43 protein-coding genes and 4 pseudogenes (1 of these 47 running past the window's edge) are annotated in these 57,671 nt (G+C 69.7%); 31 read left to right on the top strand and 16 right to left on the bottom strand.

The features are described from left to right. From A6A29_RS06890 to ngcE, 7 genes are all read right to left on the bottom strand, one after another. On the bottom strand, nucleotides 1-864 hold the 5' portion of the coding sequence (locus A6A29_RS06890; RefSeq protein ID WP_073719083.1) for a sugar ABC transporter permease. The gene continues 480 nt to the left of window position 1, outside the view; the window shows 864 of its 1,344 coding nt (coding positions 1-864); the start codon lies at nucleotides 862-864; its stop codon lies off the left edge, out of view. Continuing rightward, nucleotides 861-1,667, bottom strand: a complete 807-nt coding sequence (locus A6A29_RS06885; protein ID WP_073719082.1) for an ATP-binding cassette domain-containing protein — start codon at nucleotides 1,665-1,667, stop codon at nucleotides 861-863. Before A6A29_RS06885 ends, A6A29_RS06890 begins: the two co-directional genes overlap by 4 nt. Before the next feature lie 193 nt (nucleotides 1,668-1,860). Beyond that, the gene (locus tag A6A29_RS06880; protein WP_385730203.1) at nucleotides 1,861-2,958 is read right to left on the bottom strand and encodes a substrate-binding domain-containing protein; all 1,098 of its coding nucleotides are present in this window, start codon (nucleotides 2,956-2,958) and stop codon (nucleotides 1,861-1,863) included. A 122-nt stretch (nucleotides 2,959-3,080) separates the two neighbouring features. Next, a complete protein-coding gene (locus A6A29_RS06875) occupies nucleotides 3,081-4,280 on the bottom strand; it encodes an ROK family transcriptional regulator (protein ID WP_073719081.1) in 1,200 nt (399 codons plus the stop codon). A 318-nt stretch (nucleotides 4,281-4,598) separates the two neighbouring features. Then, nucleotides 4,599-5,573: a carbohydrate ABC transporter permease gene (locus A6A29_RS06870; protein ID WP_073719080.1), complete on the bottom strand. Its 975-nt coding sequence runs from the start codon at nucleotides 5,571-5,573 to the stop codon at nucleotides 4,599-4,601. After that, entirely contained in the window at nucleotides 5,573-6,493 is a 921-nt protein-coding gene (locus A6A29_RS06865) for a carbohydrate ABC transporter permease (protein ID WP_073719079.1), read from the bottom strand. The genes A6A29_RS06870 and A6A29_RS06865 overlap by 1 nt, the downstream gene beginning before the upstream one ends. Before the next feature lie 48 nt (nucleotides 6,494-6,541). After that, the gene (gene ngcE, locus A6A29_RS06860) at nucleotides 6,542-7,987 is read right to left on the bottom strand and encodes an N-acetylglucosamine/diacetylchitobiose ABC transporter substrate-binding protein (protein ID WP_073719078.1); all 1,446 of its coding nucleotides are present in this window, start codon (nucleotides 7,985-7,987) and stop codon (nucleotides 6,542-6,544) included. Between the two features lie 497 nt (nucleotides 7,988-8,484). Between ngcE and A6A29_RS06855 the strand changes: the two genes are divergently transcribed. From A6A29_RS06855 to A6A29_RS06845, 3 genes are all read left to right on the top strand, one after another. Further along, on the top strand, nucleotides 8,485-12,333 hold the full coding sequence (locus tag A6A29_RS06855; RefSeq protein ID WP_073719077.1) for a GH92 family glycosyl hydrolase: 3,849 nt from the start codon (nucleotides 8,485-8,487) through the stop codon (nucleotides 12,331-12,333). A 341-nt stretch (nucleotides 12,334-12,674) separates the two neighbouring features. Further along, nucleotides 12,675-13,388 (top strand): hypothetical protein, encoded by a 714-nt coding sequence (locus A6A29_RS06850; RefSeq protein ID WP_073719076.1) that lies wholly within the window; start codon nucleotides 12,675-12,677, stop codon nucleotides 13,386-13,388. A 52-nt stretch (nucleotides 13,389-13,440) separates the two neighbouring features. Then, on the top strand, nucleotides 13,441-14,082 hold the full coding sequence (locus tag A6A29_RS06845; protein WP_073719075.1) for a class F sortase: 642 nt from the start codon (nucleotides 13,441-13,443) through the stop codon (nucleotides 14,080-14,082). 182 nt (nucleotides 14,083-14,264) lie between these two features. Here the strand turns inward: A6A29_RS06845 and A6A29_RS06840 are convergent, their stop codons facing one another. After that, nucleotides 14,265-14,900 (bottom strand): histidine phosphatase family protein, encoded by a 636-nt coding sequence (locus tag A6A29_RS06840; protein WP_073719336.1) that lies wholly within the window; start codon nucleotides 14,898-14,900, stop codon nucleotides 14,265-14,267. Nucleotides 14,901-15,177: 277 nt separating this feature from the next. Between A6A29_RS06840 and A6A29_RS06835 the strand changes: the two genes are divergently transcribed. Next, the gene (locus A6A29_RS06835) at nucleotides 15,178-15,633 is read left to right on the top strand and encodes a hypothetical protein (protein ID WP_241838363.1); all 456 of its coding nucleotides are present in this window, start codon (nucleotides 15,178-15,180) and stop codon (nucleotides 15,631-15,633) included. A gap of 79 nt (nucleotides 15,634-15,712) precedes the next feature. Here the strand turns inward: A6A29_RS06835 and acnA are convergent, their stop codons facing one another. Further along, nucleotides 15,713-18,427 carry an aconitate hydratase AcnA gene (gene acnA, locus A6A29_RS06830; protein WP_073719074.1) on the bottom strand — a complete coding sequence of 905 codons (2,715 nt, stop codon included), beginning with the start codon at nucleotides 18,425-18,427 and terminating at the stop codon, nucleotides 15,713-15,715. Between the two features lie 541 nt (nucleotides 18,428-18,968). Between acnA and A6A29_RS06825 the strand changes: the two genes are divergently transcribed. Next, nucleotides 18,969-20,498 carry a helix-turn-helix domain-containing protein gene (locus A6A29_RS06825; RefSeq protein WP_073719073.1) on the top strand — a complete coding sequence of 510 codons (1,530 nt, stop codon included), beginning with the start codon at nucleotides 18,969-18,971 and terminating at the stop codon, nucleotides 20,496-20,498. 544 nt (nucleotides 20,499-21,042) lie between these two features. On the opposite strand, the gene A6A29_RS06810 is transcribed toward A6A29_RS06825, so the two are convergent. Beyond that, nucleotides 21,043-21,171 carry a hypothetical protein gene (locus A6A29_RS06810; RefSeq protein ID WP_274535789.1) on the bottom strand — a complete coding sequence of 43 codons (129 nt, stop codon included), beginning with the start codon at nucleotides 21,169-21,171 and terminating at the stop codon, nucleotides 21,043-21,045. Nucleotides 21,172-21,232: 61 nt separating this feature from the next. Between A6A29_RS06810 and A6A29_RS06800 the strand changes: the two are divergent. Next, nucleotides 21,233-21,917, top strand: a pseudogene (locus A6A29_RS06800) (IS5 family transposase); the annotation flags it as partial. 250 nt (nucleotides 21,918-22,167) lie between these two features. On the opposite strand, the gene A6A29_RS43795 reads toward A6A29_RS06800, so the two are convergent. Both A6A29_RS43795 and A6A29_RS06785 read right to left on the bottom strand, forming a co-directional pair. After that, complete coding sequence (locus A6A29_RS43795; protein ID WP_073719069.1) at nucleotides 22,168-22,506, bottom strand: hypothetical protein; 339 nt, start codon at nucleotides 22,504-22,506, stop codon at nucleotides 22,168-22,170. A gap of 1,435 nt (nucleotides 22,507-23,941) precedes the next feature. Continuing rightward, a complete protein-coding gene (locus A6A29_RS06785) occupies nucleotides 23,942-24,175 on the bottom strand; it encodes a DUF6479 family protein (protein WP_073719067.1) in 234 nt (77 codons plus the stop codon). A 274-nt stretch (nucleotides 24,176-24,449) separates the two neighbouring features. On the opposite strand from A6A29_RS06785, the gene A6A29_RS06780 reads away from it, so the two are divergent. The 3 genes from A6A29_RS06780 to A6A29_RS06770 all read left to right on the top strand — a co-directional run bounded on the left by A6A29_RS06780 (nucleotide 24,450) and on the right by A6A29_RS06770 (nucleotide 28,156). Next, nucleotides 24,450-25,022 carry a Dps family protein gene (locus A6A29_RS06780; protein ID WP_073719066.1) on the top strand — a complete coding sequence of 191 codons (573 nt, stop codon included), beginning with the start codon at nucleotides 24,450-24,452 and terminating at the stop codon, nucleotides 25,020-25,022. A 69-nt stretch (nucleotides 25,023-25,091) separates the two neighbouring features. After that, nucleotides 25,092-27,500: a phosphoketolase family protein gene (locus A6A29_RS06775; protein WP_385730234.1), complete on the top strand. Its 2,409-nt coding sequence runs from the start codon at nucleotides 25,092-25,094 to the stop codon at nucleotides 27,498-27,500. 332 nt (nucleotides 27,501-27,832) lie between these two features. Further along, nucleotides 27,833-28,156 carry a Thoeris anti-defense Tad2 family protein gene (locus A6A29_RS06770; RefSeq protein WP_443333352.1) on the top strand — a complete coding sequence of 108 codons (324 nt, stop codon included), beginning with the start codon at nucleotides 27,833-27,835 and terminating at the stop codon, nucleotides 28,154-28,156. Nucleotides 28,157-28,261: 105 nt separating this feature from the next. Here A6A29_RS06770 and A6A29_RS06765 read toward each other — a convergent pair whose 3' ends face one another. Both A6A29_RS06765 and A6A29_RS06760 read right to left on the bottom strand, forming a co-directional pair. Next, on the bottom strand, nucleotides 28,262-28,543 hold the full coding sequence (locus tag A6A29_RS06765) for a hypothetical protein (protein WP_241838361.1): 282 nt from the start codon (nucleotides 28,541-28,543) through the stop codon (nucleotides 28,262-28,264). Between the two features lie 1,051 nt (nucleotides 28,544-29,594). After that, on the bottom strand, nucleotides 29,595-30,419 hold the full coding sequence (locus tag A6A29_RS06760; RefSeq protein WP_073719064.1) for an amidohydrolase family protein: 825 nt from the start codon (nucleotides 30,417-30,419) through the stop codon (nucleotides 29,595-29,597). Nucleotides 30,420-31,114: 695 nt separating this feature from the next. On the opposite strand from A6A29_RS06760, the gene A6A29_RS06755 reads away from it, so the two are divergent. The 3 genes from A6A29_RS06755 (at nucleotide 31,115) to A6A29_RS44675 (ending at nucleotide 33,584) form a co-directional block, all read left to right on the top strand. Beyond that, nucleotides 31,115-31,603 (top strand): flavin reductase family protein, encoded by a 489-nt coding sequence (locus A6A29_RS06755; protein ID WP_198953014.1) that lies wholly within the window; start codon nucleotides 31,115-31,117, stop codon nucleotides 31,601-31,603. Nucleotides 31,604-32,571: 968 nt separating this feature from the next. After that, on the top strand, nucleotides 32,572-33,255 hold the full coding sequence (locus A6A29_RS06750; RefSeq protein WP_073719333.1) for an endonuclease: 684 nt from the start codon (nucleotides 32,572-32,574) through the stop codon (nucleotides 33,253-33,255). Nucleotides 33,256-33,329: 74 nt separating this feature from the next. Continuing rightward, the gene (locus A6A29_RS44675) at nucleotides 33,330-33,584 is read left to right on the top strand and encodes a hypothetical protein (protein WP_143196955.1); all 255 of its coding nucleotides are present in this window, start codon (nucleotides 33,330-33,332) and stop codon (nucleotides 33,582-33,584) included. 396 nt (nucleotides 33,585-33,980) lie between these two features. On the opposite strand, the gene A6A29_RS47465 is transcribed toward A6A29_RS44675, so the two are convergent. After that, nucleotides 33,981-34,574 (bottom strand): hypothetical protein, encoded by a 594-nt coding sequence (locus A6A29_RS47465; protein WP_073719062.1) that lies wholly within the window; start codon nucleotides 34,572-34,574, stop codon nucleotides 33,981-33,983. Nucleotides 34,575-35,640: 1,066 nt separating this feature from the next. Between A6A29_RS47465 and A6A29_RS06735 the strand changes: the two genes are divergently transcribed. Next, nucleotides 35,641-36,591 carry a hypothetical protein gene (locus tag A6A29_RS06735; protein WP_073719060.1) on the top strand — a complete coding sequence of 317 codons (951 nt, stop codon included), beginning with the start codon at nucleotides 35,641-35,643 and terminating at the stop codon, nucleotides 36,589-36,591. 411 nt (nucleotides 36,592-37,002) lie between these two features. Continuing rightward, nucleotides 37,003-37,218, top strand: a complete 216-nt coding sequence (locus tag A6A29_RS45735) for a cold-shock protein (protein WP_198953023.1) — start codon at nucleotides 37,003-37,005, stop codon at nucleotides 37,216-37,218. A 1,170-nt stretch (nucleotides 37,219-38,388) separates the two neighbouring features. Here A6A29_RS45735 and A6A29_RS06720 read toward each other — a convergent pair. Next, nucleotides 38,389-39,653 (bottom strand): annotated as a pseudogene (locus A6A29_RS06720) (hypothetical protein). 179 nt (nucleotides 39,654-39,832) lie between these two features. On the opposite strand from A6A29_RS06720, the gene A6A29_RS06715 reads away from it, so the two are divergent. From A6A29_RS06715 to A6A29_RS06650, 17 genes and pseudogenes are all read left to right on the top strand, one after another. Continuing rightward, nucleotides 39,833-40,819 carry an ABC transporter substrate-binding protein gene (locus tag A6A29_RS06715; protein ID WP_073719059.1) on the top strand — a complete coding sequence of 329 codons (987 nt, stop codon included), beginning with the start codon at nucleotides 39,833-39,835 and terminating at the stop codon, nucleotides 40,817-40,819. After that, nucleotides 40,816-41,874: a FecCD family ABC transporter permease gene (locus A6A29_RS06710; protein ID WP_073719058.1), complete on the top strand. Its 1,059-nt coding sequence runs from the start codon at nucleotides 40,816-40,818 to the stop codon at nucleotides 41,872-41,874. The genes A6A29_RS06715 and A6A29_RS06710 overlap by 4 nt, the downstream gene beginning before the upstream one ends. Beyond that, on the top strand, nucleotides 41,871-42,920 hold the full coding sequence (locus A6A29_RS06705) for a FecCD family ABC transporter permease (RefSeq protein ID WP_073719057.1): 1,050 nt from the start codon (nucleotides 41,871-41,873) through the stop codon (nucleotides 42,918-42,920). The genes A6A29_RS06710 and A6A29_RS06705 overlap by 4 nt, the downstream gene beginning before the upstream one ends. Nucleotides 42,921-43,015: 95 nt before the next feature. Beyond that, nucleotides 43,016-43,879, top strand: coding sequence for an ABC transporter ATP-binding protein (locus tag A6A29_RS06700; RefSeq protein ID WP_073719056.1), 864 nt, complete (start codon nucleotides 43,016-43,018; stop codon nucleotides 43,877-43,879). A gap of 65 nt (nucleotides 43,880-43,944) precedes the next feature. Next, nucleotides 43,945-44,079 carry a streptamidine family RiPP gene (gene amiA / locus A6A29_RS46270; RefSeq protein ID WP_015613003.1) on the top strand — a complete coding sequence of 45 codons (135 nt, stop codon included), beginning with the start codon at nucleotides 43,945-43,947 and terminating at the stop codon, nucleotides 44,077-44,079. A gap of 107 nt (nucleotides 44,080-44,186) precedes the next feature. Further along, a complete protein-coding gene (locus tag A6A29_RS06695; RefSeq protein WP_073719055.1) occupies nucleotides 44,187-45,074 on the top strand; it encodes a hypothetical protein in 888 nt (295 codons plus the stop codon). Further along, nucleotides 45,071-46,723, top strand: a complete 1,653-nt coding sequence (locus A6A29_RS06690; protein WP_073719054.1) for a CocE/NonD family hydrolase — start codon at nucleotides 45,071-45,073, stop codon at nucleotides 46,721-46,723. The genes A6A29_RS06695 and A6A29_RS06690 overlap by 4 nt, the downstream gene beginning before the upstream one ends. Further along, nucleotides 46,720-48,087, top strand: a complete 1,368-nt coding sequence (locus A6A29_RS06685) for a YcaO-like family protein (protein ID WP_079182634.1) — start codon at nucleotides 46,720-46,722, stop codon at nucleotides 48,085-48,087. The genes A6A29_RS06690 and A6A29_RS06685 overlap by 4 nt, the downstream gene beginning before the upstream one ends. Nucleotides 48,088-48,101: 14 nt before the next feature. Next, nucleotides 48,102-49,682: a nitroreductase family protein gene (locus A6A29_RS06680; RefSeq protein WP_241838360.1), complete on the top strand. Its 1,581-nt coding sequence runs from the start codon at nucleotides 48,102-48,104 to the stop codon at nucleotides 49,680-49,682. Beyond that, nucleotides 49,679-51,418 carry an ABC transporter ATP-binding protein/permease gene (locus A6A29_RS06675; RefSeq protein WP_073719052.1) on the top strand — a complete coding sequence of 580 codons (1,740 nt, stop codon included), beginning with the start codon at nucleotides 49,679-49,681 and terminating at the stop codon, nucleotides 51,416-51,418. Before A6A29_RS06680 ends, A6A29_RS06675 begins: the two co-directional genes overlap by 4 nt. After that, nucleotides 51,415-53,268, top strand: coding sequence for an ABC transporter ATP-binding protein (locus A6A29_RS06670; RefSeq protein WP_241838359.1), 1,854 nt, complete (start codon nucleotides 51,415-51,417; stop codon nucleotides 53,266-53,268). The genes A6A29_RS06675 and A6A29_RS06670 overlap by 4 nt, the downstream gene beginning before the upstream one ends. A 99-nt stretch (nucleotides 53,269-53,367) precedes the next feature. Beyond that, nucleotides 53,368-53,553, top strand: a complete 186-nt coding sequence (locus tag A6A29_RS46265) for a DDE transposase family protein (RefSeq protein ID WP_073719051.1) — start codon at nucleotides 53,368-53,370, stop codon at nucleotides 53,551-53,553. Nucleotides 53,554-53,794: 241 nt separating this feature from the next. Then, nucleotides 53,795-54,277: a transposase gene (locus A6A29_RS46260; protein WP_241838358.1), complete on the top strand. Its 483-nt coding sequence runs from the start codon at nucleotides 53,795-53,797 to the stop codon at nucleotides 54,275-54,277. Between the two features lie 98 nt (nucleotides 54,278-54,375). After that, nucleotides 54,376-54,683: pseudogene (locus tag A6A29_RS42920) on the top strand (transposase family protein); the annotation flags it as partial. A gap of 27 nt (nucleotides 54,684-54,710) precedes the next feature. Beyond that, nucleotides 54,711-54,999, top strand: a pseudogene (locus A6A29_RS46255) (acylase); the annotation flags it as partial. Between the two features lie 207 nt (nucleotides 55,000-55,206). Then, nucleotides 55,207-55,560: a hypothetical protein gene (locus tag A6A29_RS06655; RefSeq protein ID WP_073719049.1), complete on the top strand. Its 354-nt coding sequence runs from the start codon at nucleotides 55,207-55,209 to the stop codon at nucleotides 55,558-55,560. An 870-nt stretch (nucleotides 55,561-56,430) separates the two neighbouring features. Beyond that, nucleotides 56,431-57,618 (top strand): RICIN domain-containing protein, encoded by a 1,188-nt coding sequence (locus tag A6A29_RS06650; RefSeq protein WP_073719048.1) that lies wholly within the window; start codon nucleotides 56,431-56,433, stop codon nucleotides 57,616-57,618. The last annotated feature ends 53 nt before the right edge of the window (nucleotides 57,619-57,671 follow it).

Here is a 57,671-nt window from a genome sequence, read left to right as displayed (position 1 = left end):
CAGGCCGCGGGCACCGGAGGGCTCGTTCAGGACGTACGCGACGACGAAGCACAGGATCGTGACGACGGCGGTCCGCAGCACGACCTCGGCGGTGGGGCGTGCGGGCAGGTTCGCGGCCCGGCGGCGCTTGCTGTCCACCAGGAGCGAGGCGGCGTACGCGAGGACGGCGACCAGGGCCAGTCCGTAGCCCGCGGCCTTGTCCTCGAAGAAGTAGTTGGTCAGGTTCTCGACGACACTGCCGGACGGCGTGTTGATCGAGCCCTCCCCGCCCATCATCCAGTCCTGGAGTCCGCTCCAGCCGAGGAAGCCCGCCAGGGTGACGACGAAGGCCGGCACCCCGATCTTGGCGAAGAAGAAGCCGTGCAGCGCGCCGAGGGCCGTTCCGGAGAGCACGGCGACGAGGATCGCCGTCCAGTCGCTCCAGCCGTTGTTCACGTTGAGCACGGCCCAGACGGCCGCGCCGACGCCGGCGACGGAGCCCACGGAGAGATCGATCTCGCCGAGCAGCAGCACGAAGACGATGCCGACAGCCATGATGCCGAGACCGGAGCTGTAGACAGCGATGTTGGCGACGGAGCTGGCGGAGAGGAAGTTGCTGTTCTGGAGCTGGAAGACGATCGCGATGACGATCAGACCGACGAAGACCGGCAGCGAGCCGAGTTCGCCGCCGCGCACCTTGCGGCTGAACTCCGACCAGTAGCCCTTGAAGCCCTCCTCGCGGACGAGCAGGCGCGGGTCGACGGCGGGGATGGGGGCCGCCGACTGCTCGGCCGCCGGTGCCGTCGCGGAGGGGCCCTTCCCGGGCTCCTCGACGGCGGCGGACTTCTCGGTGGAGGGTCCGGGGGTCTTGGCGAGGTCGCTCACTTCGCGTCCTCCTTCGTGGCCGTGTTCGTGGCCGTGCGTGCCTGGCGACGCGTGACGGCATTGTCCGTGGCGCCGGTGATCGCGGCGATGATCTCTTCGTGGGAGGTGCTCGCGACGTCGAAGACACCGTTGTTGCGGCCCAGACGGAGCACCGCGACCTTGTTCGCGACGGCGCGCACATCGGCCATGTTGTGGCTGATGAGGATGACGCCGTGGCCGCGCTCGCGCAGCCGCTCGACGAGGTCGAGGACCTGGGCGGTCTGCTCGACACCGAGTGCGGCGGTCGGCTCGTCCAGGATGACGACCTTGGGGTCGCCGATCAGGGCGCGCGCGATGGCCACGACCTGGCGCTGACCGCCGGAGAGCGAGGCGACCGGGATCCGGACGCTCGGTATCCGGATGGAGAGCGTGTCCAGGAGTTCCTTGGCGCGCTTCTCCATCGCGATCTCGTCGAGGACGGAGAGCTTGCGCAGTTCGCTGCCGAGGAAGAGGTTGGCGACGACATCGAGGTTGTCGCAGAGGGCCAGGTCCTGGTAGACGGTGGCGACTCCGAGCTCCTGGGCGTCGTTCGGCCGGTTGACCCGGACCGTCCGCCCCTCCCACTCGATGGCGCCTTCGTCGATCGGGTGGACACCCGAAATGGTCTTGACGAGCGTCGACTTGCCGGCGCCGTTGTCGCCGACCAGGGCGACCACCTCGCCGGGGTGAATCTCCAGGTCCACGTCGGTGAGCGCCTGAACGGCGCCGAACCGCTTGGAGATTCCGCGCAACGCCAGCACGGGCGTAGCGGACACGTGAATCATCTCCTTCGCCGCCTGACCGGCGGGGATGGTGCTGCTGAGCTGGGGGGTGTGCGAGAGGGACCCGGCGCCCGCCCCCGCTTCGCGGGGCGTTGACGGGGCGGGTGCCGGACCGGCTCCGGGGCGCCCGGAGGCGCCTGCCCGCGGGAGTGCTTGACGTGATCCCGCGGGCCCCGGACCTTCCTCGGCGGAGGCCCTACTTGATGCCGGCTGCCTCGCAGGCCGCCTTGTACTCGGCCGTGCAGATCTCAGCGGCCTGGTAGACCTTGTCGGCGATGATCGTGGAGGCGACGTTGTCCTTGGTCACGACCTGCGCGTCGTACAGCTTGGCCGGGATGCCCTTGAACTCGCCCGTGAGGCTGTCGACCTTGACCGGGGTCAGGTCGTCGATCTTCTCGCCCTTGAGGAGCTTGACGGCGATCTCGGCGGTGGTCTCGGCCTCCGGCTTGATCTGCTTGTAGATCGTGAAGGACTGATCGCCCTTCAGGATGCGCTGCAGACCCGCCAGTTCGGCGTCCTGACCACCGACGGGGATCTTGATGCCCTGCTTGTCCAGCGCGGTGATGATGCCGCCGGCCATGCTGTCGTTGGCGGAGTAGACGCCCTGGAAGCCCGACTTGCCCAGCGAGTCGATGGCGGCACCCATCTTCTTGTTCGCCTCGTCCGGCGACCAGTCCGGGATGTCCTGCTCGTAGACGACCTTCTTGACCTGGGTGTCCAGGACGCTGTGGGCGCCCTTCTTGAAGAGCGGAGCGTTCGGGTCGGTGGGCGAGCCGTTGATCATGACAACGTTGCTCTCCTTGGCCTTGGCGCCGAGCGCCTTGACCAGGGCCTCACCCTGCAGGCGGCCGATCTTCTCGTTGTCGTACGAGACGTACGCGGAGATCGGCCCCTCGGCGAGCCGGTCGTACGCGACGACCTTGACGCCCTTCTTCTCCGCCTGCTGCACCCAGGACTTGGTGGCCTTGTAGTCGACGGAGTCCAGGATGATGACCTTCACACCCTGCGTGACCAGCGCGTCGAACTGCTTCTTCTGGGTCTCGGTGTCCTGTGCGGCGTTGTTGTATTTGACCTCGCAGTCGTCGCACAGTTCCTTGATCTTCGCCTCCATGATGGGGCGGTCGAACGTTTCGTAACGCGTGGTCTTGTTCTCCGGCAGCAGGAGACCGATGGTCTTGCTGTCACCGCCACTGCCGGACTCCGCGTCGTCGCCCGCCTTGCCACAGGCGGCGAGGGAGACCGCCATGGAGAGAGCGGCCGTGCCTATGACGATGCGTCGCGTCATTGCGATCATGGGGGTTTGCCTCCCTGACATGGCCGCAACGTCGCGGCCGAGGTGGCAGGAAGTCAACTCGGCCGTAACGCCAGCGTCAAGGAGTAAATTCTTAACGAGATGACAACGGTGCCATTCGTTATCTAAGTGAAGGCAGGAGTCGCCGCGGGCAGGGTGCTTTCCAAAAGGGTTGAATCCCCCATCTCGCTCAGCACCAGGGCCAGCGCCCCCAGTACCTCCGCCCGCCCGCCGAGCGCACCGGGCAGTACCGAGAGCTGCCGGGCCGCGCTGGGGATGGCGTACCGGGACACCGAGTCGCGGATGGGCCCGAGGACCAGTTCCCCGGCCTCCGCCAGGGAGCCGCCGAGCACCACCCGGCTGGGGTTGAGCAGATTGCACAGATTGGCCACCCCGCTGCCGATGTGCCGCCCCACGTCCCCGATCACCCGGCGGCAGCCCGGATCGCCCTCGCGGGCCAGCTGGACCACCCGTTCCATGGTGAGGTCGGGGCCGTGGCTGGGCTGGAGCAGGGGCAGCACATACCGGGCGGCCGTGAAGGTCTCCAGGCACCCGCGGTTACCGCAGCGGCACACCGGCCCCGACTCGTCCAGGGTGATGTGCCCGATCTCGCCGGCCGTACCGCCGGGACCCCGGTAGATGGTGCCGTCGATCACCAGACCGGCACCGACGCCGCTGGCGACCTTGATGTACGCGAGGTCCCGGACCCCTCGTCCGCTCCCCCAGACCAGCTCGCCCAGTGCCCCGAGATTGGCGTCGTTGTCGACGTACACGGGCACGCCGAGCCGCCCGGCGAGCTCGTCGCTCGGGTTGATGCCCGTCCAGCCCGGCAGGATCGAGGTGGAGCCCAGCGTGCCGGACTCGACGTCGATGGGTCCCGGGACACCGAGGCCGACGCCGATCACCTTCTCGGGGCTGACCCCGGTGGTCTCGATCAGCCGCCTGACCAGCACTTCCGCCCGTCCGAAGCCCTGTGCCGACGAGGCGTCGACGTCCAGCGGCTCGGACTCCTCGGCCAGCACCTGGTGGGCCAGGTTGCCGACCGCCACCCGCAGATGGGTATGGCCGAAATCGACGCCGACGACGATGCCCGCGTCCCCGCTGAGCGAGACGCTGCGGGCCCGGCGGCCGCCCGCCGAGGTGGGGGTCACCTCGACCGTGCCGCCGTCCTTGAGTTCGCGGACGATATTGGAGACGGTAGCCGCGGAGAGGCCGGTGCTCCTGGCGATCTCCGCCTGGGTGAGCGCCCCGGCCATCCGTACGGCTCGTACGACCCGCTCAAGGTTGGCCCTGTGCAGAGACGTCTGCGACCCGGGAGTCTCCATCGACTCATCCACTCCTGCCCTTGGCGGACGGCACAGAAGGCCGTCCCGGCCGGGACCGCACCGATGAGGCCCCGGCTTCCTCCAACATGTGAACTCTAAGCTGAACGTTCGGGGGTACCTCCCGTCAAGACCTGAGCGCACAAGGCGTGGAGCCGACGACGACGCGGGGCACGGTCCACGGCCGATAGGTCGGAGCGGAGCGCATGAACGCCCCGGCGGACACGTTCACCGGAGCGCGCGAATGCCCCGGCGGAGACATCCACCGGGGCATTCACCCGGAAAAGCGGCCGGGGCCTAATCGGGCCGGCCGGAGCCGAATTACTTGAGCGCACCCGCCGTCATACCCGAGACGACCTGGCGCTGGAAAATGATGTACGCCGCCAGCACGGGAAGCATCGCGATCACCAGACCGGCGAAGAGACCGGAATAGTCACTCTTGTATCCCTGGCTGGCCGCCAGTTCGACCAGCCCCTGGGCGAGCACCCGCTTGTCCGGGTCGGTGTTCAGCACCGTCGGCAGCATGTACTGGTTCCACTGCCCCAGGAAATTGAAGATACCGACGCTGATCAGTCCGGGTTTGGCCATCGGCAGCATGACCTGGAAGAACGTACGGGTGTGAGAGGCGCCGTCGATGATCGAGGCTTCCGCGATCGATGTCGGCAGCGTACGGAAGAACGAGGTCAGGAAGAACACGGTGAAGGGCAGCGAGTACGCGATGTACACGAGAATCAGCCCGTGGATCGTGTTCAGCAGCCCCATGTTGTCCATGACGTAGAACAACGGCACCAGCGCCAGCATGACCGGGAAGCTCATCCCGCCGACGAACAAGAAGTAAATGAACCGGTTGCCGGGGAACTCGAAGCGGGCGAGCACATAGGCGGCCATCGAACCGAAGACCAGCGTGCCGACGAGCGACCCTCCCACCACCAGGATGGTGTTGAGGAAGTACTCGCTCATGTTGGCCTGGTTCCAGGCCCTGCCCCAACTGGAGAAGTCCAGCGAGTCGGGCAGCTCCCAGGGGGAGTTGAAGATGGCCGTGTCGGTCTTGAAGGAGGACATCACGGCCCAGAACAGGGGCAGGATGACCATGAAGGCCCAGAGGATCAGCATCCCGTGCGAGAAGACGTTGAGGACCTGGCCCTCGGCCTTCTTCCCCGGGGCCGCGGCGCTCCTGCGGACGCCGCCGGTGCGCTGCTGCGGCACACCCGGCGCATCGGGACCGGAAGGACCGGCGGCACCGGAGTGACCGGAGGCGTCCGAAGGGCCGGAGGGAGGGGTGTCAGTGGTCTTCATCAGAACTCCAGCCGCTCGCGCCGGCCCAGCCGCATCACGATGGCCGCGAACGCCAGCGTCACGATGAGCAGGGCGACACCGATCGTGGTCGCGTAGCCCGCCTGTCCGTCACGGAACGCCGCTTGGTACACGTACAGCGGCAGGACGGTGGTCGAGTAGTCGGGCCCGCCGGGACCGACACTCATGATGTGCACGACGGCAAAACCCTCGGCGCCCAGCGCCAGGATGCCCATGTAGACCCAGCCGGACTGGACCGTGTCCCAGAGCAGCGGCAACGTGATCCGGAAGAAGGTCGTGAAGCGGCTCGCGCCGTCCAGCAGGGCCGCCTCGTAGAAGTCCTTGGGGATGGAGGCCATGCCCGCGGAGAACAGCACCACGAAGAAGCCGACCGTGCACCAGACGAGGACCGCGGCGATGCACCACAGGGCCAGCTGCGGATCGCCCAGCCAGTCCGGCACGTCCTCGAAGCCGAACGCCTTGAGCGTGCCGTTGATCATGCCCTGGGCGGGGTCGAAGGCGAACTGGAACAGGATGGCCACGATCGCGATCGAGAGCACCTGCGGGAAGAAGTACGCGATCTTGTAGAAGCCCGAACCGCGCACGCCCGCGATGGCGGCGCCCCTGCGGCGCCGCCCGCCCACGTTGAGCATGAAGGCGAAGAAGAGCGCGAGCCCCAGCGTCACCAGCGGCAGCAGCAGTGCCAGCAGCACACTGTGCTGCAGGGATTTCCAGAAGATGTCGTCGTCGAGCATCTTGGTGTAGTTGCCGAAGCCGACCATCTTGAAGTCGGGACTCAGGCCCGTCCAGTCCGTGAACGAGTAGTAGATGGACTGGATGAACGGCCAGATGACGAAGATGACGTACAACGCCATCGGCACCACCAAGAACCCGACTATGAACCGGTATTTACCGTGTTGCATCGTTACCGACTCCGACCTTCCTGCGCTGCCGCCGCTGGTGACGGGTTGTCACTGGTGCTTGTAGTGCTTGATGGACTGGTCCTTGGCCGCCGCGTCGGCGAATCCCTGGATCTTCTTGATGGTCTCGGCCGGGTTGGCGCGGCCGGCCATCATCTCGCCGAGTGCGGCGACACCGATCTGCTCCTTCTGGAGCTTCACGTACCAGTCCTGCAGGCGGGGGTTGACGACATTGGTGCCGGCCTTCTCCAGGGCGGCGAGGCCCGACGTCAGGCCGTCCGACAGCTCCAGGCCGTCGGTGCCGCCGTTGAAGGCGGACAGGGACTTGCTGCTGGTGGTGAAGGACTTGGAGGACTCTTCGCTGAGCAGGATGCGCAGCTGCTCCATGCCGCCCTGGGGGTTCTTCGCCTTCGCCGGAACGATGAAGGGCTCACCGCCGGAGGCCCACATGGTGCCGAAGGGCAGCGCGTCCGAGGAGTCGAGGCTGGAGGGAGCGCCCACGGACAGCTTGAAGTCCTTGGGGATGATCGCCGCTTCCTCGTTCTCGACCCAGGAGCCGTTCGGGATGAACAGCGCCTTGCCGCGGGCCCAGGCGCCCTGCGAACCGCGGTGGTCCAGGCCCGGGGTGCCCTTGAGGATGTAGCCCTTGGCGTAGAGCTCGTAGTACGCGTCGAAGGCCGCCTTGACGGCGGGGTGCTCCCAGGCCTTCGGCTCCAGGTTGTCGATCGCGTCGAGGACCTCGACGCCGCCGATCTTGGCGATGAACGGGTAGAGCGAGAAGGGCAGGTAGTAGGGGTGCTTGCCGGGGTAGGTCCAGCCCGCGATCCCCTTCTTCTTGGCCTTCGCGCACAGCGCGAGCATGTCGTCCCAGTTCTCCGGGTACTGCGCGTCGAGCTTGTCCAGCGCCGTCTGGGAGTACCAGACGCCGTAGACGGTGTACGCGTAGTAGAGGATCCAGCACGGGTCGCCGTCGAACTGGCCCATCTCGACGATGCCCGGACGCAGCGTGTCACGGACCTTCTTGGCCGGGTCGTCGATGGAGGGCGCGTCGAGCAGCGGGGTGAGGTCGGCGAGCTGCTTCTTGCCGACCAGGACGCCCATGTCCATCTGCTGGGCACCGGAGTTGTCGATCAGGTCCGGCGGGGTGCCACCGTTGAAGCGCGGCTGCAGTACCGACTGGATCTTCTGCGTCTTGGAGAACTTGACCTTCGCCTTGGGGAAGGACTTCTCAAAGGATGCCTGAGCGTCCTCGGCGTACTTCGTTCCGTATCCACCGTCGAAGATGACCAGTTCGAGGGGGGCGCTCTCATTGACCGCCAGCGGATTCTTGGCGGTCTTCGTGCCCTTTTCGACCTTGTCGTCGCTTCCGCTGTCGCCGCTCGCGCAGGCGGACAGGAAACTCATCGTCGGAACAGCGATCACGCCGAGTGCGGCAGACCGCTTGATCAGATCGCGACGGCCAAGGCCCTCATTGTTGTGGGCGGAGGTGGATCCCATGCTCAAGTCCTCGCCTTCTCCAGGACTCAGGCGGTGTACCGGTCACCCATAGTGATTCGCCTCAGGCGAAGGGTCCCGCCACCGCGGTCAGTTGCGCTTGGGTCATACAGATATGTACGGGCATTGCGTGCAGCGGGGTATCGGGAGAAGACCGTACAGCGCGGACGCCTCCGGCGCCCTCGCGAACATCCCCCCGCCCCCCTGCCGTGCGGCCGAGTGAAACGGCTGCCCGGGTGCCGACAGGTATAGTCCACTTGTTGCCAACTGAGCAAGATCGAATACCTGTTTTGGCGGCAGTCTTTCCCGAGTTGAGACCTCTTGGATACCTCGGCACCGTGCGCCCCGATCCAGGGGCACCTTTTTCCGCATTACGGTCGATTCGCCTGGGCGATCCCGTGCAACACCCTTGACACATCGGACCACTTGGCTCCCTACTGGACCTTGCATCATGCTATGACAACGTTGTCCAGCACGCTTCCGGGGAGGAATGGCTCGGCATGCAGCCACCACGTGGTCTCCACCAAGGCTCTCGAAAGAGACAAAGCCGCTCGGCCGCCGTCATTGCGGCATCTCTCGCCCTGGTGGTGGCGGCCCCCACCGCCGCCGCCGCGCAACCGGCCGGACCGGCCCAAAAGCCCTCGGGCGAGCGGACGTTCAACTCCTCCTTCGAATCGGACGAGAAGCAGCCGGACTGGCGCAATACCGTCGAAGTAGGTCCGGACGGCAGCAAAAAGGCGTCGGGGATCGACGGCGGGTTCTCCGCGGGGATACCCGGCAACGTCACCGACAAGGTGACCGACCTGCGCGCCAGCGACGAGAACACCGGCGGCGGTGAGGTCAAGGAGAACCTGACCGACGGTGAACCCGCCACCAAGTGGCTGGCGTTCAAACCGTCCGGCTGGATCGAGTTCGATCTGGCCGAGCCCGTCAAGGTCGTGACCTACGCGCTGACCTCGGCCAACGATCACGAGGAGCGGGACCCGAAGGACTGGACCCTGAAGGGCTCCACGGACGGCACGTCCTGGACGGATCTGGACACCCGGACCGATCAGACCTTCGCCGAGCGCCTGCGGACCACGTCGTACGACTTCACGGCCGACAAGGCCTATCAGCACTTCCGGCTGGAGATCACGAAGAACAACGGCGCCTCGGACGCGACCCAGCTCGCGGACGTCCAGTTCTCCGACGGCGACACCTCCACCCCGGCGCCCGACGACATGCGCAGCCAGACCGACCGCGGCCCCTCCGGCTCGCCCACCGCGAAGTCGGGTGCGGGGTTCACGGGGAGGAAGGCTCTGCGGTACGCGGGTACGCACAAGGCGGACGGCCGGGCGTACTCGTACAACAAGGTCTTCGACGTGAACACGGCCGTCACCAAGGACACCCAGCTCTCCTACCTGGTGTACCCGCAGATGGGCGAGACGGACCTCGCCTACCCGGCGACGCATGTCGCGGTGGATCTGGCCTTCACCGACGGTACGTACCTGAGCGAGCTGAAGGCCACCGACAGCCACGGCGGTCTGCTGACCCCGGGAGGCCAGGCGGACGCCAAGCGCCTCTACGTCAACCAGTGGAACAAGGTCGCCTCGCGCATCGGGACGGTCGCGGCGGGGAAGACCGTCGACCGGATTCTGGTGGCGTACGACTCCCCCAAGGGCAAGGCGAAGTTCCAGGGCTGGATCGACGACCTCACGATCGCCCCGAAGGCGCCGGAGAAGCGCAAGGCACATCTGTCGGACTACGCGCTGACGACCCGCGGCACCAACTCCAGCGGCGGCTTCTCGCGCGGCAACAACATCCCGGCGACCGCGCTGCCGCACGGCTTCAACTTCTGGACGCCGGTCACCAACGCCGGATCCACGAGCTGGCTGTACGACTACGCGCGCGGCAACAACGAGGACAACCTGCCGACGCTCCAGGCCTTCAGCGCCAGCCATGAGCCGAGCCCCTGGATGGGCGACCGCCAGACCTTCCAGATGATGCCCTCGGCGAAGGCGGGCACCCCGGACGCCTCCCGTACGGCCCGCGCGCTGCCGTTCCGCCACGAGAACGAGACCGCGAAGCCGCACTACTACGGGGTGACGTTCGAGAACGGCCTCAAGGCCGAGATGACGCCGACCGACCACGCCGCGCGGATGCGGTTCACCTATCCCGGGAAGGACGCGAGCATCGTCTTCGACAATGTGTCGAACGACGGCGGTCTGACGCTGGACGCGAAGTCCGGTTCCTTCTCCGGCTATTCGGACGTCAGGAGCGGCGGCTCGACGGGAGCGACCCGGCTCTTCGTCTACGGCGCCTTCGACGCGCCGGTCACCGACAGCGGAAGGCTCAAGGGCGGTGGCGGTGACGATGTCACCGGCTTCTTCCGCTTCGACGCGGGCAAGGACCGTACGGTCGGACTGCGTCTGGCCACCTCGCTGATCAGCCTCGACCAGGCGAAGAAGAACCTCGCCATGGAGCTCCCGGCGTCCACCTCCTTCGACCGGGTCCAGGACCGGGCGCAAAAGGCGTGGGACGGCATCCTGGGCAAGGTGGAGGTCGAGGGCGCCGACGCCGACCGGCTGACGACGCTCTACTCCAGCCTCTACCGGCTGTACCTGTACCCGAACTCGGGCTTCGAGCGGGTCGACGGGAAGAGCAAGTACGCCAGCCCCTTCTCCCCGAAGACCGGCACCGACACCCCGACGCACACCGGCGCGAAGATCGTCGACGGCAAGGTGTACGTCAACAACGGCTTCTGGGACACCTATCGCACGACCTGGCCCGCCTACTCCTTCCTCACCCCGAAGAAGGCGGGCGAGATGGTGGACGGCTTCGTCCAGCAGTACAAGGACGGCGGCTGGATCTCGCGCTGGTCCTCGCCGGGCTACGCGGACCTGATGACCGGCACCAGCTCCGACGTGGCGTTCGCCGACGCGTACGTCAAGGGCGTGAAGTTCGACGCGGCGGCGGCGTACGACGCGGCGGTCAAGAACGCCACGGTGGCCCCGCCGTCCTCGGGCGTCGGCCGCAAGGGCATGGAGACCTCCGTCTTCACCGGGTACGCCGACACCGCCACGCACGAGGGCCTGTCCTGGTCGCTGGAGGGCTACCTCAACGACTACGGGATTGCCCGGATGGGCAAGGCGCTCTACAGGAAGACGAAGAAGGAGCGGTACAGGGAGGAGTCCGCGTACTTCCTCAACCGCGCCCGCAACTACGTCAAGCTCTTCGACGACAAGGCCGGCTTCTTCCAGGGCAAGGACGCCCAGGGCGACTGGCGGCTCCCGTCCGAGAAGTACGACCCGCGGGTCTGGGGCTACGACTACACCGAGACCAACGGCTGGGGCTATGCCTTCACCGCCCCGCAGGACAGCCGGGGCCTGGCGAACCTGTACGGCGGGCGGGACGGTCTGGGCAAGAAGCTGGACACGTACTTCTCCACGCCGGAGACGGCGGGGCCGGAGTTCGTCGGCTCGTACGGCGGTGTCATCCACGAGATGACGGAGGCGCGTGACGTACGGATGGGCCAGTACGGCCACAGCAACCAGGTCGCCCACCACGCCACGTACATGTACAACGCGGCCTCCCAGCCCTTCAAGACCCAGGAGAAGGTGCGTGAGGTCCTGGACCGCCTCTACACCGGCAGCGAGATCGGTCAGGGCTACCACGGCGACGAGGACAACGGCGAGCAGTCGGCCTGGTTCCTGTTCTCCTCGCTCGGCTTCTACCCGCTGGTGATGGGCAGTGGCGAGTACGCGATCGGGTCGCCGCTCTTCACGAAGACGACCGTGCACCTGGAGAACGGCCGCACGCTGGTGGTCAAGGCCCCGAAGAACAGCGCGAAGAACATCTACGTTCAAGGCTTGAAGGTCAACGGCAGGAAGTGGACGTCCACTTCGCTCCCCCACGACCTGCTGGCCAGGGGCGGCACCCTGGAGTTCGACATGGGCGCGAAGCCGTCCGCCTGGGGCACCGGCAGGAACGCCGCCCCGGTGTCCATCACGGAGGACGACAAGATCCCGTCCCCGAAGGGTGACGTGCTGAAGGGTGACGGCGCCCTCTTCGACAACACCTCGGCGACCTCGGCGACGGTCGGGTCGGCCGATCTGCCGGTGGGAGCGGCGACGAAGGGGCTCCAGTACACGCTGACGTCGGGAGCGGCGGGCAGGGCGCCGACGGGCTGGGTCCTGCAGGGCTCCTCCGACGGCACGAAGTGGACCGACCTCGACCGGCGGACCGGCCAGTCGTTCGCCTGGAACAAGCAGACCCGGGTGTTCTCGGTGGACCGGCCGGGCGCGTACAAGAAGTACCGGCTGGTGCTCGACGGCGCGGCGACCCTCGCGGAGGTGGAGCTGCTCGGCTGAGGCCGCCCCCTGCGGCCGGTCACGGTCCGGGGCGACGGAGCGAGGACGGGCCACCCGCATGTGCGGGTGGCCCGTTCGTCTGTCGTGGTGCTCGTCCGGCGGACGTGGGCCGTTCTGGGGCCGTTCCCCTTGAGGTGGCCGCGTCCGCCGGTCGTGGGCCGATCGCTTGAGGTGGCCGCCGGGGAGGGGCTTGTCCCCCGGACAACCCACGTCTCGTGTGGGCTGGTCAGGGTACTTACGCGTTTTCGCCTGTGTCTTTATCCGTTTTTCTGACTTTTCATGACATCTCTTGGGCGATCAGGTGATCAGTACGACAATCATCTCGGCTTGAAGGAGCCCCCATGCCCATCTCTGCCTCCATCCGCTCACGCGGTGCCCGCACCGGTACCGCGGTCGCCGCGGCCGTCGCCGCAGCCGGACTCACCCTGGCCGGAGCGCCCGCGGCGTTCGCGGCCCCGGGCGACAGCGGCGACCTGAGCGTCCAGTCCACCGGTCAGCAGCGCGGCAACAACCGCGAAGGTGCCCCGGTCTGTGCGTTCAAGCTGGTCGCGGCCAACTTCGAGACGCTCCCGGTGGTCCCGTTCACGATCATCGCGCAGCCACCGACCGTGCCTCCGGGGGACACCCTGATCGGATCGCTCGCACTCAACCAGGGCAAGGCCATCAGCCAGGAGTACCTGCTGCCGGACGGCACGTACCAGCTCCAGTGGACGGTCCCGGTCGGCCTGAAGCAGAAGACCTTCACCATCGACTGCTCCCGCAACGGCAACAGCCAGGGGCGTCCGGGCAACCAGGGCAACGAAGGCAGCCAGGGCAGCCAGGGCAGCGAGGGCCACAAGGAGGGCTCGTCCTGGTCCGGTGAGGACAAGGACCACCACCGGCCCTCCGGTGCGGTCCCCGCAGGCGGCGGTGGCGTACCGGCCATGGAGAACGTCAGCTCGGACAGCGGTTCGGCCTTCGGGACGACCACGGCACTGGCGGCCGGTGCGGCCGGAGTGGCCGGGCTGATCCTGGTCCGCCGGTCAGCCCGCCGCCGCGCCAGTGGCGCAGCGTAGCGCCCCCCACCGCCGACGGCGACGGGGACCGAGTCGCGCATGCCGTCTCACCATGACGTTGTGCGCGACCGCCTTGCTGGTGACCGGCGTCGTCTGGGCGAGCGGCGACTCGTCCGACGACGCATCGTCCATCGCCGCCCACGGCTCGGACGCCGCGGGCGGCGGCGGGTCGCCGGTCAGGCGGGAACCGGTGCGGTCGATGGCGAACGTCCCGGCGTCGCACGCGCCACTGCCGCCGTCGGCACCGGTGGAACTGGCCGTCCCCGCCATCGTGATCGAGGCGCCGGTCACCCGGCTCGGCCTCGACAGGAAGAACCGGCTGGACGCTCCGCCCATGAGCAGGCCCAAGGAGGTCGGGTGGTACCGGGACGGCCCGGCCCCCGGCGAGAAGGGGACCGCCCTGATCGTCGGCCACCGGGACACCCGTACCGGCCCCGCCATCTTCCTCAACCTGAACGCCCTGCACCGCGGGGACGTCGTCAAGGTCCGGCGGGCCGACCGCAGGACGGCGGTCTTCACCGTGGACGCCGTGAAGACGTACAAGAAGGAAGACTTCCCCGACGACAAGGTGTACGGCCCGACCGGACGCCCGGAGTTGCGGTTGCTGACCTGCGGTGGACGCTTCGACAAGAAGAACGGCTACTCGGCGAATGTGGTCGTCTTCGCCCACCTCACCGGTCTCAAAGCGGCATGAGCCGTCACCTGGGACGGATGACGGCCGGTACCTCGCACGAGGTACCGGCCGCTTCGTCGTTCCCCGGCGTCAGAAGGCATCGCCCTGCTTCGGAACGCGTCGCACTTACTTCGGAAGGCCTCGGCTGCGCCAGGAGGCAGCGCCTGCGCCGCGTCAGGTGGCTGCGTCAGGTGGCGGCTGCGTCAGGAGGTGTCCGCGGCGACGCCCGCCGACAGCTCTTCGGGAAGGGCCAGGTTCAGCGCGGTGACGACCGGCTGCCCGTGCTCCCTGCCGAGCCGGGAGACCGCGCCCGTCGCGAGCTGGAAGAGACGTCCCTCGGCCGGGGTCAGACCGAGGTAGCGGGCGATGAACACGCGCAGGAAGTGGGAGTGCGCGACGAGCGCGATGTCCCCGTCCCCGGTCCGTTCGGCGGCGGCCCGCACGCCGGCGAGGACGCGGTCGGCCCGCGCGCCGACCTCGGCCGGGCTCTCCCCCGGGTGCCCGTCCGTTCCGGGGTCGACCCCGTCCGTCCACAGGTTCCAGAACGGGCGGGTGCGCTGGATCTCCAGCGTGGTCACGCCCTCGTACCCGCCGTAGTCCCACTCGTGCAGCTCCGGCGTGACCCTCGGCGCGTCGAGCCGGGCCAGCTCGGCGGTCCGGCGGGCCCGTACGGACGGGCTGACCAGGGTGAGCGCGATACTCCGTTCGGCCAGCAGCGGGACCAGCGCGCGGGCCTGGCGCTCGCCGAGGTCCGTCAGGGGCATGTCGGTGTAGCTCGTGTGCTGTCCGGAGCGGGACCACGCGGTCTCGCCGTGCCGGATCAGGATCAGCTCGCCCATGGTGGTTCCGCTCTCTGTGCCGATGCCGCTGTCTTCGGGGGTGCGAACCCGCGGAGCCACGATGGCATTCCGTGACGGCGGCGGCGACCGCGGCATCCGGCGGCACGCCGGGCCCACGTACCGTATGGCTCGTACACATGTTTCAGTCGTTTTCCCGTGGGGGGACCTCTTGTCGGACAGTTTTCCGCCGCCGCCGTCGCCATCTCCGTCGCCATGGCCGCCGTCGCAGCCGTCGCCGCCGCGCAAGCAACGTACGGGGCTGATCGTCACGCTCTCCGTGGGCGGCGGGCTGCTGGCCGCGACGGCCGTCGCGGCGCTCGTCTACACGGCGATGGACCGGGCGGCCCCCGGGTCGCTGGAGAGCCTGCCCTCCCGGTCGGCCGGGACGCCGTCCGCCGAGGGGCTCCCCGGTGAGGACCCCGTCGCGGAGCCCAGCGCCACCGGCACGGCTCCCGAGGAGGACGTCAGGATCACGAAGTGCACGGTGGATTCCCTGACGAATTGGCCCGCCGCCGAGCTGAGGGTGGTCAACGGCTCCGGGAGCCCGGCGGACTACGTCGTGACCGTCGAGTTCGTGGACAAGGACGGCACCCGGGTCGCGGACGGCATCGCGGCGGTGCTCGCACTGGACGCCGGCAAGGTGGCGAAGGAGAAGGCGCAGGGGCTCGGCGATGTGCCGCGCGGCACGGAGTGCCGGATCACCGAGGTGACGCGGACGGTTTCGGACGGCTGAGGGCCGCTCCGCCCGGGATGCCCCCGGATACGCGGAAGGGCCGCACCCCGGTGGGGGTGCGGCCCTTCGGCTCTGCTGCCTACTTGCGGATCAGGCTGCGGAGCACGTACTGCAGGATGCCGCCGTTGCGGTAGTAGTCCGCCTCACCGGGCGTGTCGATACGGACGACGCCGTCGAACTCCACGCCCGTGTCGGTGGTGACCTTGACCGTGCGCGGCGTGGTGCCGTTGTTCAGCTCGGTGACGCCGGTGAAGGAGAAGGCCTCCTCGCCGGTGAGGCCGAGCGACTCGGCGGTCGCGCCCTCGGGGAACTGGAGCGGGAGGACGCCCATGCCGATGAGGTTCGAGCGGTGGATGCGCTCGTAGGACTCGGCGATGACGGCCTTGACGCCCAGGAGCGCGGTGCCCTTGGCCGCCCAGTCACGGGAGGAGCCGGAGCCGTACTCCTTGCCCGCCAGGATGACCAGCGGGGTGCCCGCGGCCTGGTAGTTCTGCGAGGCGTCGTAGATGAACGACACCGGGGCGTCCGCCCGGGTGAAGTCGCGGGTGAAGCCGCCCTCCGTGCCCGGGGCGATCTGGTTGCGCAGGCGGATGTTCGCGAATGTGCCGCGGATCATGACCTCGTGGTTACCGCGGCGCGAGCCGTAGGAGTTGAAGTCGCGGCGCTCGATGCCGTGCTCCGTGAGGTACTTGCCGGCCGGGGTGTCGGCCTTGATCGCACCGGCCGGGGAGATGTGGTCGGTGGTGACCGAGTCGCCCAGCTTGGCCAGGACACGGGCGCCGGCGATGTCCTCGACCGGGGTCGTCTCCATCGTCATGCCCTCGAAGTACGGGGGCTTGCGCACGTAGGTGGACTCGGAGTCCCACTCGAAGGTGTTGCCGGTCGGGATCGACAGCGCCTGCCACTGGGCGTCGCCCGCGAAGACGTCCTTGTAGGACTTGTTGAACATGTCCTCGCCGATGGAGTTGGCGACGACGTCGTTGACCTCGGCCTCGGAGGGCCAGATGTCCGCGAGGTAGACCGGCTTGCCGTCCTGGTCGATGCCCAGGGCGTCCTTGGTGATGTCGACCTTCATCGAACCGGCGATGGCGTACGCGACGACCAGCGGCGGGGATGCCAGGTAGTTCATCTTGACGTCGGGGTTGATCCGGCCCTCGAAGTTACGGTTGCCGGAGAGCACCGAGGTCACGGCCAGGTCGTGGTCGTTGACCGCCTTGGAGACCTCTTCCGGCAGCGGGCCGGAGTTGCCGATGCAGGTGGTGCAGCCGTAGCCGACGAGGTTGAAGCCGACCTTGTCGAGGTACGGGGTCAGGCCCGCCTTGTCGAAGTAGTCGGTGACGACCTTCGAACCCGGCGCCAGGGTCGTCTTGACCCACGGCTTGCGGGTCAGGCCCTTCTCGACGGCCTTCTTCGCCACGAGCGCCGCGGCGACCATGACGTACGGGTTCGAGGTGTTGGTGCAGGAGGTGATCGCGGCGACGGTGACGGCGCCGTGGTCGATCTCGTACGTCGAACCGTCGGGGGCCGTGACCGTGGTCGGACGCGACGGCACACCGTTGGCGGCGGCCGGGGAGTCGGAGGCCGGGAAGGACTCCTTGCCCGACTCCTCGTCGTCCGAGACGTAGTTGCGCACGTCCTGGGCGAACTGCGCCTTGGCGTTGGCGAGGATGATGCGGTCCTGCGGGCGCTTCGGGCCGGCGATGGAGGGGACGACCGTGGAGAGGTCGAGCTCCAGCTTCTCGGAGAAGTCGGGCTCGGCGGACGGGTCCAGCCAGAGGCCCTGCTCCTTGGCGTACGCCTCGACGAGGGCGACCTGCTGCTCGTCACGGCCGGTCAGGCGCAGGTACTTCAGGGTCTCGTCGTCGATCGGGAAGATCGCGGCGGTGGAGCCGAACTCCGGCGACATGTTGCCGATGGTGGCGCGGTTCGCGAGGGAGGTGGCGGCGACGCCCTCACCGTAGAACTCGACGAACTTGCCGACGACGCCGTGCTTGCGGAGCATCTCGGTGATGGTCAGCACGAGGTCGGTGGCGGTGGTGCCGGCCGGGAGCTCGCCGGTCAGCTTGAAGCCGACGACGCGCGGGATGAGCATGGAGACCGGCTGGCCGAGCATCGCGGCCTCGGCCTCGATGCCGCCGACGCCCCAGCCCAGCACGCCGAGGCCGTTGACCATCGTGGTGTGCGAGTCGGTGCCGACGAGGGTGTCGGGGTACGCCTGGCCGCCGCGGACCATGACGGTGCGGGCCAGGTGCTCGATGTTGACCTGGTGGACGATGCCGGTGCCCGGGGGGACGACCTTGAACTCGTCGAAGGCGGTCTGGCCCCAGCGCAGGAACTGGTAGCGCTCCTTGTTGCGGCCGTACTCCAGCTCGACGTTCTGGGCGAACGCGTCGTTGGTGCCGAACTTGTCGGCGATGACGGAGTGGTCGATGACCAGCTCGGCCGGGGCCAGCGGGTTGATCTTCGCCGGGTCGCCGCCGAGCTCCTTCACGGCCTCACGCATGGTGGCGAGGTCCACGACGCACGGGACGCCGGTGAAGTCCTGCATGATCACGCGGGCCGGCGTGAACTGGATCTCCTGGCTGGGCTGCGCCTGCGAGTCCCATCCACCCAGCGCCCGGATGTGGTCGGCGGTGATGTTCGCGCCGTCCTCGGTGCGGAGCAGGTTCTCCAGCAGGACCTTCAGGCTGTAAGGGAGGCGCGCGGAGCCCTCCACCTTGTCCAGCTTGAAGATCTCGTACGACTCGTCGCCCACGCGCAGCGTGCTGCGGGCGTCGAAGCTGTTCGCCGACACGACAGTCTCCTTCTTCAATGTGCGCGTACTACCGCGCCGCGCCTCATTGGCGGCCGGCGCCGCGTGGTGCCGCCTACGGCCCCGACCATCCGCTAAGGTAAGGCTTAGTTAGGTAACCCTTACCGCGCGGCGGCTGCGGAACGCCTCGGCAGATATCTCGATGTCGAGATAACTCTAGTACATCGCCGCCGCGCGGTCATGCCCGGGCGGCGCCGTCCATTCGTGTCCCGTCCCGGGCGGCGCCGGACCGGGCGATCGCCCGGCCGCCCCGCCGGGCCGGATCACCGGCCGGCCGGCTCACGCCGGGAACGCCGCGAGCGCCACCGGTCAAGCGCGGCGGGAGCGGATCGGCCGAGCGCCGCCGCCGGGCACCCGAACGGACGCACACCGGAGGCCCGGCCGAAGTACCGCCAGGACGATGAGCACGGGCCGGATTTCAGGGACGAACGCGCGGACGTGAGCCCGCGAGGGCGAGCCGACCGTCACCCGAACACCGCACCCCGGCGCGATCTTCATCTCATATCTGAGATAACCTGCCGCCATGTCAGACGATTACCTCGTACGCATCGGCAAGCTCATCCGTGACGCCCGTCAGCACCGGGGCTGGACACAGACGCAGCTGGCCGAGGCGCTCGCCACCAGTCAGAGCGCCGTCAACCGCATCGAGCGCGGCAATCAGAACATCAGCCTTGAGATGATCGCCCGTATCGGTGAAGCCCTCGACAGCGAGATCGTGTCGCTCGGATACGCCGGACCCATGCACCTGCGGGTCGTCGGCGGCCGTCGCCTCTCCGGCGCCATCGATGTGAAGACCAGCAAGAACGCGTGCGTCGCACTGCTCTGCGCCACGCTGCTCAACAAGGGCCGCACCGTCCTGCGCCGGGTCGCCCGGATCGAAGAGGTCTTCCGGCTGCTGGAGGTGCTGAACTCCATCGGGGTCCGCACCCGTTGGATCAACGACGGCGTGGACCTGGAGATCGTCCCGCCGGCCCGGCTCGACATGGAGGCGATCGACGCCGACGCCGCGCGCCGGACCCGCTCCATCATCATGTTCCTCGGCCCGCTGCTGCACCGTATGGACCAGTTCAAGCTGCCGTACGCGGGCGGCTGCGACCTGGGCACGCGCACCATCGAGCCGCACATGATCGCGCTTCGCCGGTTCGGGCTGGAGATCGCGGCCACCGAAGGGCTCTACCACGCCCAGATCGACCACTCGGTCACGCCCGGCCGGCCCATCGTGCTGACCGAACGCGGCGACACGGTCACCGAGAACGCCCTGCTGGCCGCCGCCCGCCACGACGGCACGACCGTCATCCGCAACGCCTCGTCCAACTACATGGTCCAGGACCTGTGCTTCTTCCTGGAGGCGCTGGGCGTACGGGTCGACGGTGTCGGTACGACGACGCTGACCGTGCACGGTGTGCCGAACATCGACGTGGATGTGGACTACTCCCCCTCCGAGGACCCGGTCGAGGCGATGAGCCTGCTGGCCGCCGCCGTGGTGACGGAGTCCGAACTCACCATCCGCCGGGTGCCGATCGAGTTCCTGGAGATCGAACTCGCGGTGCTGGAGGAGATGGGCGTCGACTGCGACCGGACGGCGGAGTACGCCGCCGACAACGGCCGCACCCGGCTGGTGGACCTGACCGTGCGGCCCTCCAAGCTGGAGGCCCCGATCGACAAGATCCACCCGATGCCGTTCCCCGGCCTCAACATCGACAACGTGCCGTTCTTCGCGGCCATCGCGGCCAGCGCGCACGGCCAGACCCTGATCCACGACTGGGTCTACGACAACCGGGCGATCTACCTCACCGACCTCAACCGGCTGGGCGGCCGCCTTCAGCTCCTCGACCCGCACCGGGTCCTGGTCGAGGGCCCGACCCGCTGGCGCGCCGCCGAGATGATGTGCCCGCCCGCCCTGCGCCCCGCGGTGGTGGTGCTGCTCGCGATGATGGCGGCGGAGGGTACCTCCGTGCTGCGCAACGTCTATGTCATCAACCGCGGTTACGAGGATCTGGCCGAGCGGCTGAACTCGGTGGGCGCACAGATCGAGATCTTCCGCGACATCTGACATACGGGCACCGTCGCACCCTTCCTGACCTGCGAAAACACGGGTCAGATGGGGGTGTGACGGCGCCTGTGGGACTTCTCTGGGACTTTGGGGCCCGGGGGGCGTGCCTGGCGCCCTACCCGGCTAGCCGAACAGGGCGTCGATGACGGCGGGTGCCGCGGGCGCCCGCGCGGGACAGGAAGTGCGCGTACTTCCTCAGCGTAGACCCGGGGTCGGAGTGCCCCAGCCACTGGGCGAGCGGGACGACCGCTCACCGGCCTCCAACTGCTCCGAGGCCACCAGTGCACGCCGATGTAGTCCTTGACGGACAGATCGCCGTCACGCGGGTCGACGATGCCTGGCGCCGCACGTCGGTCTGGGCTGTCGCGAGCCAGGTCTTGGCGTCGTTCAGGGCGTCGAACGAACGGTCCTTGACGCCCGGAATCCCCTTCACCCGGTAGCGGGTGCACCTTCCGTACATGGCGGTACGTTCACGCCTGCCGGTCTCCCGGCTGGGGCGCTTCTTCAACCACCGGTCTTCTATAACGGGGGACGGCCGATCGGGTCAGGCGACCGCTGTGCCGCCGGATCGGTAGTGACGCGGGGCGTTGAGGGGGCTCAACGCCGTGTTGCAGCGGGAGTCGGCCTGTTCCTGTTCACGGATCCAGGCGTCCAGGGCTTCCCGGCGGTACATGGCGCGGCCCCGTGGGCCCATACGAAAACTCGGCGACCCTTGGCGCACCGGGGTCCAGTAGCGCTGCCTCCCGCACGACTTCCCGCACGGGAACACCGTCTACGGCTACTTCTCCAAATGGGCCGACGAGGGCGTGTTCGCCCAGCTCAACGGCCTGCTCCGGCAGCTTCCACGAGAGAAGGGAGGCCGGGACGACGAGCCGACGGCCTGCGTGATCGACGCCCAGAGCGTCAAGACCTCGCACCAGCGTTCCCGCCACCGGCCAGGGCATCGACGCCGGCAAGAAGATCGTCGGCAGGAAGCGGAGCATCGCCACCGACACGCTCGGCCTTCTCCTCGCCGTGCTGGTGACCGCGGCCGGCGTGCAGGACTCCGCTGCCGGCACCGCACTGCTCGACCGGGTCGCCGCCGACCACCCGGGCATCCGCAAGGTGTGGGTCGACGGCGGTTACCGTCAGCACCTCGTTGAGCAAGCCTCCACCCGCGGTATCGACATGGAGATCACCGCCCGCAAGCCCGGGACCAGGGGCTTCACCCCGATTGCGAAGCGGTGGGCGGTCGAGCGAACCTACGGCCGGCTCACGCTCCACCGCCGCCTCGCCCGCGACTACGAAACCCTGCCCACCCGCTCCGAAGCACTGGTTCACCTGGCAATGACCGACCTCATGGCCCGCCGCCTGACCAGCGAAAACACCATCTCCTGGCGCGACCCGAAGAAAACCACAGAGCAATCCCTCTCGGGATGAAACACCGGACGAAAACGACCTCTGAGAACCTCCACCCACTGTCTCTCACGCCACTGTCACGAAACCGAGAGATCGCACCATGGTTCCGACACTTCCCGCTCGGGCAGGTGCCCGTGCCACCGTTCTCACGCACGTCCCACGCACACGGTTGCACCAGCGCGTAGGCGCAGCGGCTGGGAACGAACCCCGGAGCTCACCGCCCTCTGCCGCAAGGCGTCGAGCGGAGAGCCTGAGACGGGCGACCGGCCGGTCAGACCGCAGCAGCCGGGAACCGCTCCCAGACGCGGTGCTTGCCCAGAAGCTGAGCGAGCTGTGACAGCACGTCCGCGCTGGCGCCGGTCACGACACCGGGCGCGTGGGCGGGCACACTGGCTGCCCTGAGAATCTCGTCGGCGTCGCCCCAGGAACCGATCACCTTGCCGTGGCGAAAGGCTTCGGCCACGAGCAGGACCACCCGGGGATCCGCTTCCGCTGCCCCAGCCTCACCGGCCTTTGCCCTGGCGTCCCGGGCACCGCGTGCGTCGGCACGCGCGCCGGGAGCGACGGCCAGCAGGACAGCGTCGAACTCGATGGACCTGGCGGTGACCATAGGGGCAAGGCTGTTCACGGAACTCTCTGTGAAGGTCGCTTTGAGAGCACCCCACGGCGCGAAGAAGAACTGAAGTGATCAGCAGGCAACAAGGCCAGTCATGACACACGACGGGCCCGAACCAGGCAGGAGGGCCCATCCGCGAACACTGCGGGTCACGCCACGCTCAGCACACGCTGCTTCTTGCTGTGAGCGAGCCGAGTCACCACAGCTCCACCAGCGCCGACGAAGATGCAGGAACGCTGCTTCCTGCCTGTGCAGCGCCAGGCAGCCAGGCCATCGGTGTCTGGCATTCGGCAACGGTTCGGCCATGCTGGTCAGGATCCCTGGCCCAGTGCCACCGGGCCGACCGCGAGAGTACCGCCCCGTTCCTGAATGCGTGCGGCCGTCACATCGGCGTCCCGCACCGCAAAGTACGGCGTCCACACCGCCGCCGGAGCGAACCCCGGCCACCGCACCCCGATCCCCGCCACCAGCGACCCGCCCGATGACGCGACAAGGAACCGGTCCCCCAGCGAACTCCGCCCGAACCTCCACCCCCAGAACTGCACCGTAGAAGGCCTGAGCAGCTGCTGGGTCACCCACCATCAGGTTGACCCAGCACGGAACACCCGGAGCGGGGACCACCCTCCCAGCCACGGAAACAGAGATCAGCACTCCAGAAGGTTCGGGTCCTGCCACAGCGACCTGCCTCACCCGGGCCGCAGGGCACGCGACGTTACAACGCTATTTCCGCAGGACGCGGCCCACAGCCTTCACCGGACGCGACCACGGCCATGCCAGGAGGACTGCTTCGATGCCTCCGGAGCATCTGACCCGCAGGTACTCCTCTGCGAACGAAGCCGGTCCGCCGAAGCCCGTCCGCAGCTGTTTCGGCCTAGATCGCCGCGCAGGAACACCAGTGGGTGCGCCAGCCCCTCACTGTCGTACGGCAGTCCCCTGCATATCCCGGGCATGTCCGAGACAGCAGATGCCACGCCGCACCGCACCGCACACCGGGGACGTTCCTCACTAGGACGACGTTCCGCCCGCATCCCCAGAGCCGGGGCCTCGCGGCTCTGACCGGCCGGAAGACCCGCGAGGCCCGTCCGCATGCCTGCCCGGAAGATCCGGCCGGCACCGCACTGTCCGAACCGCGCCCACCGACCAGGTTCCTGCGGCCTGCAATCGCCGGCGCACTCTCATCATGCCTGGGTTGACCACCCGAGCCCGGCACTCGGAGAGCTGACCCCGACAAACTAGGGCAGCGCGTCAGGCAGTGCCGCCGTTTCTCAGATTGTGCTCATCTTCTGTCGACCGAGCGCGGTCGACGGGTGAACCGTATGGGATGTCGACCTCCGAGCAGCGGGGTTCCCTTCTCCATGGCCTTCCAGCGGCTCCTCAAGGGCCTCGTCACCGACCCAGGAATGAGTTGCGGTCCCCGCTCTGCTGCTCCTCACCGCTCCTCGGGCGGCTCGTGGCTCTCTCGGTCCGATCCCTTCGGAGGCCGTTTCGGCTGTTCCTCCGGCAGCGGCGGGCGGGGTTCCCGGGCCCGGACGCGCCGGCCGAAGACAAACCCGGCGATGAGGACGCCGACGACGATGAGGCCGAAAACGAGCGGGAAGAGACCCGTGATGCCGGGCGACGCGGCGTACGCCGCTGCGAGTATGTCGCTTGTGTCACTGCTCATGACGGCCGCGTACCCCGCAAACCCTCATCCAGCCTCCCCTCGAGCGGCTCGCATCCCACGGCAACTCGTACGGCCGCCCAGCGGTGGCGTGTCCCGGTCCCGGTGCATGAGGTGAGAGCAGGGACCGTGCGTCAGTTGAAAACGCGAAGGAGAGCGCGGCACGGTCCGCACACGGGGAACGGAGACGCCGACCGAAGCGGCGCCATGTTTGGGCGAGCGGGCCGGAGGTACCCGATGGGGCGAAGCGAATGAGGCCGGCAAGAGAGGAATCCTCATGTCATCGCAGAACGACCCGCAGTACACCGTGCCCGGTATGACGGCCTCGGAGGGCGGGGAGACCATCCAGTTGCTCAGGATGCGGCTGCACGCTCTCAACGATCTCGCCCTGACCCTCAAGCATGTGCACTGGAACGTCGTCGGGCCGCACTTCATCGCGGTACACGAGATGCTGGACCCGCAGGTGGACGCGGTGCGCGGCATGGTGGACGAGACCGCCGAGCGCATTTCGACCCTGGGCGGCTCGCCCGCCGGAACGCCGGGCGCCCTGGTGAAGGAGCGCGACTGGGACGACTACGCCGTCGGCCGGGCGGAGGCCATGCGGCATCTTGGAGCGTTGGACATCGTGTACGCGGGCATCATCGCCGATCACCGTCGGGCGGCCGACGCGGTCGGCAAGCTGGATCCGGTCAGCCAGGACCTGCTGATCCAGCACCTCCGCGGCCTCGAACACTTCCAATGGCTCATCCGGGCGCACCTGGAGAGTGCGGGCGGCAGGCTGAACACCCAGGGCGGGACCACCGAGATCGATGGCGCCGCGGCGGGAGAACAAGCGCTCCGGCGTGTCTGAACCGAACCGCGGTGTTCCAGGGCCTCCGGGCTTCCCAGTAGGAGGAGGATGAGCGTGCGCCAAACCAGTGTGAGCGGCGAGGGAACGTCGGCGGGGCCGACGGCCGAAGATTCGCCTGCCGGACAGCTGACAGCCGGGGAACTGACGGCTCTCGACGCGCACTGGCGGGCAGCGAACTATCTGGCCGTCGGCCAGATCTACCTGATGGCGAACCCGCTGCTCCTGGAGCCGCTGGCGCCGGAACACATCAAACCGCGGCTGCTCGGCCACTGGGGCACCACGCCCGGCCTCAACTTCGTGCACACCCATCTCAACCGGCTCATCAGGGCACGCGACATCGATGCGCTGTGCGTCTGGGGGCCCGGCCACGGAGGCCCCGCCGTCCTGGCCAACTCCTGGCTGGAGGGCACGTACTCCGAGACGTATCCGGACGTGAGCCGGGACCGGGAGGGTATGGAGCGGCTGTTCCGGCAGTTCTCGTTCCCGGGGGGTGTGCCGAGCCATGTCGCGCCCGAGACCCCGGGCTCGGTCCACGAGGGCGGTGAACTGGGCTATTCACTCGCACACGCCTACGGAGCGGCGCTGGACCACCCCGGTCTGCTGGTCGCCTGCGTGATCGGCGACGGGGAGGCGGAGACCGGTCCACTGGCCGGTTCCTGGCACGCGAACAAGTTCCTCGACCCGGTGCACGACGGTGCGGTCCTGCCCATCCTGCATCTCAACGGCTACAAGATCGCCAACCCGACCGTGCTCGCCCGGCTGCCGGAAGCCGAACTCGACTCCCTGTTGCGCGGCTACGGTCACGAGCCCCTCTACGTCACGGGTGACGAGCCGTCGGCGGCCCACGGCGCCATGGCCGCGGCGATGGACCGCGCCGCCGACCGTATCGCCGAGATCCAGCGCGCCGCCCGCGGGGGCGCGGTGACCGGGCGGCCCTCCTGGCCCATGATCGTGCTTCGCACACCGAAGGGCTGGACGGGTCCCGCCGAGGTCGACGGGCAGCCGGTGGAAGGGACGTGGCGCGCGCATCAGGTCCCGTTGAGCGGTGTCCGGGACAACCCCGACCACCTGCGTCAGCTGGAGGCGTGGCTGCGCTCGTACCGCCCCGACGAGCTGTTCGACGCGACGGGCGCGCCCAGCCCCTCGGTACTCGAATGCGTTCCGGAGGCAACGCGCAGGCTGGGCGCCACGCCGTACGCCAATGGCGGTCTGCTGCTGCGGGAGCTGCCGGTCCCGCCCCTGGAGCGGTACGCGGTACGGGTCGACGCGCCCGGTACGGTCCAGCACGAGCCGACCCGGGTGCTCGGTCTCCTGCTGCGGGACATCATGGAGGCCACCAAGGGGCGGCGGGACTTCCGGGTCTTCGGGGCCGACGAAACCGCCTCGAACCGGCTGGAGGCGCTCTACGAGACCACGTCCAAGGCGTGGGAGGCCGGGACACTCGACACGGACGAGCACCTCGCCCGCGACGGCCGGGTGATGGAAGTGCTCTCCGAGCATCTCTGCCAGGGCTGGCTGGAGGGCTATCTGCTCACCGGCCGGCACGGGCTGTTCTCCAGCTACGAGGCGTTCGCCCATATCGTCGACTCGATGGTCAATCAGCACATCAAGTGGCTGCGAACGTCCCGGCGGCTCCCCTGGCGCCGCCCTATCGCCTCCCTCAACTACCTGCTGACGTCGCATGTCTGGCGCCAGGACCACAACGGCTTCTCCCACCAGGACCCCGGCTTCGTCGACCACATCCTGAACAAGAGCCCCGAGGTCGTACGGGTCTATCTGCCGCCGGACACCAACACTCTTCTCTCCGTCGCCGATCACGTGCTGCGCAGCCGCGACTACGTCAATGTGATCGTGGCCGGCAAACAGCCCGGCTTCGACTGGCTCACCCTGGAGGAGGCCCGCGCACATTGCGCGCGCGGCGTGGGGGTCTGGTCCTGGGCCGGTACGGAGGACGGCTCCCGGGAACCGGATGTCGTGCTGGCCTGCGCCGGGGACGTACCCACCCTGGAGACCATGGCAGCCGCCGATCTGCTCCGGCGTCACCTGCCGGAGCTGGCCGTACGTGTGGTGAACGTCGTCGACCTGGCACGGTTGCTTCCCCACGGGGAACACCCGCACGGGATGACGGACTCCGAGTACGACGCCGTGTTCACCACCGGCAAACCGGTGATCTTCGCGTACCACGGCTACCCCTGGCTGATCCATCGTCTCGCCTACCGCCGCGCAGGGCATGCCAACCTTCATGTGCACGGCTACAAGGAGGAGGGGACAACCACCACACCGTTCGACATGGTGGTCCGCAACGACCTCGACCGCTACCGGCTGGTCATGGATGTCATCGACCGCGTACCGGGACTCGGCGTCCGGGCCGTCGCCGTACGACAGGCCATGGCGGACGTACGCACCCGCCACCACGCCTGGATCCGTGAGCACGGCACGGACCTGCCCGAGGTGACCGACTGGGCCTGGACGGGCTGACCGGGCCGCGGGCCGTCGACGCCCCTCAGCCTCTCGGAGGTAGCGTCAGGAGCCCTTCCCCGTCCGGTCGCAGAGGCCGCTGCCGCCCGCCCTGCCCGCCCTCATTACGGGGCACCTCTCGGCCAACGGATCACTACGGGACTGCAGCCTCCACGACCTGAACTCGGAGGCTGCCGTGATGGACAGACACCTTCCGCCTCAGCGGTACGGATCGTGCGGCCGACCTCGCCGGGAACCCGCATACCGGACACCGCTCATCACGGTCAAAGGGCCTCCTGTCAACTCCCCTTGGTCCAGGGGATCCGTCGCTCTAGGGTCGTGGAGTGACAGAGATGAGCTGGTCCGATGTACTGGTGCGTGGTGCTTCCGATCCCACGCTGACGTTCGCTCGCCGCAAGTGGAACGAACGGGGAAAGTTCGTCTGGATCGAACCGCCGACGGTGATCCAGGCACCCGGCGGAGAGCAGTACCGGCTCTGTGCCGTCGTGTATTTCAAGGACGCCGACGACATCGTCAAGCCCTACCAGCCGAGCATGGACGGCATGACTGAAGCCGACGACTGGTATGCGGGCGTATCCGGCCGGCCCGCAAGAACACCGTCACCCACAGTGGAGACACGACAGAGACAGGCCCTCCCCCTCCCTCCAACCGCTTAAAGGCGGAGCAGCGCCCAGCCGCCCGTGGGCGCTGCGCACCGCACGCGGGACACGGCATTGACGCGGCGAGGCCGTCGTCATGCCGATATGCCGTGGTGCCGGGCCTCAGAAGTGCAGGTGAAGGTGCTGGCGTGCGGCGCTTTCCTGTTCTGTGGCGCGGTGCAGGTGCCACAGAATCACGGCGGGCAGCAGCCCGCCGAGCCGGGCTGCCGCCCTCAGATTCTGCACCGCACCGGTCAGCAACACCTTCGCGGCGTGCCCGGGCTCACCGGCCCGGACGGCGACGTCAGCGGCGGCCTCTTCGAGGAGATCGGCCAGTTCGGCGATACCCGGATCCTCCGGCACCGCCCTGCCCCACCCGGCGACCGCATCACCAAGCTGAGCCATACGACTGCCACGCCTGGCCGCCAAACGCGATGAGACATCCCCGTTGATCACAGCAACATCGTCCCTCACCGTCCGAACACGAGAACACAAAGTCGCCAAGATGCAGCCAGGCCACCTCAACCGTGAGTACGACCCGTCCATGCCCCGGTAGTCGGTGGGGCCGGCCGAGTCCGCGCAGGTGTACCGGGAAACTGGCGGCGGCCCTCGGCCACAAGCACACGGCGGAAAGCCTGATGGCCGAAGGCGACCTGACGTGCGCACGGACAGACAGGGCGTCCTGGAACGGCTCGGCCCACCGCCGGGATCTCCTCCGTAACCCGCACCGCCGCCACACAGAGCGCGACCCTATGGACCAGGATGTGCAGATCTTCGGTCGCCGCCTCCAGGCCAGAGCCAGGCACATCACTGGCAGCGAAGCACCGCTCGACCGTGTGCAGGACGGCGGCCCGTTACCAGGCCAAGAAGAGACACCGTATGGGCTCCGCACATGCTTCGAAACCAGCGTCCCCCGCAGCGCGGGCAGGAAGCCACTGGTCGCACGATCCGGCGGAATCTCACTAATGCGACAGAAGGCAGCGGTCCTCGCGGACCGTCAAGTGGCCGCCCCCCGCCCCAGAAAGGAGCTGATTACCCAGCTCTTGCGGGGGAAGTGCGAGCCATGCGGGACGTCGGAAGACGTGCGAGTGCACACATCGGAAGGCTGACCGACCTCCAACAAGGGAGAGCCACCTACTGAATGATTAGAGGTCATGACAGAGAAACGGCGCAAGGCCCTCGTGGTCCGCTCCTGTTGCCATGACCCGATCCACTCAGGGAAGCCAACCAACGGCGTCACGAAATAGGTCACTGGGGAGCCTGTTACGGGGAAACTCGTACGGCGGGTTCGGAGGGGCCGTACGGAAAAGGACCTGCACATGGCAGGCGCCTCGTCGCGCGGCCTACCCGGCCAACCGGTTCAAGCAGTGGCATGGCCTGGACGTGCGGACCGACGAACTCGCTCTCGCCTATCAGGCTGCACTCCGCCCAGCGGCGATCCTCATCGGCCTGGCGGTCACCCGGTGAGGTCAAGGCTGAAGATCCGCCGGGCGTTGCCGGACAGGAACAGCTCGGTGGCCTCCTCGTCCAGGCCGAGTTCACCGAGGTGCTCCAGCGCCTGCCCGGGAGTGATCATGGGGTAATTGGTGCCGAACAGCACCTTCCTGCGACCCCGGCCGCGCAGGTAGTCGACCAGCTCGCGCGGGTATCGCCGGGCGGTGTAGGCACTGGTGTCGATGTACACATTGGTATGCTTGTCGGCTACCGCGATCATCTCCGTGGTCCACGGATACCCGATGTGCCCACACACGATGGTCAGCTCGGGGAAGTCCAGCGCGACCTGGTCGATGTAGGGAATGGGACGGCCGGTCTCGGACGGACGCAGCGGGCCGGTGTGCCCGACCTGGGTGCAGAACGGAATTCCGAGGTCGACGCAGGCGGCGTACAGCGGGTAATACAGCCGGTCGGTGGGCGGCAACTCCCACAGCCAGGGCACGATTCGCAGGGCCACGAAGCCGAGTTCCTCCACAGCCCGGCGCAGCTCCCGCACCGCCTGGACCGGGCGGGTGAGGTCCGCTCCGGCCACCCCGTGCAGCCGCCCCTCGGACTGGGAGACGAATCCGGCCACCTCGTCGTTGCTGATCAGCGGCCCCTGGGGTCCGTACCAGGCTGCCGACAGGCCAATCTCGACGTCCGCCGCGGCCATCGCGGCCACCGTGGCCTTGACCGGCAATGGCTCCTCCAGCAGGCCCCGCCCCGTCCACCGGCGCAACGACTCGAACATCTCGTGGTTGGAGTGACGGAGCGTGGGGTGCTGCATCCACGCGTCGATGACCGGCATCAGACTCCCTTGTCTCTCTCCCGGCGCTGCCGGTCATACCACCCCCGAACAGCTAAGCGATCGCTTACCACGACCCTAACCCCTGTGTGCCGTGCACAACCACCCCTCCAGCCGCCCCGGTGAAACCCACAGGTCAGACATCGAAATCCTGCTGGAGTACGGCGTCAACAGCCTCGAAGGAGTTGTTCACGGCCATGGAGTGGGCGTGACACCGACCGCTGCTGGTCGTTGAACCAGCCGGACACGTCACCGTGCAGCACGAGACCCCGGGCGTGCGCTTCAGTTCGAGACGTCGTTGCAACACCCCGTCCGAGCCGGTCCCCGGTCAGCGCTGTTGCTCGGCTCCGGCGGAGCCGGACGGCACGGGAACGCTCCACATGCTGCGCCAAGGCGAAGACGCCCGCTGCTGCTGCAGGCGCGCTGTCCGATTTTTGCGCACCAACTCCTGCTGTCCCTATGCCGAGGCCGCACACCGGGGCAGGAGAAGCCGCCGTACTCGATGCCTACTGCGATGCTCTGGAACGTCGAAGAGAAGACCCCGCACGGTATGCAGCACGATGGCCGTGTAACGCTACCGCTGGCCCCTCTCCCCGTGACGTACGAAGATGGGTAGTCCCTCAAGCTGGACCAACTGTGCCTCGAAATCTTCGAACATGACCCCGACATCCGGATCTCCCGGTGAGGAGCCAAGAACCGTGACCGATCTGGATCCGTTCACCAACGCGCTCGACTATCCGCTGTACATCGTGACCGCCGAGGCCGCCGGTGAACGGGCCGGCTGCCTGGTCGGATTCGGATCGCAGTGTTCGATCCGGCCCGCCCGGTTCGTCGTATGGCTGTCGAAGGCCAACCGGACATACCGGGTCGCCGCCCGAGCAGATCGGCTTGCGGTCCATCTGCTCGCCCACGACCAGGGGCACATGGCCCGCCTCTTCGGGGGCGAGACTGGTGATCGCACCGACAAGTTCGCCCGCGCCGCTTGGCACCCGGGACCGGGCGGGGCGCCGGTACTCAACGAGGCGCCCGCATGGTTCGTCGGCCGCGTCGAGAAGCGCCTCGACGGGGGCGACCATGTCGGGTTCCTGCTCGCCCCGGAGGTGGCGCAACGTCCGGCGGGTGACAGTCTCTGTCTGCTGTCTTTGGCCGACGGGCATGACATCACGCCGGGCCATCCGGTGAACTGAACGGAATCGGCCGGCCCGGTGCGGCATCACAGAGCGGGCAGAGCAGTGGTGTCCGCTCTGCCCAGCGCTCCGTGCCGTCCTGCCTCGCCCGGCCTGCAGGCATTCACACGTGGCCCCGGATGCTGCGAGTTTCAGGCCAGTCGTGCTACTTGAGTCCCACGAATCCGGTGGTCGCGCATCCGCATGCTGTGGCTGCGAGCGGCAAGGCTCGTGCCGCGCATCAGTCTGCGAGAACGGCGGTGCGTGGCAGGGGCGAAGGAGTTGGCCCTCAAGACCCGACCGGCCGGCCTTGCCAGGCGGCCAGGCGCCGGACACCCGCACCCACCGGGTCAGGCGGGTCCCCCTGCGTTCCGCTGTCTCAGCCAGGTCCCGGACCAGCGTGGCGATGAGCACGGCGTCAGCTCTGCCGTGCTGCCGATGGCGATCGCCCGTGACCCAGGCCGGCCCCGGGCTTGGATTCAGCGAGTTCCACAACGGCGTCCACGTCACGCAAGCCTGGTCGGCGAGAAGGATCAGGGTAGCGCCGTCCGTCCTCCTTGGCGGCCTCGGAGGTGTGTACTCAGTCCGGGTGCTCCGACATGTCCTTCTGCATATAGTGCGGCTGCTCGTCGATACCCTCAGAATGTCCAGCATAAGTAAGCCGCCCCTTCACCTCGGGCACCATGTACCAGCCGATCCTCCAGTAGTACTCGGCGATATCTGCCTTCTTCAGGCCGTCGTCCCGGAGACTCAGCTTGTGCGGGCCGAAGGCAGCGCGCGCCGGCCCGCGCGAAGTCGAAAGATGCTGTTCATGACTGTGCCGTACCCCTTTCTGGGCTGCCCGACTTCGCTTTGGCAGAGAACAGGGCCGTCGGACGATGGAATCGGGCGGCGGCCTCTGTCCCCTGCTTCTGCGTCTGCCCGCCCGCTTTGGGATAATTCAGCAGTACGGAATCCGAATGATGCACCATTCACTCAGGGAGGGCGTCATGAGCGCCACTGCCAAGCGCCGCGAAACCATCCACGCACTGCTCGACAACCATGGGCAGACTTATGCAGCCCAGGCAGGAATTCGACTCCGGGACACTCCCCAGCCGCTCTACCAACTACTCGTCCTTGCCTCTCTTCTCAGCGCGCGTATCCGCGCTTCGGTTGCTGTCGGTGCGGCCCGCGAACTGTTTGGGGCGAACATGCGCACCCCCCGCCGGATGCAGGAGGCCACATGGCAGCAGCGTGTGGACGCACTGGGCGCGGGACACTACAGGCGCTACGACGAGAGCACGTCCACCACCCTCGGCAAAAGCGCGGCATTCCTTCGCGAGCGCTACGGAGGCGACCTGCGGCGTCTGCGCAAGGAAGCTCACAATGACCCCGGACGTATGCGGGAGCGCCTCCAGGAGTTGCCCGGGATCGGGCCTGCGGGCGCGGCTATCTTCCTACGCGAAGTCCAAGGCATCTGGACCGAGCTGGAGCCCTGCCTCGACGGCAAAGCCGTCCAAGGGGCACAGCGCCTCGGGCTGCCGACGAAGTCCCACGAACTGGCGAAACTGGTGCCCGCAGAGCAACTGACGGTCTTTGCTGCGGCCCTCGTGCGGGCCGCGCTGGACAAGTCAGTGGTGGAAGACGTAAGAGAAAGGACAGACACGGCTGCGCACCAGCCCCACAGCGACTGACCTGCACCTACTGAGGTTGAACTTGTGGTGTCGTAGGGGCTGACGGCTGGCCGTCGGCTGCGGTGCCACCGGGCATGCGGTATCCACAAGGGGGCAGGCTGACCGCCGAACGGCAGCAGTTTCGCGAGGAGTTACGGCTTCAGGCAGGCATCGTCGTGCTCGACCACGCAGGACTGCCGTCCGCAGGCTTCCGAGGCCACCCCGGTCGAGCACCAGGGCCCTGGAACCCCACCGCCGAACACACCTACCTGGCAGTCCGAGCCCCCGACACCCCTGCGGGCTGGACCTACGAATACGCCAAGGCCGACACCGCCCCCACGGAAGACTGACGCCGCCGAGCCTCCACCGCCCCACAGACCTGCCCAAATCCATAGGAGCGCCCCCCATCGCGGTACGGATCGCCTCGGCATCCATCGCCTCCACCGCCGCCCCGACCGCGACCGGACGAGCCGCCATGCCGTTGGCCCGGCATGGACATCGAGACGCACATCCAGCCGTGGCCTGCGGCCCGAAATTTCGGTCACGTACATGTGGTGTGCCGTCTGCGGCGCCATGGGTGACGTCGTACTCGCCGCACAGCCGACGACCGCCGCGACCGGCCAGGCGACCCGAACCCGACGCGTCGGCGGCGGTCATCGGCGCAGTGTGTCTCGCGGAGAGGGGCGCCGAAGGTGCTGGGCGCTGTCCGGGTGGTGTGCGGTGTGGGGTTGGCCTTCCTGCGGGTGTCAGGTGAAGGCGAGGTCGGCGATGAGAGTGGAGTTGGGGATCTCGTCGTCCAGGCCGAGGATGACTGCGGCGCAGTTGCCGAGGAGTGGCTGGTTGCTGGTGACGTTCATGACGGCGGTGAGGGTCTGTCCGGCCAGGCGGGGCGAGGTGGGTGTGACGGTCCCGGTGAGGGTTCCTGCGCCGAGGGCCTGGGTGAGGGTGAGGCCGGTGACGTGGCTGGTGGTGGTGGTTCCGTTGGCCAGTTGCCAGGTGAAGTCGGCGGTGGCGCCGGGGGCCTGGGTCGAGGCGGTGCAGCTGAGGGCGCTGAAGTTGAGGGTGGCGGTGAGGGTGCCGGAGAGAACGGCGGTGGGCCCTGTCGGTACGTCGACGCAGGGAGCGGCGGAGCCGTGGAGGGTGACGGTGGTGGGCCGGGGGGTGGCGGTGAGCGGTGGGGTGAACACGACGGAGGACTGGGTGACGCAGTCCAGGAGTTCGGCTGCTGGGGCTGGGGCCGGAGTCGTGGGCGCGCCCGGTGCGGCGGAGGCGGGAATTGCGGCGGCGCACAGGGCGGCGAGGGCGGTGAGCAGGGCGGTGGCGGTGCGGCGTGCGGACATGGGGGGTGTCTCCTCTGGGGTGGTGGCTGGGGGCGGTGGGTGTGCTGTCTCCTGAAAAGGGGTGGGTGCGGGGCGGTTGGGCTGTGGTCCGGACGTTGGTGGCCCCGGCTGGCGGCCCGGTGGGTCGGCGGCTTCTGGGGCGGGAGGTGGGCGAAGGCCGCGATGACGGCGTTTTGGTGGCGGATGGCGCCTTGGGGGCTGAGACAGTCGGTGACGCCGGCGGGCAGGAGGGCGATGTGTACGTGGGCGGTGTCGCCGGCGAACTTGCCGGAGGTGACGTGCCGTTGATGACGGGGATGGCGGTGCCCGCAGGGCCGAGGTCGATGGTCGAGTGCGGCGCCGGGCGGGGCTGCCTACCGGCAGCCCTGTGAAGAGGCCGGTGCCGGACCGGACCTGGGGCGGGCGGGGCGGCCGGGGCTGTGTCGGCAGGGCCGGCTCATCAGTGTCACGGCGTGGATCGGGTCGCCCTGTGCTGCGGTGACGACGGGCCCGTACTGCTGCCGCAATGCGGCGTGAACCCATGGAAGTTACGGTATATGGCGCCTTTCTTCACTGTGCGCAGGGCGGGGATTGCGCGGCAAGGAATCCGGCGTCACAACCACTCGAATGTGTACTGGGTCTCTCGAAAACCCCTCCCAGCCACGGACGCCCGGCACTGAAGGGAACGGCTGTCCCTGCCCTGGAATACGACGTCCCACCGGCTCCCGGAGCGACGGCACGCCTGCCGACGGTGGATGTGACATCTGCCGGTCGTCAACAAGACGTGTCCCTGGAACACGGGTGCCGTAATCGCGGCTGGACACGCGACGGGCCCTGGGGAGGCCTCCGGGCCCGGCTCCTGGAGTGGCACGTTTGACGAGGCCGCGACCCGGGCGTTGCGCCGCCCGCTCCAGTCCGGTCGAAGCGGAACAGGTGAGCGGGGCATCACCCCTGCGGGGGGCTTTGAGTAATGACGTGGCTACAGATGGTTGTTACGGCTCGGGGGTCGGGTACAAGCCGGGTCCTGGCCGTCGCAGGGCGCCTCCCTTTCACGGTCTCCCCCTTTCTCCGTGTCAGGAGGCCCGTTATGCGGGTTCACTCCCCTCCACGCAGGTCCGTACGGCTGTGGCCGGCGGCGGTCGTCGTCGCCGGTGCCGTGCTGGCCCAGGTCCATCTCACCGTGCCCGCCCATGCGGCTGTTCCCACCGGCTGTGTGGTGGTGCCGTTGCTGGGCAACAACACGATCACCTGTGCGGCGGGTATCCCGGCCGGGCAGACTCTGGATGCCGGGCCCGGCAACGACACCGTCATCATCGTCGGGACTGTGCGGGGCACCCTCAACGGCGGCAACGGCGGCAACGGCGACGACCGGATCACCATCACCGGACTTCCCGGCGTCCTCGATCGGTCACCGGCCGGGCCCGCCGTGGGCACCGGCGGAGTCGTCGACGCAGGCCCGGGCACCGACCGCGTCACCGCCACTGGCGGCACCGGCACAATCGACTTCGACCCCGATGAGCCCGAGACCGGCGGTGCGGGCACGCTCGGAACGGTACGCGGCGGCACCGGGACCGACACCCTCACGGTCAACGGCGGGACCGGCGGCGTGGACGCTGCCGGCCTGGGCGGCGAGGGCGGTCCGGGTGCCGGCCCCGGAGGCATTGTCGACGGCGGCACCGGAACCGACACCATCACCGCGCGAGGCGGAAACGGCGCGCCGGCGGAGACAGTCGGCCTGCTCACCGACAGTACGGGCGGCAACGGTGTGGCCGTTCAGGGAAGCGTCATCGGAGGCGGTGACGGGGACACCATCGGCGCACTCGGCGGTCAGGGCGATCTATCGAACGGCAGCGGCGTCGCCGGTGCGGTCACGGGCGGCCCGGGCAACGACCGGATCAACGCCGCCGTCACCACCGGAGTTGTGGCGTACCAGGAGCACGGCGGGGACGGTGTGACGTCCTCGGGGTCCGTGGACGGTGAGGACGGCAACGACACCTGCAACGCCACCGGCGGCACCATCATCAACTGCCAGAACTAACCCGAAAACACCACGCAACCCGGGGACGTACGTACCGAACGCACGACCCCGGCCACGTCCCACAAACCGGACCAGGACCGATACCCCTCGGCTGCGGAGCGCCGCAAGCCCTCCGGGCACCTCGCCGGGCCGCCCCCCTCGCCCGGTGACTCCGCCACAGGCCGGCTGGCCGGAAGGCCGCCCCACCCTGCCCATCACCCTCACAGGAAGGTTCGACCCATGACGCTCCCCTCCGCACCCTTGCACCGGTGGATGTGGGCTGCTGCCGCAGCCGTCCTCGCACTCACCTCCCCCGCCCTCACCGCGGGCACCGCACTCGCCACCACCACCGACCGGCCCCCGGCCACTGCCACGACAACAGTGGACCGTGCCGCATCCGCACAACTGACACCAAACCAGCAGCGCGCCCTGATCAACTTCGGCACCGTCAAATGGTTCAACGACGCGAAGGGATTCGGATTCATCAGCCCCGACGACGGCACCCAGGACGTCTTCGTCCACTACTCCAGCATCATCGGCGTCGGGTACCGGACCCTGAACGAGGGCGAACGCGTCGAATACCAGCTTCGGCAGGGCCCCAAGGGCCCCGAAGCCATCAACGTCCTGCGCCTGGGACCCCTCCTCTAGAACAACCGCGCGGCTCACATCCCACTCGCACCCGTGCCCCGTTCGAGCAGGGGCGCCCTCCGGTGCCCCTGCGAACACCCGGGCCAAGCCCCCACCCCCGGCGGACAGACGACACACCGCGGTCCAGAGGAACAGCCGCACCGCAGGGGGCTGGGGCCCGGCGCCACAATCACCCGTACCCGGGCGGAACGGCCCAGTACGCTGGCCATAGCACCCGAGGAACCGTCCCCGCCCACCCCGGCGAAGCAGGTACCGCCAAGGGAGCGGGCGGGCTGTCGGCGACGTTCCGACGGGAAGTCACGGCGCTCGCCCAGTACCTCCGGCGCGAAGGACACGAACGGCCCGTCCCCAGGAAACATGCGCCAGTCGGCGACGTTGCCGGTGCGGTTGTAGTAGGCATTGGTGCACACGTCGTACCTGCCGCCGCTGGGCCCGTGACCGTTGGTCTCCAGGAACCGCCGTTGCCACCGTAGGTGTTGAACAGGTGCACGGTGTCCCCGATGTGGACGACAGTGTCCTGCGGGCTGGACGTCTGGGCGAAGATCCGCCACTCCGCGGTTCCCGTACCCCGGTCGGCGTTCTTCGCCGTCAGGACGTCGAACTTGGCGCCGGCCTTCTTCTGGTCCGCGGTGGAAACCCGTAGACGGCGCCGTTCGCGGAACTCGCCCCATTCATGTCGAGGTAACCGCCACCCCCGGTGCCGTATCCATTCTGCAGGTGGACCCGGTCGCCGTACTTCAATGCTTCAGCCACGAAAAAGAACCCCCGCCAACACGAAGCCCGCGGCACGACGAAGCCCCCCTGGGCCAAGGGGGGCTTCTCACGGCCAGCGCGGAACGCCGACGAGCCGGTCCGGCTCTCACGAGCGGCCGGTCCCGGACGGCCGGCGGGCTACGGGGCGCGCTCGTAGACGACGGCGGTGGCCGGGCAGTCCTCCGCGAGCCCGAGCAGTGCCTGCTGCTCAGCCTCGTCGACGGCCAAGTCCCAGCGCGGCTTCGTGCTCACCCAGGTTGCGCCGTAGGTGCAGTGGTAGGCACCGTCCGAGGGCAGCCACTGGGCCGGGTCCTTGTCAACCTTGGAGCGGTTGGAGGCCGCGGTGACTGCGGTGACCGCAGTGACCGCAGTGACCGCGATCAGCGTGTCCGGGCTTTGCTGGTCGTTCGAGGGCCCTCACCGTCCGACCGGGTCGGCGTGGGCTCCATCGCCGGGTGTGAGCAGTGCAAGGTGGCCACCGTCGTTGAGCGGGGTCGCAACGGTGAGGGTGGTGACGAGCGCCGCCCGGTCGGCGTCGAAGACGTGGATCTCCCCATGGCCTCCCCGGCTGACCGCGACCAGGCTGCCGCCGGGGGAGGCGGCGATCGCCCGTCGCTGGACGCCGTCCCACGGCGTTCCTCCGCGGCGCGGTGCGCCGGACATTGCGGGCAGCGGGAGGCGGGCGCTGATTTGCGGGCGGGCTTGGGAGGTTGTGGGTGCGGACAGCAGGATCAACTCGTCGCCGTCCGGGTGGACGCGGGTGTACGTGATGTGGCGGGCGCCACCGCGAGCCGGAAGACCAGTCCGGGGCCCAAGTCCAGCCGGCCTGTGTCGCCGGTGTCGAGGTGGTGCCACCATGCGTCGTTCGTCCAGTCCGGCCACTGTCCGGGGTCGCCGGGGCCGCCGCGCACGCACGACCAGAGCGTTCGCCGTGCGGGATCGAGCCGCAGGTAGTAGCCGCGCCCGCTTGAGCGCCCGTCGGCGGACCAGGAGAGAGGGCTTTCGGGTATGAGGTGGCCCCCCTCCCGTCGCGCGCGGTGTACCCCCGAACTTGCGGCAGCGAGCACCCTCCCGGTGAGCGGGTCCTGGGCATCGCCGTGCCCGTCGTCGTCGGGGAGGGCGATCCGCTGGACCGGGTCCGCCGGAGGACAGGCGGGGGCCGAGTTCATCAGGTCGCGGTGGCGGTGAACCAGCAGTTCGCCCGGTTCCCGATGGCGCAGCACCACGAGAGGTGACGGTCCGCCGAGCAGTGTGACGCCCGGCTCGCCGATCCTCCCCCGTATGCGTACGGCCGTGGCGCCGTCCGGTGCGTCGAGGTCGATGGCAGTCAGGAGTCCCGTCCATGCCTCCTCGTTGCGCCCGAGGCCGGTGGTCACCGCGAGGTGCCGCCCCTCCGGGTCGGCCGCGAGGTGTTCGGCGGGTACGGCGACCGGTATGCGCCGCTGGATCAGCGGCCGCCCCGCGTCCGGGCCGTAGGGGTCGAGGATCAGCAGCTCGCCCGCCCGGTCGTCCACGCAGGCGACCCGGTCGTCCGGCAGCGCCAGGAATCCCGCGTGCTCGGAGAGGTGCCGGTGGTTCAGCTCGGCCTGCTCCGTGCCGTCCGGGAGGTCCAACAGGCTGATCCGCCCGGCGACATGGTCGGAGACCAGGAGGCGAGGGGGCGGGTGGGGCGCGTGCGACACAGAGATCTCCTGGAGGTTGGCGGGGCGGTCGGGCCGGTGCCGGGGGGGCAGGCCCCGCTCACCTTATTGGTAATGATAATCATGTGTAAGCTCTTGGTCCGTGGCGGGGTCGCTCCCGGGGCTCCGCCGTCGCCGCTGCTCCATCCCCGGGACCGCACGCAAATGATGAGGGACCATTGATGCCACGAACCGCGCTGAGAGTCCGCCGCTGGGCCGCGATCGCCGTACTGGGAGGTCTGCTGGCCGGCTGCGGCACCGAGAAGGCCGACACCGGATCCCCTGCCGTCGAGCCTGCGGCCGGAGCCGGATCCCGTACGAGCACCGAGGTGCGGCCCATCGAGGCAGCCACCCGGATCACCGACCCCAAGGGCGTCACGATCTCCCTGCCGAAGCCTCCGGAGAAGATCGTCTGCCTCGTGGCCCTCTGCGACGACATCCTCGTAGAGCTGGGCTTGACGCCCGCCGCCACCAACTCCCGGCTGCTCGCGCACCCGAAGTTCCTCGGCAAGGAGAAGGCGGCGAAGATACCGGTCGTGCCGGGCGGCTTCCTGAGCCCCGAGGTCGAGGCGATCCTCTCCCACCGGCCCGACCTGGTGATCGGCCTGGAGGACACTCACGGCAAGCTCGCCCCCGCGCTGAAGGGTGCCACGGCCTTCTGGCCCGTCCAGCCCGGATCCTGGCAGGACAGCGTCGGCTACCTGCGGGACCTGGCCGCGCTCACAGGCCGCACCGAGCAGGGGGAGAAGGCCGAGAAGGCGTTCCGTACCCGTCTGTCACGGGCGGAGCAGGACAGGAGCGACCAGACCGCGCTCATCGTCTTCGGCAGCGACGAGAACTTCGGTGTGGCCACCCCGGAGACCGATGTGGCGGCCGGAATGCTCCCGAAGATCTCCCATTACCCCTGGAGGAGCCGGGGCGTGGACGGCGCGTACAGCCTGGAAGAGATCCTCGCCCGCGACGTCGACGTTCTTTTCGTCGAGACCCTCTCCTTCGGCGCGCCGGACGGAAAGCTCTCCGACAAGCTGGCCAAGAACCCGCTCTGGTCGCGGATTCCGGCCGTGAGGAACGGCAAGGTCATCGAGGTCGACTCCGAGGTATGGGCCAAGGGCCGCGGCACCCGCTCCCTGGGCCTTGTCCTCGACGAGGCGACGGCCGCACTGCGGTGAGACGTCCGCCCGCAGCGCTCCTCTGCCTGGGGGCGGCAGCCGTGGCGAGCGCGATGTGCGCCCTCAGCCTCGGTACCCCGTACGTCCCGCCCGGCCGGCTTCCGTCCGCCCTGGGGGCCGACGGCCTCGCCGGTCTCGTTGTCTCCGAACTGCGGCTGCCCCGGATGGCGCTGGCCCTGATCGCCGGTGCCTGCCTGGGCGCCGCGGGCCTCGTTCTCCAGGAGGCCCTGCGTAATCCGCTGGCCGTGCCGGAGATGCTCGGGGTCTCGTCCGGAGCGGCCTTGGGCGTCGCGGCGCCACTGGTCCTGACCCTGGCGGTGCCCCTCGCGGTGCAGCCGTTCCTCGCCTTGGCCGGGGCGGCGGTCGGCGGCCTGCTCACCCTGGCCGCCGCCGGTTTCGGGCGTAGTCCCTCGGCCGTCCTGCTGACCGGAGCCGCCGTCGCCGCCGCTCTCCAGGCGTGCCTGCTGATGCTCATGGTCATGGCCGACCAGCTCGACCTCCAGCTCATCTACCGCTACCTGCTGGGCAGTCTGTCCGCCCGTACATGGGACGACGTCACCGGTCTGCTGCCGTGGCTCGTCGTGGGCGTCCCGGCGCTCGTGTGGTGCGTGCCGGTGCTCGGTGTCCTGCGGCTGGGCGACGACGACGCCCGTGCGCTCGGCGTACGCGTCGAACGCGCGCGGTTGGCCGCGCTGGGCATCGCCGTCGTCCTGATCGCCCCTGTCGTCGCGGTCTGCGGGCCGGTGGCCTGGGTCGGCTTCCTCGCGCCCCACCTCGCCCGGCGCCTCCACCCGGACGGCGGTGCCGCCGGCTGGCTCGTACGGTCCGCCGTGTGCGGCGCGGTCGTCGTGCTGTGCGCCGATCAGCCGGCGCGCCTGGCGCTCGCCCCCGTCGAGACGCCCGTTGGTGCGTGGACAGCCCTGATCGGTGTGCCCGTCGGGGTGGTGCTGCTCAAGCGCGGGAGGAGGCGGCCCGCCCCGCAATCGAAACCTGTGGCCGTGTCCGTTCCGGGGAGTCCGTCGGATGTCCTCACCCTGCGGAAGGCGGAACGATGACCGCCCCAGAAGACCGGCCGGCCCGCCGGGCCCCGCGCGTGACGGGAGTCCGGATGGGCGGCCTGGCGGTGCTCGTCGCCGCGGTCGCCTGCGCCGATCTGTTCGCCGGCCGGGGCGTAACCCCCGAAGGCGTACGGGCGGTGTTCCTCGGGGGCGGCGACCCGGTCACGGAGCACATCGTGCTCCAACTGCGGTTGCCCCGCCTGCTGGTGGCGCTGGCCGCCGGGGCCAGTCTGGGCGTGGCCGGGCTGGTCCTCCAGTCGGCCCTGCGCAACCCGCTGGCCGGACCCGAGGTCACCGGTGTCACCCCGGGCGCGGTGCTCGGCGCGGTCGGTGCCACCGGCCTTGGTCTGGCGGGCTGGGATTCGCCCACGGCCGTGGTCGTGGCGGCCTGCCTCGGAGGCTTCGCGGGAGCGGGTCTGCTGTGGCTGCTCGCTGGGCGCGAGAAGGGAGATCCGGAGCAGACGGCCATCTACGGGGTCCTCGTGTCGGCCGTGCTCGCCGGGATCACCGCCGTGGTCCTGCTGGTGGCCCCGGGTGAACTCGGCAGCGTCGTGCAGTGGTTGATCGGTTCCACCGAAGGGCGGGTCTGGCAGCACTGGAACCTGCTCTGGCCGTGGGCGGCGGTCTGGGGCGGTGCGGCCTGGCTGCTTGCCGGACCGCTGACCCTGCTGCGCTGCGGCGACGAACAGGCCGGCGCCGCCGGTCTGGACACCGGCCGGGGCAGAGGGGCGGCGCTCGTGTGTGCGGTGGCGCTGACGGCGGGCGCCGTCTCGGCCGTGGGGGCGCTCGGTTTCGTGGGGCTGCTCGTGCCGCATCTGGCGCTGGCTGTCTTCGGTGCGGACCTGCGCATCACACTCCCGGGCGCCGCGCTGCTCGGCGCGGCGGTGGTGTGCGGGGCGGATGCCGCCGCCCAACTGCTGTCCCGACTGCTGGCCACGGCACTTGAGGCGGACCGGCTGACCCTGCCGGTCGGTGCACTGACCACTTTCGTGGGGGCGGGGTTGCTGCTGGCCGTGGTCCGCCGACAGGCGGAGCCGCGATGACCTGGCCAGGGGCGGACATGCGCCGTACAGGGGTGCGGACATGGCGAGGCGTGAGTGCGACGCCGAAACAGGAGCCGATGGATGAGGAGAGAGGCATGGCAGGACAGTCGGGCACGGTCCGGGCGGAAGGGCTCGGCCCGGACGTCGTCCGGGCGGAGGGACTCGGCTTCGGCTACCCGGGACGCGAGGTGCTGCGCGGGGTCGACCTGCGCATCGGTGCCGGTGAACTGGTCGCCCTGATCGGGCTGAACGGCTGCGGCAAGAGCACCTTCCTCAAGCTCGCCGCCGGACTGCTCACCCCGAGCAGTGGGCGCGTGCTGCTCGAAGGCGACGACGCTTCGCGGCTGCCCCGTCGCACCGCCGCCCGACGGGCCGCGCTGCTGCATCAGTCGGCACCGGCCGTACCGGGCCTGACCGTACGGCAGTTGGTGCGCCAAGGGCGTTACGCCACCAGAGGACCGCTCGGAATGCTGCGGGAGGGGGACGATGCGGTGACGTGCCGGGCGCTCGCGGACGTGGGCGTCACCGCCTGGGCGGACCGGCCGGTGGACGCGCTGTCCGGCGGAGAGAGACAGCGGGTGCGACTGGCCATGGCGCTGGCCCAGGACGCCCACGTTCTCTTCCTGGACGAACCGACCACCTACCTCGATCTGCGGCACCAACTGGACGTGCTTCAGACGGTCGTACGGCTGCGCGCGGAGCGTCGACTGACGGTGGTGATGGTGCTGCACGACCTCAACCACGCGGCCCGGTTCGCCGACCGGATCGTCGCGCTGCGCGAGGGCCGGATCGCGGCCGACGGGCCTCCCGGCGAGGTCGTCACCCGGCGTCTGCTGGCCGAAGTCCTCGGTGTGGAGGGCCGGGTGGGGATCGACAGCGAGGGCGGCTGGCCCATCTGTTACCCAGATCACCCTGTTCATCCACCCCAACCCTTGTGGAATGAAAATCATATTCATTAGTGTCTGTGCTGCGGCACGCACCAACGCCGCCCAACACCCATCCGATACGAATGGAGGCTTCACTCATGGAGCACAACAAGGTGTTCAGCCCGATCGCCGACCAGGGCCAGCTCGCCCATCTCTCCGCCACCCACTCGAACGCCCTCGTCGAGAACCCCTTCGACGACGCCGTCGAGGCCGACACCGCGGACGAGAAGTAGGGACACCCGCTCACGCGGGTACCCGCACCCACGCGGCGGGCCCGCCCGGTCAATTCCCGGGCGGGCCCGTCCCGTTCAGCCACCCAGCCATCGCACCGGAGGTACCCGTGACCCGCAGTCGACTCGCTCCCGGCACCGGGATCGTCACCGTTCCCGGTGCCGGGCCCGTGCTCCGCACCTCCGCCGGGGAGTTCCTGCGCATCGACATGGGCGGTGTCGACGGCGGGGTCCTGGTGGACCGGCTGACCGCAGGGGAGACGGTCCCGTCCGAGGGCACGAACTCCGCCGCACTCGACCGGCTGGTGGCCGCGTTCGAGGCCGAGGGGCACACGTTGTCCACCCCGCGCAGCGCCCCGCTCACGGGACGCAGGGTCCACGTCCTGGGTGACCCCGTCCTGACCCGACCACTGGCACGCTGCGCTGCGGCGGAAGGGGCCGAGGTTCACCACTCCACCGCCGACCGCGTGGCCGAACTCGCCCGGGACCCCGCCGGCCACGACCGCCTGGCGGTGGTCTGGTGCCTCGACTCGCCCGTCCCCGAAGGGCTGTGGGACACGGCGGACCGACTGCCCGGCCGTCGGACGGGCTGGCTGCGCTGCCACCGCGAGGGCGCCCACAGCTGGATCGAGCCCCTCGCCGCGGCCCCCGACGACGTCACCTCCCGCCATGTGCGCCTGCGCAGACTCGCGGCCACCGCCGCCCACCGCGAACTCGCCGCGTACTGGGCCGGACACCGCACCCCCGACACCGGACCCCACCCCACCGAAGCCTCCGCCGCACTGATCGCCGCGCTGCTCACCGCCGACCTCATCGCCTGGGCGAGCGGTGAAACCGGGCCGCACCGGGAGGGCGGCCTCCCCGCCCGCCGTCGGATGCGGCGGATCGACCTGCGCGACCTCAGCGTCACCGAGCACCCCGTACTCCCCGTCCCGGACGTGGCCCCGCTACCCGTCCCGGCATCCGCGGAAACCGGGACCGCGAAGGCACGCCCGTGAACACCCGCACCGCGTACGTTCCCGCACCGGACGGCACGCCCCTCGCCACCGACGTATGCCTTCCGGACACGACCGGCCCCCATCCCGCCGTCATGATCAGAACCCCGTACGGGCGGACCGCCCACCGCGCCGAGCTGCGCGGCTGGGCGGCGCACGGATTCGCCGCCCTCGCCCAGGACGTACGCGGTCGCCACGGCTCGCCCGGGGAGTGGCATCCGTACCAGGGGCACGAGGAAACAGACGGCCTGGCGACCGCGACCTGGGTGCGCGAACAGGCCTGGAGCAGCGGCGAGGTGGTCGCCTCGGGCGCGTCCTACGCCGCGCATTGCGCCCTCGTCACCGCCCTCGCCGCGACCGAGGACGGACGTCCCGACGCCGTCATCGCAGCCGTCCCCGCCCTCGGCCTCGCCGATACCGCACGCGAGCACGCCGGCCCCGAGCGGCTGTGGGCCCGCGCCGGCTGGTGGGCCGCCCACGGCGACCGCCCCGACTCCGACCCGGACGCGCTGGAACGCATCCTGGCGGACGACCCCCATGTGCTGGAACACCTCCCGATTGCCCGCCTGGCGGAACGTCTCGCCGGGGGGCTGGGACGCGAACTGCCGTCCTGGTCCCGGCTGTGGGCCGACCGCACAAGGGGCCAGATCGTCGAGCGGGGCGCCACCGCCCGGCTCCCGCTGCTCGCCGTCGGGGGCGCCCACGACCCGTTCGCCGAGGACACCGTGGCCCTGTGGCACGGCTGGGGAGGCCCGGCCCGCCTGCTGCTGGGGCCCTGGGGGCACCGCCTCACCGCCGACCCGACCACGTCGGGCCGCAGGAGCGTCAACCTCGGTGCGCTGTACGTACGGTGGGCCCGCGCCGCTCTGTCGGGCGGGCTGGAACCGAACCGGCGCGGGGCCATCGCCCTCGGCGACAGCGGGCGCTGGCACAGTACCCCGGAGCCGACGGGGTTCGGGGCCGCCGGCGGGAAAGCAGCCCGTCTTCCCGTGCACGAAGGCTGCTGCGGTCCGTGCGCGGAAACCGCTCACACCCCACACCCGGACGCGGAGCCGGTGCCGGAGCCGGAGCCGGATGGGCCCCGGGCCTCCGCCTGGGCCTTCGGTACGGCCACCGGTCTGCGACTGCTCCACGGAGCCGAGTTCACCGCCGACCCGGCCCGCCCCGTGCGCTCCGACGACCTCACCGTCCCGGCCGACGGAGATCCCGCCGACCGCTGCCTGCTCCTCTCGCCGCCGTTGCCCCGCCCGCTCGACCTGGCCGGAGCCGCCGAGGCCCGGATCAACGTCACGGCCGACGCGCCGTCCGCCGACTGGGCCGTCCGCCTGACCGCACTCGACCCGGCAGGCCGCGCGGAACCGCTGGCCTTCGGCATCGTCCGGCGCACCGACCCGCCCGGAAGTGCCGTGCACGTCACCGTGCCGCTCGGCACGCTGGGCCGTCGACTGCCCGCCGGGACCCGACTACGGGCCGAGATCGCCGGGCACCACTTCCCCGCCCACGCCCGCAACCCACACACCGGCGAGGACCCGGTCACGGCCACCCGGCTCGTCCCGTCCCGCAGGACCGTGACCGCCCAGGGCAGCTCCGTCCTCCTGCCTGTCATCGCCCGACGCCGCTACGTCGAGCCCGTACCGGAGATATGCCGTTGACCAGCGTCCTGCCCATCGAAGCCCTCGTCGACCCCGTCAGCGGGATCATCCGCGACGTCGCGCCCGTCGAACACCCCACCGGTGCGCCGCCCCGGTACACCGCGATGACCGCCGACGTGGCCGACGCCCGTCGCCTAGGCGCCTGGCCGGCCGACCGGGTCTCGCTGGGCACCACCTTCGGCGACCCGGGCGGCGCCTGGATCGCCACCGTGGCCGAGGCCGTCGAGCGCTACTGCGGCAACCGCCTCCCGCCGCGCGGCCACCCCCGCGCGCCCCGGCGCGCCACCGCCGCCGAACTCGCCGCCGAGGGCCACCGCGTCTATGGACCCGGCGCGCTGCCCACCTACGCCCCTTGGCAGTACGACCGCCGCGGCTTCCCGTATGCCGAACTCACCCCCGACACACCGGCACTGTGGACCGAGGGGACCGAGAACGGGCGGTCCTGCTGGGCCCCCGTCGCCCTGACCCACCTCAACTGGCGTCAGGGCGAACTGCGTTCACTTCCCCGCACCCATCACCTCAACTACGCAGGTATCGCCACGGGACAGGGTTTCGACGATGCCGTCGAGCGCGGACTCCTCGAAGTCGTCGAGCGCGACGCCCTGGAGTTGTGGTGGCACCTCGACGGGCCCACCCGGGGCATCGCCCCGGCGAGCGTCCCCGGCCTCACCGAGGATCTGGCGGACTGCGGCCTGGAGGTGCACATCGTGGAGATGCCCTCCGAATTCGCCCCCTCCATGGCCGCCCTCGTGCACGACCCCGCGCGCGGCATCCACGCGGCCGGGTTCGCCTGCCGGTACAACCCGGCGGAGGCGGCCCGCAAGGCCGTACTGGAGGCGGTGCACACCTGGGTGTTCACCCAGGGCGCGGTGGACGCCGACGGCTGGGTGTACCGGGCGGTGGAGGCCGGGATGCTCGCCCGGGGCCTGTACCTCGACCACCGGGCCGACCGGCGGTATCTCGACGACTGCGGAACCGAGTTCGCCGCCGTGCGCGACCTCGGCGCACACATACAGGTGTGGCTCGACGAGCGGATGACGCCGCTCGCCCGCCGCTTCACCGATCCCGCGCGGGGCACCGTACCCATCACCAGCATCGCCCCCGGCAGCCGCACCGCGCTCGATGACGCCCTCACCGCCGGGGGGCACCGGGTGATCACCGCGGACCTCACCACGGAGGACGTTGCCGAGACCACGCTACGCGTTGCCCGCGTGCTGGTCTCCGGACTGGTTCCCAACGCACCGGCGGCCTTCGGCTACTTCGGCTGCCCACGCTTCGCCGATGCCGCGCTCGCCCGGGGCTGGCGGAGTCAACCGCCTTCCGAAGCAAAGGACTTCACCCTCGCTCCGCCGCCGCACATGTGAAGGAGCACCCCGCCATGCCTCTCTGTCCCGCGCCCCCCGCTCCGGCGATCTCCGGCGCGGCTCCCGCCGCCCGAGCCTTCGATCCCGCCCCCGCCTCCGGTCCCGTACTTCCCCTCGCCTCGCCGCGCTCCGGCTCCGGCTCCGGCTCCGAGCAGTCAGCACCGGACCCCCTGCGTCACGCTCTCGCAGACGCCCGGTCGGTGCGCGTACCGGGCCTCTCCCCGTACGTCCCCGAGCTCCCGCTCCCGTGGGGCGGCCCGGCGCTTCCCCTGACAGGTCCCGGCGCGGCGATCGACCTGGACCGAACGCTACGGCTGTCCCTGGCCGGGCCCGCCGGTACGCCGGGGCGGCTGCGCCCGGTGCCCTCCGCCGGCGCCCTGCACCCGGTGCGCGCGCACCTGCTGGTCGGGGCGGGCTGCTCGCTGCCACCCGGACGGTACGCCTACGACCCGCGCACCCACCGCGCCCACCGGCGGGGACCGGCCCCCGGCGACGCGCCACCCGGCGCCCTCGCCGTCCTTACCGTGGCGGCTGCCCGCACCGTCGCGCACTACGGTCACCGGGCCTGGCCGCTGCTCCTCCTGGACGCGGGCCATGCTGCTGCCGCCCTGGCGCTGGCCGGGGCCCCGGCCGGCGCCCGGGTCTCCCTCGACGCGGACGGGGCCCTGCTGTCCGCCGCCGCAGGACTTCCCCCGGTCGCCGAGTGGGAGGACGCCTGGCCCGGCACCGAGCCGGAACTTCCGCTCGCGGCAGTCCGGTTAGCCCCAGCGCGCGTACCCGGCGCACGCCACGATCCCGGCGCAACGGCGCTGAGCGCCTGGGCTGCTCTGCCCCCCGCCGCCGCCCCGCTCCCCCAGCCCGGAGCGGAAAGCCCCCCACTGCGCGAATCCGCCGCAGCACGCTACCTGCTGGATCGCCTCACCGCAGCACCCTGCCGGCCCGGTGGGACCTGGCACCCGGTCACGCGCCCCGAGGCAGTGACCGATGACACCCTGCGCCGTCGCCGGAGCGCCGCACCCGATGCACTGACCCGGACGCCTGACCGGGAGGCGCTCGCCCGCATCCTGGCGACCGCGCAGACAGCCCGGCCGGACGGACCGGCGTGGACCCTCGCAGTCGGCGGCACCGCCCCGGCCCTGTACACAACGGCGGTAAGCGGCACGGACCTTGACATCGCCGCCGTCGGCGACGCGCGACCCACCCTGGCCCGGTGGGCTGCGTGCCAGCAGTGGGTGGGCAGCGCCGGTGCGGTGCTGCTCGCGCACGGCTGCCCCGAGGACGCCGCGCCCGCCCTCGTCCGCAGCAGTCACCTCGCCGCCGGTTACGCGGTCGGCGCCGCCCACGTCCACGCCACCGCGCTGGGACTCGGCTCACGACCCATCGGCTCCTGGCAACAGGCCGACCTCGGCGCGGCGCTCGGCGACACCCCCCGCCACAACTGGATCGTGCACGGCCTGGCCCTAGCCGCACCCCCGGGCGGCCCGAAACCTGCCGTCATCGCCATGTGCCGAAAGCCGGCAGAACGAACGGCACCGGCACCACCGGCCACACCCTCCGCACCAACGGCCCTGCCCGGCGAGGAAGAACGCCCATGATGCTCCACCCCGAACTCCTGCACGCCGCCCGTGGCGCCCGCCGCCCGCTCGGCGGTGCCACCGCGCTGCTCGCGGCCGTGACCGCCACCCATCTCACCCAGGCCGTCCTGCTGGCCGTGGTGCTCTCCCGGATCGCCCGCGGCGAGACGGCCCAACTCCTACCGCCGCTCGCGTCCGTCCTCGCCGTCGTCCTCGTACGCGCCGCCCTCGGCCGCGCCCAGCGCCTGATCGCCGTCACCGCAGGGGCCGCCGTGCGGGTCCGGCTCCGCGACACCCTGCTGGAACGCGTCGGCTCGCTCGGCCCCACCGCGATCACCGGCACACGGGCCGGAGCCGTGCGCGCCACCCTGGTGGACGGCGTCGAGGGCGTCGACGCGTACATCTCGCGCTACCTGCCCCAACTCCTCATCACCTGCGCCATTCCGCCGCTCCTCCTCACCGCCGTCGCCCTCGTCGAACCGTACGCGGCCCTCGTACTCGGGCCCGCCCTGCTGCTCGCCCTCTTCGGACCGCGCTGGTGGAACCGTCTCCTCGACAGGCGCGGCAAGGAGCACTGGGACTCCTATGAAGCCCTCGCCGCGGACTACCTGGAGGCCCTCCAGGGAATGCCGACCCTGCGCGCGGCAGGTGCTGTGGGGCGTGTACGGGAGCGGCTGGAGCGGCGTTCGGCCGCCGTGCACCGGACCACCGTCGCCAAACTCCGGGTCTCGCTCCTCGATACCGGCCTCACCGACCTGGCCGTCCAGGGCGGCACGGTCGCCGCCGTCCTCGTGGCGTGCTCCTCGGCCACCACCGGCCGCACCGCCCCCACGGGCACCTACGTCCTGCTCCTGCTGGCCTCCGAGTGCTTCCGCCCGATCCGCGATCTCTCCCGCGAGTGGCACGCGGGCTACCTCGGAGTGTCCGCCGCCGACGGCATCGCCGCCCTGCGCACCGCCGAAGCCGCCGTCCCGGATCATGGGGCCGTGCGGGCCGCCTGGCAGGCCGCCCCCGAAATCTGTTTCGAGGACGTGCGCTTCACTCACCCCGGGGCCGGACGGCCCGCCCTTGACGGCGTATCCTTCACCGCGGCCGCCGGGCGTACCACAGCCGTCGTCGGACCCTCCGGCGCCGGGAAGTCGACCCTGCTGAGCCTGCTGCTGCGACAGCGCGACCCGGACAGTGGTCGCGTCACCGTCGCCGGGACCGACACCGCCGCGTACACCCTCGCCTCGTTGCGCCGGGGCATCGCCGTCGTCTCGCAGGAGACCTACCTCTTCCACGCCACGATCGCGGAAAACCTGCGCATTGCCCGCCCCGCCGCCACCGATGAGCAACTGCACGCCGCCGCCCGCGCGGCCGGCATCGACCAGGAGATCGCCCGGATGCCGGACGGTTACGCCACCCTCGTCGGCGAACGCGGCGCCACGCTATCCGGCGGACAGCGCCAACGTCTCGCCCTGGCAAGGGCGTTGCTCGCCGACTCGCCGGTCCTGATCCTGGACGAAGCCACCAGCGCGGTGGACGAACGCGGCGAGGCGCGCATCGTACGGGAACTGCTGAGGGCCGGACGAGGGCGTACCTGCCTCGTCGTGGCCCACCGGCTCGACGCCGTACGCCACGCCGACCACATCCTCGTGCTCGACGCCGGCCGCGTCGCCGCGGCCGGCGACCACACGTCCCTGCTCGCGGGCGGCGGCGTGTATGCCTCGCTCGTCGCGGCCGGGCGCACCGCACGGGAGGAGCGCGCCGCATGACACCGCCCCCGCACCGGCCCGCCCCGGACGGGTCCTCCGGAGCCGCCGAAGCCCCCGACACAGCCCCACCAACCGGAGCTGTCTTCGATGGCGGAACCGGCGCCCTGCGCTCGCTCCTCCCGGTCCTCGGCGCGCACCGCACGACCGTGCTGCGCACCTGTCTGGCCGCGCTCGTCGATCAAGCGGCCCTGGTCGCCCTGGCCGCGCTCGCCGCGCACACGGTCGGCACGGCCGTCACCGAGCACCGCCCGCCCGCGCCCTGGACCGTCGCCGTCCTGGTCGGGCTCGTCCTGCTCCGTGCCCTCGCCACCTGGCGCGAGATGGACCTCTCGCACGACCTTGCCTACCGGGTGCTCGCCGAACTGCGCGTCCGGGTCTTCGACGGACTCGCCCGCAGCGCTCCCGCCCGGATCGCGGGTCGGCGCAGCGGCGACCTCGCAGCGACCGCTCTCGGGGACGTTGAGGCGCTGGAGTTCTTCTACGCCCACGCCATCGCCCAACTTCTCGCCTCCGGAGTGGTCTTCGCCGTGTCGGCCACTGTGCTGGCGGCGCTCGGGCCGTGGCTGCTGCTGGGCGTCCTGCCCGCCGCTCTGCTGCTGATCTGGTCGCCCCTGCTCGAAGCGCGCGGGCGCGCCGAGCGCGGAGCCCGCACCCGGACCGCGCTCGCCGAGGTCTCCGCCGAGACCGTGGAATGCGTCGACGGACTGCGCGAACTCCTGATGGCGGGCGCCCTGAACCGCAGACGGGCCCGGCTCCGGACCGCCGGACGCCGACTCGCACGGGCTCAGCGCGCCGAACAGTCCTGGGAGACCGGTGCGGGCGCGGCCCGCGACCTGCTGGTCGTCGCCGCCGTCATCGCGGTCGTCGCGGCGGCTGCCCACGCCGCGTCCGCCGGACACCTGGACCGGGCCTGGGCCCCGGCTGCCATGGCCCTCGCACTGGGCGCCCTGGCGCCGGTCGCCGAATCGGCGGCCGCACTCGGGCGGGCGGGCAGCCTGAGGGCCGCTGCGGCACGGGTCCGGGCCGCCGTCCACGCACCGGCCGGAGTTCCCGAACCCGCCGATCCGCGCCCCGTTCCGGCGGGCCCGCTGGGCCTTCGGCTGCGCGGCATACGGTTCGGCTACGGCGGAGACACCGTCCTGGACGGCCTCGACCTGATCGTCCGGCCCGGCGAGACCGTGGCCCTGGTCGGAGCCTCCGGGGCGGGCAAGACGACCTGTGCGCACCTCTTGGCGCGCTACTGGGACCCCCGGGAGGGAACCGTGGAACTCCTTCCTCCGTCCCCCGCGCACCCCGTGGACCTGCGAGACCTTACCGAGGTGGACCTTCGGGCCGCCGTCTGCGTGGTCGGGCAGGAGGCGCCGCTCTTCCACGGCACCCTCGCCGAGAACCTCCGTCTGGGCGCTTCGGAAGCGACGCAGGAGGAACTGGACGCGGTGACCCGCCTCTGCGGCATCGACCCCATCGCGGACGCGCTGCCCCACGGACTGGACACCGCCGTGGGCGAGCGCGGGGCGACCCTCTCCGGGGGGCAGCGCGCCCGGGTCGCCCTGGCCCGGGGGCTGCTGGGGAGCCCGCGCGTACTGGTCCTGGACGAGACGACGGCCCATCTGGATCACCGGGGTGACGCGGAACTGGCCGAGGCGCTCGCAGCCGACTCCGCCACCCGGACGACCCTGGTGATCGCCCATCGCCCCGCCACCGTCCGCAGGGCAGACCGCATCGCGGTCCTGGACGGCGGACGCATCGTCGAGGAGGGCACCTGGGACGAGCTGATCAGGGCCGGCGGACCGCTGACCTGCCTCTTCGCCCGTGAGGAGACAAACGAGCTCAAGCGTGGTCAGCGGTGACGTTGGCCCTGCCGGCTCGTTGGGCCGTTCTTGGTGGGGGTGCAGGCGGCACCTGGGTTGATCACGCCGGAGCGTCGGATCACGAGCCTTTCAGCGGCTGTGACCGCTGATCTGGTGGCGGAGTTGGGGCCGGTCTGGCAGGCCCGCAGAGATGCCGGGCTGCTCGACCGACCACGTCGGCGAGCGGTCGGAGCGGGCGCGAAGCACAAGCTGGTCTTCGTCGCCCGGCTCCTGGCCACACTCGTTCATCTGAGGCACGGCGTGACCCACGACGTACTGGCCTGATGGTTTCCGGCGGACCGGTCGACCATCACCCGTCGGTCGGTGAGATCCGGTCCCCTGCTCGCCGACCGCGGCTGTCGCATCGAGGCAGTCTGCGCCTTCGCGGACTCGCCGATGTCATCACCCGCCTCGGAGCCACCGGCCGGACCGCCTCGGTGGACGCCACCGAGATCAGGGTCCGCCGTCCAGACCACACCGCGGCGGACGCAGCCGGTTCATCTCCGGCAAGAGCCGCATCAACGCCATGAAAGCCCTCGTTGTCACCGATGAGCGCGGACGACCACTGTCCTGCGGCGAGGTCCGGGCCGGATCCGTCGCCGACATCAACCACGCCCGTGACGCCGGCCTGCTCGCCGACACCATCGACCTGCAGATCCTTGCCGACGTCGGCTGCCAGGGCCTCGCGGCGCAAACCTGCGGCCAGGTCATCCCCCACCATGCAAACGACGCGGCAAACATACCTCGAACACCTGCAAGGACTGATGGCACAACTCGAACACCTGCAATGGCTGATGGCACAACACGAGGCCGCACGCTTCGCCCACTCCTCAGCCAGAATCCCGTCGGGCACGGCATCGCCCACCTCAAGAACTGGAGAGCCCGCGCCCGGCACCACACCCGACGAGAGAACCTGCTCGACACCATCCGAACCGTCGCCGGACTCCTGACCGACCAACAAGCAACCCACCACACGCAGGCACTCGATCTGCCCACCACACCCGCGTGATCAAAACGCCAACCACGAGCCCAGCACGCCCTCACCCCAACCACGCACGAGGTCGTGGGGGTTGTTGCAGAAGCCCCCGTCGCGGGAATCGACCAGGTATGCGTGCGGTGCTGAGGGCTGAAGTGTTGTGGGTGGAGACCTTGACCGGGTTGCGGATGGACCGGTTCACCAAGCTGGTGAAGGCGGTGCGGGAACGCGGTGGCAACGGCCCCGGCGAAGGCCGCCCATGAGCCCTGCTACCGGACGGTGCTTCTGGTGGCCCCGTCTACTACCGCACCAACCTCACGATGCGCCGGCCCGCCCCGCTCTTCAGTATCTCTCCGGCCACTGCCTGCCGGGTCATCCACCGGCTGCGCCCACGGTTGACTCCGGGCCGGCTCCGGGCCACGTCACTGACACCGACCAGTAGCGGATGGTGGCCGATAGCACTGTGCGTATGCCGCTCCCGGGAGGGGCGGAAGCGCTGGGTGTCTGGAACAATCTCGAACCGGAGTGGGACCCTGCCCTGCGGGCAGCGGCTACACCGAAGTGCCGCACGGCTCCACCCCTATCCGGGCGGTGGGCTGGAACGGCAGCGGCTGCCCCGCGGCCCGCACACTGCTGACCTACTCGCAGTCACCGAACCCACACTCTTCTCCACCGGACACTGGGTCACCTCACGATTCTGCGAACAGGACATTCTCAACTCACCCGACCTCCAGGTGGTGACGGTGCGCGAGTGACCGAACGGCACAGGAACGGCCCTGAGACTCCCGGGTCACCACCATCAACTCCCGCACCCCGCACGCCTGTAGGAGACGGAGTTGGTGCTGAACAGCCGGCCCGCTCGCCGATCTGCCGGGAAATAGGCTCTCACTATTTTCGGCGATCAGTCGCGGCTCGGTGGGCGTCTCCCAGGACACGTGCCGTTTGACGGCTGTTGATCGCGCGTGGCTCAGGTGCTCGGGCTGCGCAGCATCCCGTCGATGATGTCTTCCACCGGGGCTGTCAGCGAGCTGGCCCTGTCGATCCCGCCGGAGTACAGAATGACCGGTCGGGCATCGAGGAGAAGAAGCTGCTGCGGGACGCCTTTGCTGGCTGGCTGGCTGCCGGAGGAGATCCTGCGGCGCTGGGAGCTCCAGTTCGGCCACGGTTCCGGGGCCAAGGACGTTCTGACAGAGGTCCTGACGTCAGAGGGTTCTGCCAGGACCGTGATGGGTGACGCCGATGAGGAGGCCGCCTTCTCCGCGCTGTGGCTCGCCGATTTCCCCGGCGTCGATCCCGAACGGGCCTCGGCGTCATGATGGCCCACGAAGCGTCGTACCCGGAGAACGCTCGCGGGCTCGCCCCCGGCGGATGCGAGATCGCCTACCGCACCAGCTACCCGCTGCCGGGCGTCACCTCCGACGCCTTCGACGCCTTCGACATCCACAACCGGGCCCGCGCCCTCGACACCTCCATGTACGTCGTCGCCCCAACCCCGCGGCCTGCACCGGCGCCGACGGACAGCGCACCGACTTCTTCGGCGGCCACTCCACCATCACCGACCACACCGGCCGCGCCGTCTGCATCTCGACCACGGCGGCGTCGCCTCGTTCGTCACCGCCGCCATCGACCTGCCCGCCCTCCGCCGACAGCGCACCACGGCCGCCTGGACCAACGGGACCAAGGACCTGCGCACCTAGCTGTACGCCACCCTCTACGACCAGCCCATCCACCCGGCCAACCTCCACGCCGACCGCCCCCGTACAACCACGCCGAGTACCGCGAACACGTCACCGAACCCCAGATCGAGCTGATGCGCACCCGCGGCATCTGGCACTCACCGTTCGCGGTCCCCCTATGGCTGTCTGATAAGTGATCACCTGGCCGGTTGCTCGCTCGCTGCATCCGAGCCGCACACCCATGACGGCGCCCAGGCGCGAACGGACTTCCGGCACCCCCGCGTTCGATGCTCACGCTGTTGTACCCATCTCCAGCCGTTGTTCAGACAGCACCGGGCGGGATGGTCAGCCGATTTCCGCACGAACCGCCATGACCGTACGTAGCGGCCCGATTACTTATATTGCCCGCAGGGAAGCCTTGGTGTGCTTCCCCCTCCATCGTTCAACGGGCGCAGTTCTCCGCGCCCGGGGAACCCCCTTCCTTCGCCGCTCTCCGCTGAGGAGTCCCGTATGCCGCTTCTTCCGCGCCCCCTCGTCTGGCCGGCCGTCATCGTCGCGCTCCTGCCGTTCTCCGGCATGTCAGCCGGGGTCTCGACGGCCGCGGCCGCACCATCGGCGGTGGGCAGCCAGGTCAGCTTCGGTGAGACTCCGGGCGCCTACTCGGACTGGACTTTCGGCACCAGCGCCACCGTGACGGACGTGGACTTCCGGAACACCGTCGTCACCAGCCCGGGGGACGGCAACGTGTACTGGGCGAACCAGTTCGGGTTCAACGGGAACAACTCCTACATCGGCTTCCAGCTCGCCCAACAGAACGACGGACAGTTCCTCTGGTCGACCTGGGCCGACAGCGACCTCCAGTTCAAGGACGGCACCCAGGGATCACACTGCTGGAACAACGCGGGGGAGGGCCAGCACCTGCAGTGTTCCAACAACACCGTCAACCACGGCCGCCCCATCACCGGACACACCTACGCCTTCCGCGTGGAGATCAACCCGTCGACCCACTGGGCCAAGGCCACCGTGACCGACGAGACCGCGAACAGCAGCTTCGTCCTCGGCGAGGCCCTGCTGCCACAGTCATCGAAGATCAATCCGAGCTGGAACAGCTGGGTGGAGTACTTCGACTGGAACAACCCCTACTACGAGTGCAACGACAACGCGTACGCCAAGAACCGGTGGGGGAAGATGACCGGCAACAAGGGCACCCTCACCGCCAACAACACGGGAACGTCGCGCAGCGGCACCTGCCTGGACATGGTCCAGCAGCAGAAGCAGAACGACGGAACCCTGATCACCGAGACCGGACTGGGCCAGTCCGCCCGCTGGCCCCTGCGCTTCGCCAACGGCGCCTGCCTGGACCGCGGCGGCCACCTCCTGACCGTGATCACCTACCACTGCTCCGACTCCCCCAACAGCAACCAACTGTTCGTCTTCGCCCGCGACGGCAGCCTCCACACCGCGGAGGGCGGCGAATGTCTGCAGCGTTCGTCCCGGGTCGACGCCGAAGTCGACCTCTACGGCTGCAACAGCGACTTGGCTTCCCAGAAGTGGTCGTACGACGCCCAGCGCAAGGCCGTCGTCAATTCCAACGGCTGGGCTCTGACCTCCAGTGCGTCCGGCAGCAACGACGCTCCCGTGACAGCGCGGCCCTATGACGGGAGCACCGAGCAAACGATCACACCCGTGACGGACTAGTACTGCAACGGTCTTTGGCCTGATGGGTGGGCAGTTTCGGGTGGTGTGTGGCC

The sequence above is a fragment of the Streptomyces sp. TSRI0281 genome (genome assembly GCF_001905125.1).
GTDB lineage: Bacteria > Actinomycetota > Actinomycetes > Streptomycetales > Streptomycetaceae > Streptomyces.
This window is presented reverse-complemented; position numbering and strand designations above follow the sequence as displayed.

What these genes read in the sequence shown, in the direction of transcription:
- A6A29_RS06885 (WP_073719082.1), bottom strand. Translation starts at nt 1,667, where the DNA reads ATGATTCACGTGTCCGCTACGCCCGTGCTGGCGTTGCGCGGAATCTCC.
- A6A29_RS06880 (WP_385730203.1), bottom strand. Translation starts at nt 2,958, where the DNA reads ATGATCGCAATGACGCGACGCATCGTCATAGGCACGGCCGCTCTCTCC.
- A6A29_RS06875 (WP_073719081.1), bottom strand. Translation starts at nt 4,280, where the DNA reads ATGGAGACTCCCGGGTCGCAGACGTCTCTGCACAGGGCCAACCTTGAG.
- A6A29_RS06870 (WP_073719080.1), bottom strand. Translation starts at nt 5,573, where the DNA reads ATGAAGACCACTGACACCCCTCCCTCCGGCCCTTCGGACGCCTCCGGT.
- A6A29_RS06865 (WP_073719079.1), bottom strand. Translation starts at nt 6,493, where the DNA reads ATGCAACACGGTAAATACCGGTTCATAGTCGGGTTCTTGGTGGTGCCG.
- ngcE (WP_073719078.1), bottom strand. Translation starts at nt 7,987, where the DNA reads ATGGGATCCACCTCCGCCCACAACAATGAGGGCCTTGGCCGTCGCGAT.
- A6A29_RS06855 (WP_073719077.1), top strand. Translation starts at nt 8,485, where the DNA reads ATGCAGCCACCACGTGGTCTCCACCAAGGCTCTCGAAAGAGACAAAGC.
- A6A29_RS06850 (WP_073719076.1), top strand. Translation starts at nt 12,675, where the DNA reads ATGCCCATCTCTGCCTCCATCCGCTCACGCGGTGCCCGCACCGGTACC.
- A6A29_RS06845 (WP_073719075.1), top strand. Translation starts at nt 13,441, where the DNA reads ATGACGTTGTGCGCGACCGCCTTGCTGGTGACCGGCGTCGTCTGGGCG.
- A6A29_RS06840 (WP_073719336.1), bottom strand. Translation starts at nt 14,900, where the DNA reads ATGGGCGAGCTGATCCTGATCCGGCACGGCGAGACCGCGTGGTCCCGC.
- A6A29_RS06825 (WP_073719073.1), top strand. Translation starts at nt 18,969, where the DNA reads ATGTCAGACGATTACCTCGTACGCATCGGCAAGCTCATCCGTGACGCC.
- A6A29_RS06810 (WP_274535789.1), bottom strand. Translation starts at nt 21,171, where the DNA reads ATGTACCGCCGGGAAGCCCTGGACGCCTGGATCCGTGAACAGGAACAG.
- A6A29_RS43795 (WP_073719069.1), bottom strand. Translation starts at nt 22,506, where the DNA reads ATGGTCACCGCCAGGTCCATCGAGTTCGACGCTGTCCTGCTGGCCGTC.
- A6A29_RS06785 (WP_073719067.1), bottom strand. Translation starts at nt 24,175, where the DNA reads ATGAGCAGTGACACAAGCGACATACTCGCAGCGGCGTACGCCGCGTCG.
- A6A29_RS06780 (WP_073719066.1), top strand. Translation starts at nt 24,450, where the DNA reads ATGTCATCGCAGAACGACCCGCAGTACACCGTGCCCGGTATGACGGCC.
- A6A29_RS06770 (WP_443333352.1), top strand. Translation starts at nt 27,833, where the DNA reads ATGAGCTGGTCCGATGTACTGGTGCGTGGTGCTTCCGATCCCACGCTG.
- A6A29_RS06765 (WP_241838361.1), bottom strand. Translation starts at nt 28,543, where the DNA reads ATGGCTCAGCTTGGTGATGCGGTCGCCGGGTGGGGCAGGGCGGTGCCG.
- A6A29_RS06760 (WP_073719064.1), bottom strand. Translation starts at nt 30,419, where the DNA reads ATGCCGGTCATCGACGCGTGGATGCAGCACCCCACGCTCCGTCACTCC.
- A6A29_RS06750 (WP_073719333.1), top strand. Translation starts at nt 32,572, where the DNA reads ATGAGCGCCACTGCCAAGCGCCGCGAAACCATCCACGCACTGCTCGAC.
- A6A29_RS44675 (WP_143196955.1), top strand. Translation starts at nt 33,330, where the DNA reads ATGCGGTATCCACAAGGGGGCAGGCTGACCGCCGAACGGCAGCAGTTT.
- A6A29_RS47465 (WP_073719062.1), bottom strand. Translation starts at nt 34,574, where the DNA reads ATGTCCGCACGCCGCACCGCCACCGCCCTGCTCACCGCCCTCGCCGCC.
- A6A29_RS06735 (WP_073719060.1), top strand. Translation starts at nt 35,641, where the DNA reads ATGCGGGTTCACTCCCCTCCACGCAGGTCCGTACGGCTGTGGCCGGCG.
- A6A29_RS06715 (WP_073719059.1), top strand. Translation starts at nt 39,833, where the DNA reads ATGCCACGAACCGCGCTGAGAGTCCGCCGCTGGGCCGCGATCGCCGTA.
- A6A29_RS06705 (WP_073719057.1), top strand. Translation starts at nt 41,871, where the DNA reads ATGACCGCCCCAGAAGACCGGCCGGCCCGCCGGGCCCCGCGCGTGACG.
- A6A29_RS06700 (WP_073719056.1), top strand. Translation starts at nt 43,016, where the DNA reads ATGGCAGGACAGTCGGGCACGGTCCGGGCGGAAGGGCTCGGCCCGGAC.
- amiA (WP_015613003.1), top strand. Translation starts at nt 43,945, where the DNA reads ATGGAGCACAACAAGGTGTTCAGCCCGATCGCCGACCAGGGCCAGCTC.
- A6A29_RS06680 (WP_241838360.1), top strand. Translation starts at nt 48,102, where the DNA reads ATGCCTCTCTGTCCCGCGCCCCCCGCTCCGGCGATCTCCGGCGCGGCT.
- A6A29_RS06675 (WP_073719052.1), top strand. Translation starts at nt 49,679, where the DNA reads ATGATGCTCCACCCCGAACTCCTGCACGCCGCCCGTGGCGCCCGCCGC.
- A6A29_RS06670 (WP_241838359.1), top strand. Translation starts at nt 51,415, where the DNA reads ATGACACCGCCCCCGCACCGGCCCGCCCCGGACGGGTCCTCCGGAGCC.
- A6A29_RS46260 (WP_241838358.1), top strand. Translation starts at nt 53,795, where the DNA reads ATGAAAGCCCTCGTTGTCACCGATGAGCGCGGACGACCACTGTCCTGC.
- A6A29_RS06650 (WP_073719048.1), top strand. Translation starts at nt 56,431, where the DNA reads ATGCCGCTTCTTCCGCGCCCCCTCGTCTGGCCGGCCGTCATCGTCGCG.